Genomic DNA, 57,671 nt, shown 5'->3' with positions numbered 1-57,671 from the left:
GTGGTCTGCGAGTTCAGCACCCCGACCAGCCCAATCTTCCGGACGGTCTACCTCTCCTACCTGATGCGCTCGCTGCCGACGGTGGCCCGGGCGGTGGCAAGCAACCCGGACGCGTACGTCTATCTGGCCGAGTCGATCCGGGCCTGGCCGGACCAGGAAGGGCTGGCCGGGCAGATCGGCCGGTCCGGCTGGCACCGGGTCGGCTGGCGGAACCTCACCGGCGGGATCGTCGCGCTGCACCGCGCAGTACGCTCCTGATCTTCCTGATTGCTGCGACATTAGTGGGTTTTGATCCTCAAAGGGGCTTTTGAGCCCGTAGGCTGCGCCCATGGCGGGGGCAGACCGGCAGGTCGACGGCGAAGAGCAGCCGGCCGAGGAGACGCCGGCGGTCGCGGGTCCGCCGGGTGTGGACGCGTCTGCCGATGCGGTGGACGAGCCCGTCGGGCCGGCGGGCGACGCCGTCGACCCGGAGGCCGAGGCCGCCGAGCTGATCGCCCAGATCCGGGAACTGGCCGGCCCCGATCCGGTCGCGATCCGGACCGTGGTCGCCGACGTGCTGGCCGCACTCGACCGGGTCAGCGGCGGCACGCTGCGTGAGCAACTGCCGTACGAGCACGAGCGGGCGCCGGACGACGACCCGTTGCCGCCCGGCAGCTACCCGCTGGCCGGGCCTCCGGAGAACGGCGGCCAGCCGATGCAGGGCGCGGCGGACAACGGCGGCACGTCGGAGAACGGCGGCGGCTCGCTGGGCGGCGGCGCGGCGGCCGGCGGCTATCCGATCGAGCCGATCGAGCCCCACCCGGTCAACCCGAACCCGCCGGAGCCGCATCCGGCGCAGCCCCAGCCCGGGCAACCGCAACCCGGCCGGCCCGGCCCGGCCGACCCGCACCCACGGGCGCCGGGACCGGAGGAACCGCACCCGGCCGAGCCGCATCCCACCGACCCGCACCCGGTGGGGCCACGGCCGGCAGATCCACATCCGGCCGAACCCGGGCCGATCACGCCGGGACCGATCGAACGCCGGCCGGCACAGCGCGACGGAGAGGACCACACCTGACCCGAGCGGACACCTGGAGCGGGGTGCGCAGGTGGGACACGGTAGCCGTGCTGCGGCTTGGCCGGCCGGGGCGACGGTGTGCCGTGGAGCGCGGAACGGGCCCCGGAAGGTAGCCAACACGCCTACCTCGGCAACTTAGGGTCGCCTAACCGGTTGCCGGCCACTTCGCGGTCTTAGACTCCTCCCCTGACGAGGCTTGTGAAGCATTTCACGAGCGACCGGGAGGGGAGGCGCGGATGACCACGATCGACAACGACGCGGACGTCATCGTCGTTGGCGCCGGTCCAGGTGGATCGACCACCGCCTATCACCTGGCTCGACACGGCGTACGCGTGCTGCTGCTGGAGAAGACCGAGTTCCCCCGGGAGAAGGTCTGCGGCGACGGGCTCACCCCGCGCGCCGTCAAGCAGCTCGTCAAGCTCGGCGTGGACACCTCGCCCGAGGCCGGCTGGCTGCGCAACCGGGGACTGCGGGTGATCGGCGGCGGCGTACGCCTCGAACTCGACTGGCCCGAGCTGACCAGCTTCCCCAACTACGGACTGGTCCGTACCCGGCTCGACTTCGACGACCTGCTGGCCAAGCGGGCCGTCGAGGCCGGCGCGGAGCTGCGTACCGGGATGAACGTGACCGGCCCGGTGCTGGACCAGACCGGCCGGGTGATCGGAGTCACCGCCGAGAGCGGCCCGGACAAGGCCCCGGCGACCTTCCACGCTCCGCTGGTGGTGGCCGCCGACGGCGTGTCCGGCCGGCTGCCGCTGGCGCTCGGCCTGAACAAGCGGGAGGACCGGCCGATCGGCGTCGCGGTCCGCCGCTACTACCGCTCGCCCGCCAAGCACGACGACAACTACCTGGAGTCGTGGCTGGAACTGCGCTCCAAGGAGAACCCGGACAAACTGCTGCCCGGGTACGGCTGGATCTTCGGCATGGGCGACGGCCGGGTCAACGTCGGGCTGGGCGCGCTGAACTCCTCGGCGGCGTTCGGCAAGACCAACTACCGCCGGCTGCTGGTCGACTGGCTGGCCAACACGCCGGTCGAGTGGGGAATGACCGACGAGACCAACGCGGACGGCCCGATCCTGGGCGCCGCCCTGCCGATGGGCTTCAACCGGGTACCGCACTACACCCGGGGCGTGCTGCTGGTCGGCGACTCCGGCGGCATGGTCAACCCGTTCAACGGCGAGGGCATCGCGTACGCGATGGAGTCCGGCGAACTCGCCGCCGAGATCATGGTGCAGGCGCTGGCCCGCCCGGCGGGTGCCGAGCGGGAACGTGCGCTGGCCGGCTACCCCGCCGAGCTGAAGGCCCGGTACGGCGGCTACTACCGGCTCGGCAACACCTTCGTCAAGATGATCGGCAATCCGCACGTGATGCGGATCGCCACCAAGCACGGCATGCCGCATCCGACCCTGATGCGGTTCGTGCTGAAGCTGCTGGCGAACCTGACCGATCCGCGCGGCGGGGACGCGATGGACCGGGTCATCAACGCGATGACGAAGGTGGCTCCGGCCGTGTAGACCGTCGCCGGGCCCCGGGCGCGGGCGCCAGTGGCACCCCGGGCAGCGTCGCCCGGCGGACTGTGAATAGTGTGAATTTGGAAATTGACCGAGGGCCGGGAAGGACGAGCAGGGGAAAACGATGTCGCTCTCGCCGTACGTACCCATCATCGGGCTGTTGGCCCTCGCCGCGGGGTTCGCGCTGTTCTCCGTCGCCGCGGCGCGCTTCGCCGGCCCCCGGCGCTACAACAAAGCCAAGCTCGAGGCGTACGAGTGCGGCATCGAACCGAGCCCGGAGCCGGTCGGCGGCGGTCGGTTCCCGATCAAGTTCTACCTGACGGCGATGCTCTTCATCGTCTTCGACATCGAGATCATCTTCCTGTACCCCTGGGCGGTCAACTTCGACATGCTCGGGCTGTTCGGCTTCGTGGAGATGGTGCTGTTCATCGTCGCGGTCTTCGTCGCGTACGCCTACGTCTGGCGGCGCGGCGGCCTGGACTGGGACTGAGGGAGGTCGTTCCATGGGTATCGAGGAGAAGCTCCCGTCCGGGATCCTGCTCACCTCGGTCGAGAAGCTGGTCAACTGGTCCCGGAAGTCGTCGTTCTGGGGCGCGACCTTCGGCCTGGCCTGCTGCGCGATCGAGATGATGGCGGCCGGCGGCTCCCACTACGACCTCGGCCGGTGGGGCATGGAGGTGTTCCGCGCCTCGCCACGACAGGCCGACCTGATGATCGTGGCCGGCCGGGTGAGCCAGAAGATGGCCCCGGTGCTGCGCCAGATCTACGACCAGATGGCCGAGCCCCGTTGGGTGCTCTCGATGGGCGTCTGCGCCAGCAGCGGCGGCATGTTCAACAACTACGCGATCGTGCAGGGCGTCGACCACGTCGTACCGGTCGACATGTACCTGCCCGGCTGCCCGCCCCGGCCGGAGATGCTGATCGACGCGATCCTCAAGCTGCGCGAGAAGATCGGCCACGAGCCGCTCGGCCCGAACGGCCGCAAGATGCTGGAGGCCCGCCAGGCGCGCGGCGCCGTCCCGCTGGTGGCGCCCGGCTCGATGCCCTCGTCGTACCACAACGACAAGGCGCGGCGGGCCGAGTGGACCCGGGCGGTCGCCGAGGGGCGCGAGGAGCAGCTCCGGATCGAGAACTGGATGAAGGCGCAGAACCACCTGGTGGGAAGGGCTGACCGGTGAGCGAGCCCAACAAGACCAGTGAGCAGAACGGCGGCGGCGTGCCGGTGGCTCGGCCGCCGGTCGGGGCGACCAGCGGGGCGCCGGCCGAGTTCCCGCCGGCCAGCCCGGCCGGGCGCGGCATGTTCGGCATCTCCGGCAGCGGTGACACCTCCGGCTTCGGCGGACTGGTCCGGCAGCGGGTCGGCGTGGAGGACAGCCCTCGGCCGTACGGCGGCTACTTCGACGAGGTCCGCGACGCGCTGGAGGAGGCGTACCCGGGCTTCGCCGACGCGATCGAGAAGGTCGTGGTCGACCGGGGCGAGCTGACCCTGCACGTCCGCGCCGAGCGGATCGTCGAGGTCTGCCAGGTGCTCCGGGACGACCCGGCGCTCCGCTTCGAGCTCTGCTCCTCGGTCTCCGGAGTCGACTACCTCGGCACCGACAAGCGCCGGCTGCACGTCGTCTACCAGCTCACCTCGATGACCTACCGCCGCCTGTTGCGGCTGGAGGTCGCGGTGACCGCCGAGGAGCCCCGGGTGCCGAGCGTCACGTCGGTCTACCCGACGGCCGACTGGCAGGAGCGGGAGGCGTACGACATGTTCGGCGTCCACTTCGAGGGCCACCCCAGCCTGACCCGGATCCTGATGCCGGACGACTGGGAGGGCCACCCGCAGCGCAAGGACTACCCGCTCGGCGGTGTGCCGGTCGAGTACAAGGGCGCCGAGATCCCACCGCCCGACCAGCGGAGGTCGTACCAATGAGCACGTCGACGAACCCGAGCTACGCGGAGTCCCGGGAGACCACCGAGGGCCGGGTCTTCACCGTCACCGGTGGCGACTGGGACCAGGTCGTCAGCGGGCACGACCCGATCAACGACGAGCGGATCATCGTCAACATGGGTCCGCAGCACCCGTCGACGCACGGCGTGCTCCGGCTGATCCTGGAGTTGGAGGGCGAGACCGTCCGGGAGGCCCGGGCGGTGGTCGGCTACCTGCACACCGGGATCGAGAAGAACCTCGAATACCGCAACTGGGTGCAGGGCAGCACGTTCGTCACCCGGATGGACTACCTCTCGCCGCTGTTCAACGAGACGGCGTACAGCCTCGCCGTGGAGAAGCTGCTCGGCATCACCGACGAGGTGACCGAGCGGGCCACCACGATCCGGGTGCTGATGATGGAGCTGAACCGGATCTCCTCGCACCTGGTCTGGATCGCCACCACGGCGATGGAGCTGGGCGCGGTCAACGTGATGCTCTACGGCTTCCGCGAGCGCGAGTACGTGCTGGAGATCTTCGAGCTGGTCACCGGCCTGCGGATGAACATGGCGTACGTCCGGCCGGGCGGGGTCGCCCAGGACGTCCCGGACGAGGCGATTGTCAAGATCCGCGACTTCCTGAAGCTGCTGCCGAAGAAGCTCAAGGAATACGAGGACATCCTCTCCGGCCAGCCGATCTGGACCGAGCGGACCAAGGACGTGGCGGTCCTCGACGTCACCGGCTGCGTGGCGCTCGGCGTCACCGGCCCGGTGCTCCGCTCGGCGGGGCTGCCCTGGGACATCCGCAAGACGATGCCGTACTGCGGCTACGAGAACTACGAGTTCGACGTGCCGACCACCGAGACCGGCGACGTCTGGGGCCGCTACCTGGTCCGGATGGCCGAGATGCGGGAGTCGCTCAAGATCGTCGAGCAGGCGCTGGACCGGCTCCGCCCCGGCCCGATCATGGTGGCCGACAAGAAGATCGCCTGGCCCGCGCAGCTCGCCATCGGCGTCGACGGGATGGGCAACTCGCTGGAGCACGTCGCCAAGATCATGGGTCAGTCGATGGAGTCGCTGATCCACCACTTCAAGCTGGTCACCGAGGGCTTCCGGGTGCCTCCGGGCCAGGTCTACGTCGGAATCGAGTCGCCCCGCGGCGAGCTGGGCGTACACGCGGTCTCCGACGGGGGCACCCGGCCGTACCGGGTGCACTACCGCGAGCCCAGCTTCGTCAACCTCCAGGCGCTGCCGGCAATGGCCGAGGGTGGCCTGATCGCGGACGTGATCGCGGGCGGCGCGTCGCTGGACCCGGTGATGGGTGGGTGTGATCGCTAGTGACTCAGTCTCAGTACGGCAACGCGGCGTCCCGGCTCGACGACCTGGTCGCCCCCGCCGAGGTACCGGCGCAGCGCAACGGCGGTGGCCCGCGTAGCGCCGACCTGCACGCGAAGCTCGACGAGCGGGCGGCGGAGATCGTCGCCCGCTATCCGGCCGACCGGTCCCGCTCGGCGCTGCTCCCGCTGCTGCACCTGGTGCAGTCCGAGGAGGGGTACGTCTCCCCGGCCGGTGTCGAGTTCTGCGCCGACGTGCTCGGGCTGAACAAGGCCCAGGTCGGTGCGGTCGCCACCTTCTACACCATGTACAAGCGCCGGCCCACCGGCGACTGGCTGGTCAGCGTCTGCACCAACACCATGTGCAACGTGCTCGGCGGACAGCAGGTCTACGACACCCTGACCGAGCACCTCGGGGTCGGGCACGACGAGACCACCTCGGACGGCAAGATCACCCTGGAGCACGCCGAGTGCCTCGCGGCCTGCGACTACGGCCCGGTGATGACCGTCAACTACGACTTCTTCGACCAGGTCGACCCGGACTCCGCGGTGGCGGTCGTCAACGAGCTGCGCGCGGGCGGTCGTCCGCAGCCCAGCCGGGGCGCCCGGCTCTGCACCCTCAAGGAGATGTCGCTGCAACTCGCCGGCTTCGCCGACCCGCGCGAGGAGGCGGTCGCCGACGGGCTGGCCGGCGACCCGACGCTGGCCGGGCTGAAGCTGGCCCAGCAGCACGGCATCTCGGTGGCAGGCTACGACCCGAACACCCCGATCAAGGGCAGCCAGACCGGTGACAAGCCGGCTCCGGCGACGACCCGACCGGCCGCCGCCACCGGCAGCACCGCGCCGGACGTGAAGGCGCCGGACGACAAGTCGCCACAGATCCGCACCGCCGAGACTCGGAACCCGGACGCCAAGACCCCGGCTCCGGACGCGCCGGGGACGAAGGCGCCGGTCGACGGGGCGCCGGCCGGACCGGCCGACGCGAAGGCCGCCGAGGCGGCCGGCGCCGCCGCCAACCAGCCGGCCAGCGACGCCAAGCCGGCCGGTGACGGGGGTACGGACGCCCAGGAGCGCTCGCTGAAGTCGGCGGAGAGCAAGGAGGCTGCGAGCGCGAGGAGTGAGCTTGCGAGCCCCGCAGTCGCGAGCGAAGAGGAGTCAGACAAGTGACCACGACGCCTCGGCGGGAGACGCTGGAGAAGCTGACCCCGGTACTCACCAAGCGCTGGCTGTCGCCGGACGCCTGGCGGCTCGACGTCTACGAGCGGCTGGACGGCTACGCGGCCCTGCGCAAGGCGCTCGCCGCGCACCCGGACGACCTGATCCAGCTCGTCAAGGACTCCGGCCTGCGCGGCCGGGGCGGCGCCGGCTTCCCGACCGGGCTCAAGTGGGGCTTCATCCCGCAGGGCGACGGCAAGCCGCACTACCTGGTGGTCAACGCCGACGAGGGCGAGCCGGGCACCTGCAAGGACCTGCCGCTGATGACCCACGACCCGCACTCGCTGGTCGAGGGCGTGATCATCGCCTCGTACGCGATCCGGGCCAACCGCGCCTACATCTACATCCGGGGCGAGGCGGTGCACGCGGCCCGGCGACTGCGCAGCGCCGTGCAGGAGGCGTACCGGGCCGGCTATCTCGGGAAGAACATCCTGGGTACCGGCTTCGACCTGGACCTGGTGGTGCACAGCGGGGCCGGGGCGTACATCTGCGGCGAGGAGACGGCGCTGCTGGACTCGCTGGAGGGGTTCCGGGGCCAGCCCCGGCTGCGCCCGCCGTTCCCGGCGACCCACGGCCTGTACGCCTGCCCGACCGTGGTCAACAACGTCGGCACCATCGCCAGCGTGCCGTACATCGTGCTGGGCGGGGCCGCCTGGTGGAAGAGCATGGGCACCGAGAAGTCCTCCGGGCCGATGATCTACTCCCTCTCCGGCCGGATCAACAATCCGGGGCAGTACGAGGCCGGTCTCGGCATCACGCTGCGCGAGCTGATCGAGCTGGCCGGCGGCATGCAGCCCGGACACGAGCTGCGGTTCTGGACCCCGGGCGGCTCGTCGACGCCGCTGCTCACCGCCGAGCACCTGGACGTACCGCTGGACTTCGAGGGGGTGGCGGCGGCCGGTTCGATCCTCGGCACCACCGCGACCCAGATCTTCTCCGACCAGGACTGCCCGGTCTACGCGACCTACCGGTGGCTGGAGTTCTACCACCACGAGTCGTGCGGCAAGTGCACGCCGTGCCGGGAGGGCAACTACTGGATGGTCCGCACCTACCGGCGGATCCTGGCCGGGCAGGGCACCCACGAGGACCTGGCAACCCTGCTGGACACCTGCGACAACATCCTCGGCCGCTCGTTCTGCGGCCTCGGTGACGGCGCGACCAGCCCGGTGACCTCCTCGTTGCAGTACTTCAAGCAGGACTACCTCGACTACATCGAGGGCCGGACGGCTCCCAAGCTGTCGGAGAAGACCCTGGTAGGAGCGCATTAAATGACGGACGTTGCCAAGCAGACCGAGACCGTCACGCTCACCATCGACGGCATCGAGGTGACGGCGCCGAAGGGTGCGCTGCTGATCCGGGTCGCCGAACAGCTCGGCATCGAGATCCCCCGGTTCTGCGACCACCCGCTGCTCGCCCCGGCCGGCGCCTGCCGGCAGTGCCTGGTCGACGTGGAGGGGCAGCGCAAGCCGGTCGCCTCCTGCACCCAGACCGTCGCCGACGGCATGGTGGTACGCACCCAGCTCACCTCTCCGGTCGCCAAGAAGGCGCAGGAGGGGATCATGGAGCTGCTCCTGGTCAACCACCCGCTCGACTGCCCGATGTGCGACAAGGGCGGCGAGTGCCCGCTACAGAACCAGGCGATGTCCACCGGTCGTACCGAGACCCGCTTCCACGAGCACAAGCGGGAGTACGAGAAGCCGGTCAACATCTCCACGCAGGTCCTGCTGGACCGCGAGCGCTGCGTACTCTGCCAGCGCTGCACCCGGTTCTCCGAGGAGATCGCCGGGGACAAGTTCATCGACCTGATGGGCCGGTCCAGCGCCGAGGAGATCAATGTCTACCGGGACGAGTACTACGGCGAGGAGGGCGACGAGGGCGACGTCCCGTTCAACTCGTACTTCTCCGGGAACACGGTGCAGATCTGCCCGGTCGGCGCGCTGACCGGCGCGCAGTACCGGTTCCGGGCCCGCCCGTTCGACCTGGTCTCCACCCCGAGCGTCTGCGAGCACTGCTCGGCCGGCTGCGCCCAGCGCACCGACCACCGGCGCGGCAAGGTGATGCGCCGGCTGGCCGGCGACGACGCGGCGGTGAACGAGGAGTGGAACTGCGACAAGGGCCGGTGGGGCTTCCGGTACGCCACCGCGAACGAGCGGATCACCAACCCGCTGGTCCGCGACGCCAAGACCGGTGAGCTGCGCGAGGCGTCCTGGAGCGAGGCGTTCGCCGTCGCCGCCGACGGGCTGCGCGAGGCGCGTGACTCGGGCTCCGGTGTCGGGGTACTCACCGGCGGCCGGCTCACCGTCGAGGACGCGTACGCGTACGCCAAGTTCGCCCGGGTGGCGCTGCACAGCAACGACATCGACTTCCGGGCCCGGCCGCTCTCCGCCGAGGAGGCCCAGTTCCTGGCCAGCAACGTGGCCGGGACGACCGAGGTGACCTACGCCGACGTCGAGCGGGCGCCGGCCGTGGTGATCGCCGGGCTGGAGCCGGAGGAGGAGTGCCCGATCCTCTTCCTGCGGCTGCGCAAGGCGTACAACAAGCGTGGGCTGAAGGTGCTGGCGCTGGCCCCGTTCGTGACCCGGGGACTGGCCAAGATCGGTGCGACGGTGCTGACCGCCGCCCCCGGCGACGAGGCCAAGCTGCTCGCCGGGCACGCCTCGGTCGCCGACGCGCTGCGCCAGCCGGGCGCGGTGCTGCTGGTCGGCGAGCGGCTGGCCACCGTGCCGGGCGGCCTCTCCGCCGCCGCCGAGCTGGCCGAGCGTACCGGCGCCAAGCTGGCCTGGGTGCCCCGGCGAGCGGGCGACCGCGGTGCGGTGGACGCGGGCTGCCTGCCGAACCTGCTGCCCGGCGGACGTCCGGTCACCGACGCGGCCGGCCGGGCCGAACTGGCCGGCGCCTGGGACCTGGCCGCCGGGGTCATCCCGAGCCAGCCCGGTCGGGACACCGACGGCATCCTGGCCGCCGCCGCCTCCGGTGGGCTCGGCGCGCTGGTGCTGGCCGGGGTCGACCCGGCCGACCTGGCCGACCCGAGGCTGGCCGAGGAGGCGCTGGACGCCGCGCCGTTCGTGGTCAGCCTGGAGCTGCGGCACAACGCGGTGACCCGCCGCGCCGACGTGGTCTTCCCGGTCGCCCCGGTGGTGGAGAAGGCCGGCAGCTTCCTCGACTGGGAGGGCCGGCTGCGCACCTTCGAGGCGGTGCTGAACACCACCGCGATGACCGACGCCCGGGTGCTGGACGCGATCGCCGCCCAGCTCGACGTGCGGCTCGGCACCGGCGACGTGAACAACATCCGCCGCGAGCTGGGCGCGCTGCCGGCGACCAAGGCCAACCGGACCGCCGCCCCGGCGGTCGAGCCGGCCGCGCCGGTCCGGCCCGGCCCGGGCGAGGCGGTCCTGGCCACCTGGCACCAGCTCGTCGACGCCGGCACCCTGACCGAGGGCGACCCGCAGCTCGGCGGCACGGCCCGGCCGCCGGTGGTCCGGCTCGGCAAGGCCGCCGCCGAGGCGCTCGGCGTGGCCGAGGGCGACGCGGTGACGGTCGGCACCGACCGGGGCGCGCTGACCCTGCCGGCGGCGATCACCGACCTGCCGGACGACGTGGTCTGGCTGCCGACCAACTCGCCCGGGGCGAGCGTCCGGCGCAGCCTCGGCGTCACGTCCGGCGCGGTCGTCCGGCTCACCGCCGGCCCGGCCACCCCGGTCGCCGCCGACGCGGCCGGTCAGCCGGGTCCGCTGCTGAACAGCGCTGGAGGTACCCGATGAAGTTGGTCTACCTGGCCCAGGATCCGACGCTGGCGGACTTCGGCAAGGATCCGTGGTGGCTGGTCCTGATCAAGATCGTGGGGGCGTTCGTCTTCGCGGTCCTGGCCACCCTGCTCGGCGTCTGGTTCGAGCGCCGGGTGGTGGCCCGGATGGCGCAGCGCCCCGGCCTGAACCAGATCGGCCCGTTCGGTCTGCTCCAGACCCTCGCCGACGGCATCAAGATGGCCTTCAAGGAGGACATCCTGCCGAAGTCGGCGGACAAGGTTGTCTACTTCTTCGCGCCGACCATCTCGACGATCTGCGCCGTCACCGCCCTGTCGGTGGTGCCGTTCGGCCCGATGGTGAGCATCTTCGGCGAGCGGACCCCGCTCCAGGTCACCGACGTCTCGGTGGCCGTACTCGTGCTGCTGGCGTGCTCCTCGATGGGCGTCTACGGCATCGTGCTCGGCGGCTGGGCGTCCGGCTCGACGTACCCGCTCCTCGGCGGTCTGCGGTCGAGCGCCCAGATGATCTCGTACGAGGTCGCGATGGGTCTGAGCATCGTCGCGGTCTTCATGACCGCCGGCACGATGTCGACCAGCGGCATCGTCAGCGCGCAGGCGGACGGCACCCGGCTCAACTTCTTCGGCCTGTTCGACCTGCCCGCCCCGGGCTGGTACGCCATCCTGCTGCTGCCGAGCTTCATCATCTTCTTCATCTCCACCGTCGGTGAGACCAACCGGGCGCCGTTCGACCTGCCCGAGGCGGAGTCGGAGCTGGTCGCCGGCTTCATGACGGAGTACAGCTCGCTGAAGTTCGCGCTCTTCATGCTCTCCGAGTACGTCGCCATGGTGACGATGTCGGCGGTCACCACGACGCTCTTCCTCGGCGGCTGGCGGGCACCCTGGCCGATCACGCTCTGGGACGGCGCGAACTCCGGCTGGTGGCCGCTGCTCTGGTTCATGGGCAAGGTCATCGGCCTGGTCTTCATCTTCATCTGGCTGCGCGGCACGCTGCCCCGGCTCCGCTACGACCAGTTCATGCGGCTGGGCTGGAAGGTGCTGCTGCCGATCAACCTGGTCTGGATCCTGGTCCTGGCCGGCATCCGCACCCTCCAGAAGGAGGACCTCGGCGACTCCACCCGGTACTCGATCATCGCGGGTGCGGTGCTGGTCGTCCTGCTGGTGACGCTGCTCTGGCCGAGCAAGAAGCGACCGCCGCAGCGGACCCTCCAGGAGAAGGTGAACCGGCGGCCGGCCGGCAGCTTCCCGCTGCCGCCGATGGATCTCCAGGTGCCACCGAGCCCCCGGATGAAACGGGCGGTCGCCGAGCGCGAACCGGCAAACGTGGGCGCCGGACAGCCGGGCGACGCCGGCACCGGTCACGACGAGAAGGAGGTGTGACGTGGGCGCGATCACCGGGTCTTTCAAGGGTTTCGGGGTCACCTTCTCGCACATGTTCAAGAAGGTCGTCACCACCGACTACCCGTTCAAGCCGCCGGTCTCCGCTCCGCGTTACCACGGGCGGCACATCCTCAACCGGCACCCGGACGGGCTGGAAAAGTGCATCGGCTGCGAGCTGTGCGCCTGGGCCTGCCCGGCCGACGCGATCTACGTCGAGGGTGGCGACAACACCGACGAGCAGCGCTTCTCGCCGGGTGAGCGGTACGCCAGCACGTACCAGATCAACTATGCCCGGTGCATCTTCTGCGGGCTCTGCATCGAGGCCTGCCCGACCCGTTCGCTGACCATGAGCAACGAGTACGAGCTGGCCCGGGACAGCCGGCAGGATCTGATCTTCACCAAGGAGCAGTTGCTGGCGCCGCTGCTGCCGGGGATGGAGCAGCCGCCGCACCCGATGCGGCTCGGCGAGACCGAGAAGGACTACTACGTCGGCGCGCTCACCAACCCGGGCACCTCGGCCGGCGCGGAGCGGGCGCCCTGGTCCGAGACCGGCACGGTCGACGGCTCCGGTACGACGGGAGAACGGCCGTGACGACACAGACGGTGCTTGCCGCTGCTGGTGGGGTGACCGGCGGGGAGCAGATCACCTTCTGGATCCTGGCCCCGCTGGCCCTGATCGGCGCGATCGGCACGGTGTGGGCCCGCAACGCGGTGCACTCCGCGCTCTGGCTGGTGCTGACCATGCTCTGCCTGGGCGTCTTCTACGTGCTCCAGTCCGGGCCGTTCATCGGCATGGTGCAGATCATCGTCTACACCGGCGCGATCATGATGCTCTTCCTGTTCGTGCTGATGCTGGTCGGCCGGGATGCCTCGGACTCGCTGATCGAGACGCTGCGCGGGCAGCGGATCGCGGCGATCGTGCTCGGCCTCGGCTTCGGCGCACTGCTCGCCACCGGCATGTGGCGGGCGCTCGGCCAGGCGGACGCGGCCGGCCTGGAGCAGGCCAACGCCAACGGCAACGTGCAGGGGATCGCCGCGCTGCTCTTCACCAAGTACGTCTTCGCGTTCGAGATCACCTCGGCGCTGCTGATCACCGCGGCGGTCGGTGCGATGGTGCTGGCTCACGTCGAGCGGCGTCGCCAGGACCGGATGGACCAGGTCGCCACGATGAAGGCCCGGTTCCGCCCCGGCAACTACCCGGGACCGAAGCCCGGCCCCGGGGTGTACGCCACCTCGTCCTCGGTCGCCACTCCGGCCCGGTTGCCGGACGGCGGCCTGACCGAGCGGAGCGTGCCGCAGATCCTGCCGCAGCGCGAGTTGACCGACGAGGACAGGGCGCTGAAGGGGACGGAGAAATAACATGTCGAACTTCTTCTCGGTCTCGCCGAACCACTACCTCATCCTCGCCTGCCTGCTCTTCACGGTCGGCGCGGTCGGGGTGCTGATCCGGCGGAACGCGATCGTCCTTTTCATGTGCATCGAGCTGATGCTCAACGCCGCCAACCTGGCGCTGGTCACGTTCAGCCGGATCAACGGCGACCTGAACGGTCAGATCATGGCGTTCTTCGTCATGGTGGTGGCCGCCGCCGAGGTCGTGGTCGGGCTGGCCATCATCATGACGATCTTCCGGACTCGACGCTCGGCGAGCGTCGACGACGCCAACCTGTTGAAGTACTAAGAGGGGCCCACCAGTGGAACATTCTGTGGAGTACGCCCACGCCACGGGGTTGCTGGGCAGCGTGTGGCTGCTGGTGGCAATCCCGCTGGTCAGCGCGGCGATCCTCCTGCTGCTCGGCCGTCGGGCCGACCGGTGGGGGCACTGGCTCGGCGTGGCGAGCGTCGGCGCCATCTTCGTGCTCGGCCTGTCCTACTTCTTCTCGCTGCGAGGGCTGGAGAACCGCTCGGTCGAACTGAGCCTCTGGGACTTCATCGCGATCGGGAACCTGCACGTCGACTTCGGGCTGCTCTACGACCCGCTGGCGGCGGTCTTCGTACTGCTGATCACCGGCGTGGGCTTCCTGATCCACCTGTACGCGGTCGGCTACATGTCGCACGACGCCGGCAGGCGGAAGTTCTTCGGGTTCTTCAACCTGTTCGTCGCGGCGATGCTGCTGCTGGTACTCGGCAACAACTACGTGATGCTCTACGTCGGCTGGGAGGGCGTCGGCCTGGCGTCGTACCTGCTGATCTCGTTCTGGCAGGACCGGCCGAGCGCGGCCACCGCCGGCAAGAAGGCGTTCCTGATGAACCGGGTCGGCGACGCCGGCCTGGCCATCGCGATCTTCATCATGTTCGCCACCCTCGGCAGCACCCAGTTCGCCGACGTCTTCAACGGCGCCAGCCAGCTCGCCGGCGGTACGGTGCTGGCGATCGGCCTGCTGCTGCTGCTCGGCGCCGCCGGCAAGTCCGGCCAGTTCCCGCTCCAGGCGTGGTTGCCGGACGCGATGGAGGGCCCGACCCCGGTCTCCGCGCTGATCCACGCCGCCACGATGGTGACCGCGGGCGTCTACCTGATCGCCCGGTCCAACCCGATCTTCTCGCTCGACCCGACGCTCCAGACGGTCGTGGTCAGCGTCGGCGCGCTCACCCTGCTGATGGGCTGCATCATCGGCGCCGCCAAGGACGACATCAAGCGGGTACTCGCCTGGTCGACGGTGAGCCAGATCGGCTACATGTTCCTCGGTGTCGGGCTCGGCGGCGGCGCGTACGCGCTGGCCATCATCCACCTGCTGGCGCACGGCTTCTTCAAGGCCAACATGTTCCTCGGAGCCGGCTCGGTCATGCACGGCATGAAGGACCAGGTGGACATCCGCCGGTTCGGCGGGCTGGCGAAGTACATGAAGATCACCTGGATCACCTTCGGGCTCGGCTGGCTGGCGATCATCGGCATGTGGCCGTTCTCCGGCTTCTTCACCAAGGAGCCGATCATCGTCGAGGCGTTCGCCCGCGACGACTGGACCGCCTGGCTCTACGGCGGCGCCGCGCTGCTCGGCGCCGGGCTGACCGCCTTCTACATGACCCGGCTCTTCGTGCTCACCTTCCACGGCCCGAAGCGCTGGACCGAGGACATCGAGCACCCGCACGAGTCCCCGGCGATCATGACCGTGCCGCTGATCCTGCTCGGCCTCGGCTCGGTGGTCGCCGGTGGGCTGATGGCGACCCCGGTCGCGAGCTGGCTGACGCCGGTACTCGGGCACGGCGAGCACCACGAGCCGGTGCTCTCGCACACCGTGATCACCGTGCTCTCGCTGCTGCTGACGGTGCTCGGCGCCGGCCTGGCCTGGATGCTGTTCCGCAACGGCACCGCCCTGGTGGAGCAGCCGGCCGGCCCGGTGGTCCGGGCGGCCCGGCGCAACCTCTACACCGACGCGTTCAACGAGACCGTCTTCGAGAAGCCGGGCATCTTCCTCACCCGGGCACTGGTCTTCCTGGACAACCGGGGCATCGACGGGCTGGTCAACGCGCTCGCCGCCGCGGTCGGCGGTGGCTCGGGCCGGCTGCGCCGGCTCCAGACCGGCTTCGTCCGGTCGTACGCGATGTCCATGCTCACCGGCGCGGTGCTGGTGGTGGCGGCGTTCCTGGCGGTCCAACTGGGGTGGTTGGCGTGACCGACCGCAACCCAGCGGCCCCGCCGAACCGGCCGGGCGACCTCGACCGGCCGGGCACTGACGACGGAGGTAAGGCCGAATAATGTCCGACTTCCCCTTCCTCTCGGTGCTCACCGTCGCGCCGCTGGTCGGCGCGCTGGTGGTGGTCTTCCTGCCGGCCAGCCGGGGTGAGCTGGCCAAGCGGATCGCGCTCGGCTGGTCGCTTCTCGTACTGGTGCTCTCCGTCTTCATGTGGATCGCCTTCGAGGCCGGCGGCGACCGGCTCCAGCTCCGCGAGTCGTACTCGTGGATTCCGCGCTGGGGGGTGAACTTCACCTTCGCCGCCGACGGCATCGCGCTGGTCATGCTGATGCTGATCGCCCTGCTGGTCCCGCTGGTGATCCTGGCCTCGTGGCACGACGCGGAGAAGTCCAAGCGGTCCGTACCGGTCTACTTCGCGCTGCTGCTCTTCCTCGAGTGCACGATGATCGGTGTCTTCGCCGCCGCCGACGTCTTCCTGTTCTACGTGTTCTTCGAGGTCATGCTGGTGCCGATGTACTTCCTGATCGGCAGCTACGGCGGCCACCAGCGGCAGTACGCGGCGGTGAAGTTCTTCCTCTACTCGCTGGTCGGCGGCCTCTTCATGCTGGCCGCGGTGATCGGGCTCTGGGTGGTCGGCGGCAAGACCTTCGACTGGCAGGCGCTGACCCAGATCGACATCTCGACCGGTACCGAGCGCTGGCTGTTCCTCGGCTTCTTCCTCGCCTTCGCGATCAAGGCGCCGTTCTTCCCGTTCCACACCTGGCTGCCGGACGCCGGTGGCGCCGCCCCGGCCGGTTCCGCCGCACTGCTGGTCGGCGTCATGGACAAGGTCGGCACCTTCGGCATCCTGCGGTACTGCCTGCCGCTCTTCCCCGAGGCGTCCAAGTGGTTCGCCCCGTACGCGATCGCCCTGGCGCTGATCGGCATCATCTACGCCGCCCTGCTGGCTGTCGGCCAGAACGACCTCAAGCGGCTGGTCTCCTACACCTCGATCGCGCACTTCGGCTTCATCGGCGTCGGCATCTTCGCCTTCACCACCCAGGCCGGCACCGGCGCGGTGCTCTACATGGTCAACCACGGTCTCGCCACCGGCCTGCTCTTCCTGGTCGTCGGCATGTTCGTGGCCCGGCGCGGCTCCGCGCTGATCACCGACTTCGGCGGCGCCGGCAAGCTGGTCCCGGTACTCGCCGGGGTGCTGTTCTTCGCCGGTCTCGCCTCCCTGGCGCTGCCCGGTACGGCACCGTTCATCTCCGAGTTCCTGGTGCTGATCGGCACCTACACGGTCAACAAGCCGGTCGCGATCATCGCCACCGCCGGGATCATCCTGGCCGCCGCGTACGTGCTGTGGATGGTGCAGCGGACCACCCAGGGCACGCTCAACCCGGCGCTGTCCGGGGTCGAGGGGATGCGGCGGGACATGTCGGTGCGGGAGAAGGTCGTGGTCGCCCCGCTGATCGCGTTGCTGCTGCTGCTCGGCTTCTACCCGAAGCCGGTCACCGACGTCATCAACCCCGCCGTCCAGGCCACCATGGAGCAGGACCTCGGCAAGCAGGATCCGGCGCCGACGGTGGGCACCGTCCAGGAGGCACACCGGTGAGCCGGCTGCCAGTCGCGCACGTAAGGAAGGTCCGATAATGGATCTCAAGCTGCCGCCAATCGACTACGCGGCTCTGGCGCCGATCCTGGTGCTGTTCGGGGCCTCCTGCCTCGGCATCCTGGTCGAGGCGATCCTGCCCCGGGCACGCCGGCACCTGGCGCAGCTCGTGCTCGGCCTGCTGGCCGTGGTCGGCGCGCTGGTCGCGGTGGTGCTGAACGCGCACGACCGGCTGGTCACCGCCGGCTCGGCGGTCGCGATCGACGGCCCGACGCTCTTCCTCCAGGGCGCGATCCTGGTGCTCGGCGGGATGGGCCTGCTGCTGATCGGCGAACGGTCGGTGCAGCGCGGCGGCGAGTTCGTCGCGCACGCCGCCGTCACCGTCGGGTCGCCCGAGGACCAGCGGCAGGCCGCCGACGAGGGCGGGGCGACCGAGGTGTACCCGCTGACGCTTTTCGCCATCTCCGGCATGCTGCTCTTCGTCGCCGCGAACGACCTGCTGACGATGTTCATCGCGCTGGAGGTCTTCTCGCTGCCGCTCTACCTGCTCTGCGCGCTGGCCCGGCGTCGGCGGTTGCTGAGCCAGGAGGCGGCACTCAAGTACTTCCTGCTCGGCTCGTACGCCTCGGCGTTCTTCCTGTTCGGCATGGCGCTGGTCTACGGCTTCACGGTCGGGGCCGGCGGCACCACCTCCGGCGGCGGGGTCGACTTCGGCACCATCCGGACCGCGGTCACCGACTCGGACGCCAGCGAGGTGCTGCTCTTCGCCGGCCTCGCGCTGCTCTCCATCGGCCTGCTGTTCAAGATCGCGGCGGCGCCGTTCCACGTCTGGACCCCGGACGTCTACCAGGGCGCGCCGACCCCGATCACCGGCTTCATGGCCGCCTGCACCAAGGTCGCCGCGTTCGGCGGTCTGCTCCGGGTGCTGCACGTCGCGTTCTCCGGCGCGAGCTGGGACTTCACGCCGGTGCTCGGTGGCATCGCGGTGCTGACGATGCTGGTCGGGGCGATCCTCGCGGTCACCCAGACCGACATCAAGCGGCTGCTCGCGTACTCCTCGGTGGCGAACGCCGGTTACCTGCTGGTCGGCGCGCTGGCGATCTCCAAGGACGGCCTGTCCAGCACGATGTTCTACCTCGTCGCGTACGGCTTCACGGTGCTCGCCGCGTTCGGCGTGGTGACCCTGGTCCGGGACGCGGACGGCGAGGCGACCCACCTGTCCCGGTGGGCCGGGCTGGGCCGGCGTTCGCCGCTCCTCGCCGGGCTGTTCACCTTCCTGCTGCTCGCCTTCGCCGGCATTCCGCTGACCTCCGGCTTCACCAGCAAGTTCGCGGTGTTCGGGGCGGCGCTGGACGCGGGGCAGTCCTGGCTGGTGATCGCGGGCGTGCTGACCAGCATGATCCTCGCCTTCCCGTACCTGCGGGTCGTGGTGATGATGTGGCTCTCCGAGCCGGGCGAGTCCACCCCGACGGTGTCGCTGCCGGGCGGACTGACCACGACCGCGCTGGCCATCGGCGTACTGGCCACCCTGGTGCTCGGGGTCGCCCCGGCGCCGCTGCTGGATCTCGCCAACGGCGCCGCCGAATTCGTCCGATGACGGGCCACCCCCACGCCCTCTCCGAGGTCAACCGCCCCCGACCAGGGGTTGGCCGGCGGGTGTGGCATGGTTGAAGGCGTGGGGGGAACGGCTGGCGGCATGGCGGGGCTCGGGCTCGACTCGATCGGGCTCGACTTCGCGGATGCCCAAGTGGAAGCATCGGTGGCCGGCGTGCTGGCCAAGGTGGAGACGGAGCTGCGCGCCAACATCGCCAGCGCCGACCCGATGGTGGACGAGGCGGCCCGGCATCTGGTGCATGCCGGCGGCAAGCGGTTCCGGCCGCTGCTGGTAGCCCTCGGCGCCCAGTTCGGTGATCCGCACGCCCCGCAGGTGGTACCGGCGGCGGTGGTGATGGAACTCACCCACCTGGCGACGCTCTACCACGACGACGTGATGGACGAGGCGCCGGTGCGCCGGGGGGCGGTGAGCGCCAACTCCCGGTGGGGCAACGCGGTGGCGATCCTGGTCGGCGACTACCTGTTCGCCCGCGCCGCCGACATCGCCGCCGACCTCGGCACCGAGGCGGTCCGGTTGCAGGCCCGGACGTTCGCCCGACTGGTGCACGGGCAGATCGCCGAGACCGTCGGCCCGCGCGGCGACACCGACCCGGTCGCGCACTACCTGAACGTGATCGCCGAGAAGACCGGCTCCCTGATCGCCACCTCGGTGCGGTTCGGCGGGATGTTCGGCGGCGCCCCGGCCCCCCAGATCGAGGCACTGGCCGGCTGGGGCGAGACGATCGGGATCGCCTTCCAGCTCTCCGACGACCTGCTCGACATCTCCTCCGAGTCGGTCCAGTCCGGCAAGACTCCCGGCACCGACCTGCGGGAGGGCGTACCGACCCTGCCGGTGCTGTACGCGCTCGGCGCCGACGACGGCGACGCCGCCTCGGTACGGCTGCGCGAGATCCTGGCCCTCGGCTCGATCACCGACGACGCGCTGCACGCCGAGGCGCTCGGCCTGCTCCGGGAGTCTCCGGCGCTGAAGCGTGCCCGGGAGACGGTACGCAGCTACGCCGAGGAGGCCCGCGCCTGCCTCGCCCCGCTGCCCGACAGCGCACCCCGGCAGGCGCTCGAATCGCTCTGCGACTTCATCGCCGACCGCACCGGCTGACCGCCCGCCCGCGACCCCGGCTGCAACGTTTCGAGACACCGGCCGGAATTTCAGTTCAGAACGCTGCTCGGAACCGGCTCGGAACCTCGGTTCAAACCGCCGTATGCCGCTGTGGCGAGCTTTCCCGGGTTCGAGGGTGCCCAGCGGGTCAGGCCACCGCAGAATCCGTCTCACCGCTCTCGGTTCGCTCGGTCGGCGTCGGGGGCGTCTGACGCTGCCGGGGGATCCGGCTCGGGTTGTCGACGGTCGGGCTGTCGGCCGTAGGGTCGGCGCCGTCGCGCCGGCGGCGGAGCGCGGTCAGCAGCATTCGGCGGCCGGTCAGCATCAGCCCGGCGGCGAGCAGCATCGCGGTCGCCGCGACCAGCCACATCGTCGGGTACCCGAGGTGGTCGGCGAGGGTGCCGAGGCTGAGCGGGCCGAGGCAGCCGCCCGCGTACACGCCGGTCTGGGTGATCGAGGTGGCGGTGGTCGGCGCCTGCGGATGCAGCCGGACCACGGCGAAGTTGAGCAGCCCGGGCCAGGCCCAGCCCAGGCCGAAGGCGAGTACCACGCCGATCACCAGTGGGGCCGAGCCGGCCAGGTGCAGCAGGCCCAGTCCACCGGCACCGACCGCCAGCATGCCGGCGACGACGTTGAGGTGGCCGCCGGAGCGGCGGTCGGCGAGCGCGCCCATCAGCACCCGGGAGACCAGGCAGACGGCGCCGCCGAGGGTCAGCAGCAGCCCGGCGAGCCCCGGTGAGAGCCCTCGGGCCGCCGCCGAGTCGACCAGGAAGGTGCCGAGGGCGTTCGCCGAGCCGGCGGCCAGCGTGCCGGCCACGCCGAGCGCGACCAACGCCCCGGTGGCCCGCTCGCCGCGCCGCTGCGCCGGGCTGCTGGTCCGCCTGCCACCGGCGGGTACGACCGGCAGGATCGCCAGCGCCAGTACGGCGGCGGCGACGAACGCCCAGCGCCAGCCGACGGTCAGCGCCACGGCCGGTACGGCGGCGCCGGCCAGCAGCGTGCCGGCCGGGATGGCGGCCTGTTTGATCCCGAACGACAGTCCCTGCCGGCCGGGTGGCACCCGGTGTGCCAGGGTGGCGTTGCTGGCCATCTGGCCGAGCGGATTCGCCAGGGCGACCACCGCCAGCAGGACGAGCAGTACGGGATAGCTGCGCGCCACGGTGGCGACCGCCAACATGGCGGCGGCGACCAGCAGCAGACTGGCCCGGGCGACCACGGCCGGGCCGTACCGCTCGACGAGGGCGCCGGACGGGACGGAGGCGAGTGCGCTGACGCCGAAGTAGACGGCGACCGCCAGCCCCAGCCCGGCGGGGGAGAAGTCCAGTTCGGCGCCGAGTTGGACGGCGAGTCCGCCGATCAGGAAGACCGGCAGCACGCCGGCCACCGTGACGACGGTGGCGGCGAGCACGGTACGAGTCGGCCGTGCGTAAGTTACGGCCTGCGGGGTGTTCTCGGTTAGATCGGCCATTTGGGACGAGCCTACGCGAGCCGCCCGTATGAACCGATCGTGTCCGTGGCTGCACGCACGGTCGCCGTAGATCTGGCATCCTCAATCCGATCGGGCATTTCGCAGGCGCCCGGTTTTTCATATTCTGTAAGTCCCCGGCGGCGGAGGTGGTTGTGCGCGACCCCTTGGCGGAACCTTCGGACCTGATCCGCAGCGTGTCGCGTGCCTTGCGCGTGCTCGAAGCGGTGGGACGGGCACCGAAGGGCCTGACCGTGAAACAGATTGCCCGGCGTTGCGAGTTGACTGTGGCCACCACGTACCACCTGGTCCGCACGCTCGCCTACGAGGGCTACGTGATCAGGCGCGAAGACGGCACGTACATCGTCGGGTTGGAGGTGGCGGACCGGTACCGCGAACTGGTCACCGCGTTCCGTGGCCCCCCTGCGGTGGGCGAGTCGCTGCGGCGGGCCGCCTCCGACACGGGCTACAGCCACTACCTGGGGCGGTTCGTCGGCGGGCAGGTGGCGATCACGGCGCTCGCCGAGGGACCCCGGTCGCCGTACCTGGAGGACCTGGTGCCCGGCTTCGACGAGGGCGCCCACGCCACCGCGCTCGGCAAGGGGCTGCTGGCCACGCTCACCCCGGAGCAGCGCTTCCGCTACCTGCGCGAGTACGGCATGCGCCCGTTCACCTCGGCCACCCTGGTCGCCGCCGACGCGTTCGAGGCGGACCTGGCGGCCGGGGACCGGCGCGGGATGCACCTGGAGCTGGGGCAGTTCCGGCACGGTGTCGCCTGCGCGGCCGTACTCGTCAGCCCGGACAAGGACATGGAACGGCGGGTGGTGCTCGCCTGCGCGCTGCCGGCCGCCGAGATGATGACCTCGGCGCGGGTGGTCCGGGCCAAGCTGCTGGCGGTGGCCCGGGCCGTCGCCGACGGCCTCGCCTCGGAAACCTGACCCACGAGTCCGTCCCGTCAGTTCTCGTCGTCCGCACCGGGTGCGGGTTCCGGGGGCGGCGTCGGAAACGGATGTGGCCTCCTGCCACCCCCGAGGGGCGGCAGGAGGCCACGGAGCAGTGCTTCGGGTCAGCTACCGACGACGTCGCCGTCGAGCCGCCAGGTGACCACCACGCCGGGCTTGGCGAAGTCGCCGTCCGGCCAGTTGGACGCCGGGTTCTCCAGCGAGGCGCCGCTCAGCTCGCCCGGGTGCTGCACGGCCACGAAGACCGAGCGGTTGTCGGTGGTGATGAACGGGCCGCAGGTCTCCGCGCCGAGCGGCACGGTGAGGAACTGCTTGAGGTGGCCGCGCTCCGGTCCCTCGATCGCGGTGGCGAAGAGGCCGTCGTTGCTGCCCAGCGCGTTGCCGTCGGTCGAGATCCAGAGGTTGCCGGAGCCGTCGAACGCCACGTTGTCCGGGCAGGAGATCGGCGACACCTTCGTCTTGTCGTAGCCGGCGAAGTACGTCGACGCGTCGGCCGGGTCGCCGCAGACGATCGGTACCGACCAGGCGAAGGTCTCCGAGGTGTTGTCGCCCCGGTCCTCGACCAGCTCCAGCACGTGCCCGTGCTTGTTGTTGGTGCGCGGGTTCGCCTCGTCGGCCTTCGGGTTGGTCCCGACGCCCCGGTTGGTGTTGTTGGTCAGCGCCACGTACACCTTGCCGGTGAGCAGGCTCGGCTCGACGTCCTCCGGACGGTCCATCTTGGTCGCCCCGACCGCGTCACCGGCGAGCCGGGTGAAGGTGAGCACGTCGGCGGCGGTCATTCCGGGTACGTACGACGTGTTGCCCCGGACCAGCTTGATCCACTTGCCCCGGCCGTTGAACGCGCCGTCGCTCGGTACCTTGCCGGAGCCGTCGATCTCGTCGGCGCTGGTGTAGTCGAGCTTCGCCACGTAGAGCGTGCCGGACTCCAGCAGGGTGAGGTTGTGCTCCCGGGCGGTCCAGGAGTCGCCCTTCTTGAACTTCTTGTCCGAGACGAACTTGTAGAGGTAGTCGAACCGCTCGTCGTCGCCCATGTACGCGACGACCCGGTCGTCCTTGGCCACGATGACGTTCGCGCCCTCGTGCTTGAACCGGCCCAACGCGGTGTGCTTGCGCGGTGCGGCCTCCGGGTCGAACGGGTCGACCTCGACGATCCAGCCGAACCGGTGCGCCTCGTTCGGGTGCTTGGCCAGGTCGAACCGCTCGTCGGCGCGCTCCCACTTCCGGCTGTCGGCGGGGTAGCGGGCGGTGGTGGTGATGCCGTAGCGGGCCAGCTTCGGCTTCAGCGTCTCCGGTGCGCCGTCGGCGCCGACGAAGTACTGGTTGAAGTTCTCCTCACCGGAGAGCACCGTGCCCCACGGGGTGACCCCGCCGGCGCAGTTGTTCAGCGTGCCGATCGCGGTCCGGCCCTTCGGGTCCGCCGCCGTCTTCAGCCAGGCCGAGCCGGCCGCCGGGCCGGTGAAGTCGAACTTCGTCGTGTGCGCGGTGATCCGCCGGTTGTACTTCAGCTTGCCCTTGCGGACCGGCTTCCACTCACCGGTCTCGCCGACCCGCTCCAGCTCCACCACGGAGAGCCCGTGCGCGGCCATCGCCACCCGGAGCTGCTCCACGCTCATCGCGTCGAAGGTGGTGAAGTTCGGGAACATCAGGTTCTCGTTGGTGTACTCGTGGTTCACCACCAGCAGCGCCCGCTCGCCCTTGCGGTCCAGCGGCAGTACCCCGACGAAGTCGTTGTTGTAGCCGAACTGCTGCGTCTGCCGGGCGGCGGTCTGCTTGTGCACGTCCAGCTCGGGCGCGCCGGGCAGCACCGGGTCGCCCCAGCGGATCACCACGGAGTGGTCGTACCCGTTCGGCACCACCAGGGTGTCGAGCTTGTTCGGCGGGATCGGCTTGAAGGTGAGCGCCGCGTTGCCCGGCCGCCGGGCCGGGGTGAAGTCCTGCACCTCGGGCAGCGTCGCGCCGGAACCGTTCCCCGGTGCGGCCATCGCCGGGGAGCCGGCGAGCGCGCCGGCCGCCGCGCCGCCGAAGCCGAGCACCAGGGCGCCGACCGCGCCGGCCCGGACGACACCGCGCCGGCTCACCTCGGTCTGGACGACATCACCGAAGTACGGGTTGTCGGACTCGTTGGGCACCGGGTGGGCACACGCGTTGCCGCAACGGTAGATGCAGGTCATGGCGTCACGCCCGCCGTGGCCCGCCGGGCCGAGCAGGGGGAGCAGCCGGGGTCGCTCGGTCATGGAGATGGAGCCTCCTCGCCAAAGGTCAGGGATGCGCGCCCGTGACGCCTCGGGTAATGCGTACGAGGGCGCGTGCCTGCCGGACGCTAGGAGTACGCCGTGAGCGGTGCCCGGCGGTCGGATGAACCGAAGGTGAACACCTCCAGGCCACGGCCTGTTTCGCAAGTTGCCACCCGTGGGGCCGACATCGTGCTGTCCGGCAGGACGAGCCACCCCGCCCGGTAGGCCGATGGCGTCCCGGGTCCTCCGTTCCCGATCTTCCTCGCCTCCCCGGTCGAGCGTTCTCGCATCCCTCGCCGCTCCTGTTGAACCGTCCTGCCGCCGGATACGTGAAACCGAGAGTCGGGGCTGGTCGGAAAGCCCAGCACCGCAGTGACGAGCATCGGGTGGCCGAGCGGGCGGGAGGCGAGGAGGACATCAGCGACCAGGACGCTGAACTGCTGCGCGCCATGCACGACGAACACGGTGACGCGCTGCTGGCGCACGCCCTGCGGCTGACCGGCGGCGACCGGCAGCGGGCCGAGGACCTGGTGCAGGAGACGCTGCTGCGGGCCTGGCGGCATCCGGAGGCGCTCGAACCGCACCGGGGATCGGTACGAGCCTGGCTGTTCACGATCGCCCGGAACCTCGCCATCGACGCCTGGCGGCGACGCAGCGCCCGGGTCGGCGAGGTGATCACCGACGAGCTGCCCGAGCCGCCGCAGGTGGTCGACGAGGCGGACCGGGCGGTCGAGGCGTGGACGGTCGCGGAGGCGCTCAACCGGCTCTCACCGTCGCACCGCGAGGTGCTGGTGGAGTGCTTCTACCAGGGCCGGTCGGTGACCGAGGCGGCGGCGCGGCTGGGCGTACCGCCGGGGACGGTGAAGTCGCGGACGCACTACGCGCTGCGGTCGCTCCGGCTGGTACTGGCGGAGATGGGGGTGACCGGGTGACGAATTGCGAGTACGCCCACGACGACGGGGCGTACGTGCTGGGCGCCCTTTCCCCCGCCGAGCGGGCCGCGTACGAGCGACACCTCGCCGGCTGTCCGGCCTGCCGGGAGGCGGTCGCCGAGATCGCCGTACTGCCGGGGCTGCTGGGGCGGCTCGACCCGGCCGGACTGGAGCAGATCTCCACCCCGCCGAACGACGGCGAACGGCTGCCGAAACTGCTGGACGAGGCCAGGGTCCGCCGAGGACGGGAACGGCGGCGCGGCCGGCTCCAGAACGCCGGACTGTCGATGGTCGCCGCCGTGCTGGCCGCCCTGGTCGGCTTCGGCGTGGCGGTGCCGGTGCTCGGCGACCGGAACCCCGGCACCGATGTCGAGGTGCGGATGGTCGCCATGCAGCCGGTCCGGGGAAACGTGCCGGTCACCGCCGAGATCGGCTTCGACGGTACGCGCTGGGGCACCGTCATCACGATGCGCTGCCAGTACGCGCAGACGAAGGACTACACGAAGGCGTACACGTTCCGGCTGGTGGCACATGGCCCGAACGGCGAGACGGAGCAGATCGGCTCCTGGCTTGCCGCCCCCGGCGACGACGCCACGTTCACCGGGGTCACCCGGTTCACCCGCTCCGAGCTGATCCGGCTCGAACTCCTCCGGTACGACAACACCCCGCTGCTCGCCTACGACGTCCCATAGCCGGCTTCGGTTGGTTGCCCGGGGCTTTGGTCCCGGGACCTGGGTGGGTCTTTGGTCCCGTGTGGGCGCGGCTCTCCGTCGTCCCGCGCCCACCGCTGACTGATCTGACCGCCCAGCTAGCTGGTCATTCCATGATTCCGTAGTTTTTGGCTCGCTCTGGCAGGCCAAACGCTACGGGATCACGAGTTTCCTGCTCCGTCCGCGCGAGGCAGGGCGGTGAGGAAGGTGCGCCAAGCTGGCGGCGTGAAGGTCAGGACGGGACCGTCCGGCTCCTTGCTGTCCCGCACCCCGATCACTCCGCCCAGATCTCCGGCCACCTCGACGCAGTCGCCCTGCCCGCTACGGCTGCTCTTGCGCCAGGACGCGCTTGCCACCTCGACGCAGTTGCCCTCGCCACTGCGGCTGCTCTTGCGCCATGTCGCAGCGGTCAGTTCAGTCATCGACAGCCTCCCTGATGATGACGGCGAGCAGGTCCTCGGAGTCCTCCTGGCCGAGTGCCAAGGCATCGAGCCTGTGCCATATCTCATCGTAGGCTGCCACCTCGGCCGGCTTGTCCAGATAGATCGCCCCGGTCATGTTCTCGCTGTAGATGGTGGACTGTTCGGGCGGACGGGTGCCGATCCACGGGAACTCGAAGATGCTGAACGGGACCGCGTTCGCGGCCCAACCAACACCGACGCCGCTAGGCAGCACCCGCACGCTGACCGAGGGAAGCCGGTTGACGTTCGCCAGGTAGGCGAGCTGCGCCAGCCAGGCGTCTTTGTCGGCAATCGGCCGGCGCAGCACGGACTCCTCGACGATCACTTGCAGCACGGGGGCGGCGGGAGCGCGTCGGATCAGTATCCGCTGCCGCTCCAATCGGAACGCCACCTTCGCCGCCACCTCCTGCTCGCTGATCCCCGGCTTGCTGCGGAAGTAGGTTGCCGCGTAGTCCGGCGTCTGGAGCAGGCCGGGCACCAGGAACGAGCTGTACTCACGAATTCGGGCGGCGTTCTCCTCCATGCCGACAAAGAGTTCGAACCAGGAGGGGACGGCCTCGCCGTAGGCGTGCCACCAGCCTTCGGCCTTGGTCGCCTTTGCGAGGCTGACCAGCACGTCCGTCATCTCGGGCGGGATGCCGTAGAGCTGGCACATGGCGGTGACTTCCATGGTGCGCAGCGGGCTTTCGCCGCGTTCGATGCGGTACATCTTGGCTCTGGAGAACTCCAGGGTGCGGGCGGAGGATTCCAGGGCTATCCCGGCCTCCTCACGGGCCAGCTTGAGATAGCGGCCGAGTTGGCGTTTGGGTACCGATGATCGCTGGTCGGTCGACGGCATGGCGGGATCCTCCCCGGACGAGGTTGTTTGTCCAGACAAGACCCATATCGGGATACGGAACGTAGTGTCAAGACTCCGGGCCGAAGCTGCCGCCGGCAGAAAACTCAGCGCTCCCGCACCACCCGGCCCTCGGTCCAGACCCGATCGTCGGTCAAGGTGGCAGGCCGTTTGTCCTGCGGAACAGGCGATCGGTGTGCGGCCAATATCAACAATGAACTTCCGGTAATTGTCGGTGTCGGATAGCTGTTGAGGGATAGTGACCATCGAGGCGCGTGACTAAGATACCTCCGGTAATCCGAGAGGTCGGACGGACATGATCGTTTTCCGAGCATCCAGGCGATTATCGAGGTGAGCGTGGCGCTGCGGGAGAAGCAGATTGTCGAGGGATCGTTCACCGAGCCGGATGCCGCCGGTCAAGATCCCGTCCGACCGCGCCGACCCGGATTGCGGGGACTGGCCCGGCATCTCGCCGCTCTGGGGCCGTTCGCCCTGATCTTCGCCACCTACAGCCTGTTGATTGATCATCTGCCCGATCAGTGGTTCAGGCAGGATTCGGTGCGCTACCTGTTCGCCGCACTGGCCGCGCTGTGTGTGGGGATGACACTCCGGTGGCTGCTACAGCGGCCGTCGGTGCAGCGGGTTGTCGACCCGCCGACGGCGCCGGGTGGGACGTTGCCCGGACAGCGGCGACCCGATGATGCGCCCGCTGTGGTGGAGTCCGCCAAGCAGATCCTCGACGGCACGCGCAGTCGCATCCTGGCCGATCTCCGTACCGCGAGCGGGGTCAACGGCGAACTCTACGGTTGGTCTCAGTTCATCGCCGACAAGGTGCCGCCGAGCGCCATCGGCACCTCCTACGGACTGCGCATCGCGCTCGCGCTGGACATCCGGCATCCCCGACTGGACCGGCGTCGGTTGGTTGAGAACGTCGTCGCACTACAGAAGCCCAGCAAGGGCTGGGTAGCCCGGTCACAACGGGACGTGGCCCGACCGGAGGTCACCGCCTGGGTGCTCGCCGCGCTGGTCCGAGCCGGTCTCGACCCGGACGTCCGGGAGAAGAATGTCGAGCAGCTCGAACGGATGATGTCCCCTGGGGTCGACCCGATCGGCTATGCCAGCGTCTCCGTGCTGACCTCCGTGATCGCTGCGCTCGCCGAGGTCGCCCCGACGTCCGAGAAGTTGGAAGAACTGACGGCTCTGCTGGTCGCCGGGGCGATACGGCAGGACGCGGGTCCAGGCCCCCGGCAGTTGTCCTGGGGGCGGACCCTCGGGGATGGCGAACGGTCCTCGGTGCCGCACACCGCGCGGGCGGTGGTCGCTCTGCACCAGGCAGCGGCAGTGATCAAGCAGGGGCGACGACAGCAACTCAACGAAGCTGTCGACCTGGGGATCGAGTGGCTGACCCATAACCCCGATCTCGCAATGAAGGATGAACACTTGCGCCGGCTGGCCGGCGACGCACGGGACATCATCTACATCGGTCATTTCACGCCGGCCTGGGTCGCTCGTGCCCTGATGATCGGGGAGGTCGGCGATCGTCTGCCGTCCTTGAGAAGAGCGGTGCGGGCCGTTCTCAAGCATCAAGAGAATGGAGTGTGGAAGTGGAAGGAGCAGCAGGTGGATCCCACCTGGATGACGTACCAGGGCGTACTGGTCGTACGGGACTACTCGATGTTGAACCTGCCCTGGCCACCCTGAGCGCCCGCATCCGCATCGGCAGTTGGAACGTACGCGAGGGCATTCCGCACCCGGCCAGCAGCCCCGACTCCAGACCGCAGGCGTTGCGGGAAATCGTCCGCCTGGTCCACGAGCACGCGATCGACGTGCTGGCACTCCAGGAGGTGGACTTCACCGCAGAGGGGGAGTCCGAGATCCTGCTGGCCCTGCTCGCCCAGACCGAACTACAGTACGCGGCCACACTGCCGCTCTCCGAGTCGTCGTTCGAGTCGGGCGGACGGGCCGGAGTTGCCGTCGTCAGCCGTCATCCGGTTGGTGCGATCGACAGCTTCTACCTGCGCAACCCCCGGCTGTCCGTCGGCGCCGGGCAGGACAGGTTGACCCTGCACGACAAAGGGGCGGTCACCTGCACCATTGACTTCGGGCTGGACAGGCTGAGCGTGGTCTCGTTCCACTCCTTCCCGTTCCACCGATTTGGTCACAGTGCCCAGGAGCCCGGATTCAAGTCAATCTGGGACGGGATCGGCAGGACTCTGTCCCGGCTCGACGGCAGAAGGCTCGTGTTGTGTGGTGACTTCAACACAGAAGACCGCGGGGTCATCCTGAACTCACTCTCGTTCCCGATGACCACGACCTTCTCGGGCCGGCCTACGCACAACGGCAAGGGATTCGACGATGTTCTCTACTCTCCGGATTTCGCCCCGGTCAACCGAGCCCAACTGATCCCCAATTTCTCGGATCACAGCCTCTGTCTTGCCGAACTGGCGCTGTGCCGGTGAGGTGTCGACGCTCATGTCGAACACAGCCCTGCTGCGCGAGACGGAGGACCGTCTCCGCTGCGCGCTGGTCGCCGGTGACGGGAAGTCAGGGGACGCCGACGAGTCGTTGCTGCGTGAGTTGGGTACTCCGGCTGCGCTGAGTTCGTTCCTCGCCGCGATGGCCCGAGACGCCCAGTGGGCGGCGCAGGTGTCCGAGCGGTCGCACAAACACGCGCTCGGGTTCGACAAGTTCATCCTGGCGACGTTCGGTGATCTTGGTCAGCTCCGGATGCATGTCTGGTGGCCCGGCGTGGACCGACGCCGTGAGCATGTGCACAACCACCGCTACGACTTCTCGTCCGTACTGGTAGCCGGCGACCTCCGGTGTCATTACTTCGGATTGGCCGAGACCGGCGAGCGGATGGTCCGTCTCAAGGAACTCAGCCGGGTGGAGGACGGCGGCTGGCGGTTCGAAAAGGTCGGGGTCGAGACGGTGACACAGTTGCTCGACGTTCGTCTCGCTGCCGGTTCCTGCTACTCCATGCCGGCAGACCTGCTGCACCGGATCGAGGCGGGCAGACCGACGACGGTCAGCCTCATGTTGCAACGCCGCCTCTGCCGGGACTGGTCAACGGTGCTGGTCGGGGTGACCGAGCAGGTGCCGGAGCGGTTGCCGCTACGCCGCTTCAGTACCGCTGACCTGCACGAGAGAGTCGCAGCCCTGCAAGGGTGCCTGCGGGGGTTGTGAGCAGGTAGGGACTCGGCGATGGGTGGGTGACGGACCGCGCCGCGTACTCAGCGGGGACGGTCGACCCGGCCCTCGGTCCAGACCGGCTCGTCGGTCTCCACCACCCGACCGTCCGCGCCGAACAGCAGATAGCGGTCGGTGTGTGCGGCGAACCAGCGATCGTGGGTGACGGTGAGGACGGTGCCAGCGAAGTCCTCCAGCCCGCGTTGCAGGGCGTCGGCGCTGGCCAGGTCGAGGTTGTCGGTCGGCTCGTCGAGCAGCAGCAGGGTCGCGCCGGCCAGTTCGAGCAGCAGGATCTGCAACCGGGCCTGTTCACCGCCGGAGAGGCTCTGGAACGGCTGGTCCCGGGCGGGCGCGATCTCGTAGCGGGCCAGTGCCGCCATCGCGTCGTTGCGGAGCAGGGCGTGCTCGGTCGTCAGGATCTCGGCGGGGGTACGGCCGTAGAGGTCGGGGCGGGCGTGGGTCTGGGCGAAGTGGCCGGGTACCACCCGCGCACCGAGCCGCACCGTGCCGTGGTGCGCCACCTGGTCGGCGCCAGCCAGCAGCCGGAGGAACTGGGACTTGCCGGAGCCGTTGGAGCCGAGTACGGCGACCCGTTCGCCGTACCAGATTTCCAGGTCGAAGGGGTGCATCAGGCCGGTCAGTTCGAGCTGCTCGCAGATCAGGGCCTGTTTGCCGGTACGCCCGCCGCGCAGCCGGATCCGCACGTTCTGCCGCTTCGGTGGCCGGGTCGGCGGTCCGGCGGACTCGAACCGGGCCAGTCGACTGCACGCCGCCCGGTACGCCGAGGCGAGCGCGTCGTTGCGGGCCGCGCCCTGCCGCGCGGTGTGTACGAGTTGCCGGAGTCGGGCGTGCTCCTCGCCCCACCGCCGTCGCCGGTCGTCGATCCGGTCGATCCGGTCCTGGCGGGCGGCCGGATAGCTGGCGAAGCCGCCGCCGTGCACCCACACCTGCCGGTCCTCGACGGTGACGATCCGGTCGGCCGCCTCGGCGAGCAGTTGCCGGTCGTGCGAGACCAGCAGCACCGTTTTGGTGCTGGAGCGGAGTTGCCGTTCCAGCCACTGCTTGCCGGGTACGTCGAGGTAGTTGTCGGGTTCGTCGAGCAGCAGCAGCCGGTCGGGGCCGCGTAGCAGGGCTTCGAGGACGAGTCGCTTCTGTTCGCCGCCGGAGAGGGTGTTGACGTCCCGCCCGCCGGCCCGCTCGTACGGCAGTCCGAGTGCCTCGGTCGTGACCGCGTCCCAGACGACTTCGAGGTCGTAGCCGCCGGCTTCGACGTACTCGGTGACGGCGTGCGCGTAGCGGAGCTGGGCCGGCTCGTCGTCGCGTTCGCGTAGCGCGCGTTCGGCGGTCGCCAGTTCGGCGGCGGCGGCGCGGATCCGGTCGGGGGCGACCGAGAGCAACAGGTCGCCGACGCTGCGGTGGTCGCGGATCGTGCCGATGAACTGGCGCATCACGCCGAGCCCGCCGGAGGTGACGATCTCGCCCGAGGCGGGTGTCAGGTCCCCGGCGACCAGCCTGAGCAGGGTGGTCTTGCCGGCGCCGTTCGGCCCGACGAGGGCGGCGGTGACGCCGTCGGCGACCCGGAACGAGACGTCGTCGAGCAGTGGGCGCCCGTCCGGTAGCCGGTGGTGCAGGTGCCTGACCTCGATGTGTGCCACGAACGACCTCCCGCCCGGCGGAACTCGGCCCGGTGTCGGTCGGCGGCCTCCCGCCCGTCGACGCCGCGATGGCCGACGCTGCGGACGTGGCCAATCCTGGACCAACGTTCTAGAGTCTAGAACAACGTTCTAGAGCTGGAACGCCGGACTAGACTCCGAGCCATGTCAGGTGTCTGGTTGCGCCCCCCACGTTCCCCCGGCCGATCCGGGCCGCCGCTGCACCGCGAGCGGATCGTCGCGGCGGCGGTGGAACTGCTCGACCAGGACGGGGTCGGCGGGCTCACCATGCGCCGGCTCGCCGAGCGGCTGGACGCCGGCTCGACCACCCTCTACTGGCACGTGACGAACAAGGACGACGTACTCGACCTGGCACTGGACCAGATCTTCGGCGAGGTGCAGCTTCCCGAACAGACACCGGACGGGAACTGGCAGAGTGAGGTGGAGGCGCTGGTACTCGGCTGGCTGGCGGCGATGCTCCGGCACCCGTGGTCGGCGGCGCTGCTCGGCCGACCGCTGCTCGGGCCGAACGTGCTGACCCGGACGGAGTTCCTCCAGTCGGCACTGCGCCGGGCAGGGCTGGTCGAGCCGGACCTGACCGCCGGTACGCACGCGCTGGCCAACTACGTGATCGGTACCGCCGTGACGCTCTCCACCTGGCAGCGGCTCGACGACCCCGAGTTCCGGCAGGCAGCCCAGCGGCACCTCACCACCCAGCGGGACCGCTATCCCACCCTGGTGGCGAGCGGCCACCTGGATGATCGGGACTGGGCCGACACCTTCCGGCGCGGCCTGAAATACCTGATGGCGGGGCTGGCTGCCCGGATGTAGGGTTCGCGTCCGGTGCTGAGTCGGGTCGGCGACTGAAGAATGTTCTGAAGTGAGCACCCCGGCAAACTGGGCTGGCAGTCACGACCCGAGATGATCCGGTGGCGGCCTGTGCCGGTCGGTCCTCCCGCGTCGGTGGCTGTGGCGGCCCCGGTCGCCGGTGCCCGAAACGCCCGTGGCACCAGCTCAGCCGCTTCCCGCGCTTGTCCGGCTACTGGCCGCATGTGACTTCCGAAGGGGCGACCCATGGATTTCCGTAGGTCTTCCGGAGACGGTAACCGGAGTGTCGGCGACAGGATCGGCGACGAGGCGTGGGAGTACGCCCCACCTCGGGCGACCGGACCGGACCGGGTGGCCGGCGGAGAATCGATGAGAATGCGCAGGCTGCGGCCGGACTGAGACGGTGGTTTACTACCACCGGCCTACGGAGTAGATCCCCATCGATTGCACGGGAGCAGCGGTGTCGTCTCTACCACCGGACCGCGATCACCGACAGCAGGACGAGACGGCTGGACCGGACGCGCATGTGGCGCACGGGCAGCAGATCGACGACTCGCCACCCGACGAGAACGCCGTGCCGAGGCAGCGCCGGGTCCAGCCGGACCGCTCCAGGGTGCGGGTCTTCGTCTCCTCGACCTTCGGGGACCTGCGTGAGCACCGGGAACAGGTGCGCAGGGCGTTGCAGCGGCTCGGGGTGCTGGACGTGTCAATGGAGGCGTTCACCGCGGAGGACACCCGGCCGGTCGACAAGTGTCTCGCCGACGTCCGATCCTGTCACCTCTACATCGGGCTGTTCGCCTGGCGGTACGGCTACGTACCGGACGGTCAGCAGAAGTCGATCACCGAGTTGGAGTACCAGGCCGCTACCGCGGCGGGCATCCCGCGACTCGTGTTCCTGCTCCGGGAGGACGCGCCCTGGCCCCCCACCCTGATGGATCTCGGTAACGAGGCGCAGGAGCGGATCCGGGCACTGCGGGCCGAGCTGATGGCCAACCATGTCTGTGAGTTCTTCGGCTCGCCGCAGGATCTCCGCTCCGGAGTCTCGGAGGCGGTGGGCCGCTGGTTGCAGAACGTGGACGGCCACGGGTTGAACGGCGAGGTCGACCTCGCCGCGTTCACGGTGACCGCCTGGGACGCGTACAAGCGGCGGCTGACGGACCGGTATCAACGGCTGGACCTCGACGCGCTGACGCCGCCGGATCGTGAGGAGTACCTCCAGATCCAGCTCAGTGAGGTGTTCGTCGAACCCGACGTCCGGGAGGATGTGCCGCCGGCCGAACTCCCGAAGGAACTCCAGCGGAAGTTGCAGGACCCCGGGGACGCGGGCCAGCTTTCGGGCACTCGCAGTGGCGGGCATACCGACGTGTTCGCCGTCGATGTTCCGCACGGGCTCGATCGTCAGGAACTGGAGGACGCCCGCCGGAGTTACCAGGCCCGCCCGAAGAGGCCGGCATTCGACATGTTGGCCTCGGTGGGCCAGCGCCTGTGCGTACTGCTGGGCGACCCGGGAGCGGGCAAGTCGACGCTGGCCCGTTACGTCGCACTTGCCCTGGCCGACGGATCCGTGGAGGAGCGCCTTCAGTCGCTTCGCGGCTACCAGCCGGTGCTCGTGGAGTTGCGGGAGTACGCCCTACTCCGCCAGCGGTACGAGACCTTCAACGACTATCTGGCGTACCGGCATCGTTCGGACGGGCTCGGTATGCCGTCCGAGTTGCTGGACCAGTACCTGAAGCACGACGGTCGAGCGCTGGTGATCTTCGACGGATTGGACGAACTGTTCAGCCAACGCGAGCGGGAGGCGGTGTCGCTCCAGATTGCCGGGTTCGCCGCCATGTACCCTGAGATCCGGGTCATCGTCACGTCCCGGATCGTCGGATACCGGCCGCGCATCCTTCGCGATGCCGGATTCCGGCACTACACCGTCCAGGATCTCGAACCCCACCAGATCGACACGTTTCTCGGCGCGTGGTATGAACTGGCGCTGCACGACCGGCCGGTGATGGCCGCTGAACGTCGGCAACGTCTCGTCGCGACGATAGACGAGTCCCCGCCGATCCGGGAGCTCGCGGCAAATCCGCTGTTGCTCACCATTCTGGCCATCATCGGGAAACACCAGGAACTTCCGCGCGAGCGGTGGAAGGTCTACGACCACGCGACCAGCGTGCTCATACAACACTGGGACGTCAACAAGCACCTCGAAGACGTGCGGGTCGATGCCGCGATCATCCGGGAGGACGACAAGAAGGAGCTGCTCAGGCGGCTTGCGCACCGGATGCAGGCGGGGACCCGAGGGCTGGCCGGCAACCACCTCTTCGAGAAGGACCTGGCCGACGAGATCACCGGGTACCTCCGGTTCCGGTTCCGTTACGACTCTCCACAGGCGACCGCGATCGCCACCGCCATGACGGAGCAGTTCCGTACCCGCAATTTCGTGCTCGCCAGGTACGGCCCCGCAGTGTACGGCTTCGTCCACCGTGCGTTGCTGGAATACTTCTGCGCCAGCGAAATCGTCTCTCGGTTCGAGAAGACCCGTGAACTGACCGAGGAGGACCTGACTTCGAAGATCTTCGCGGCGCACTGGGAGGATCCGGCGTGGGCGGAGGTGCTTCGCCTCATCGCCGGCATGGTCGACGCGACGGTTGCCGACCGCCTCGTCACCTATCTGCTCAGGCGCGCGAGACCGAGCAGGTCGACGGTGCTGGATCAGCCGCCGGTGGGCGTCGTGATACTTGCCATCCAGTGCCTGGCCGAGATCAGGAACATCGGGGCGATGGCTGGCTCCGCGAGGCTCATCCTAGAGTCGATCATCGGGCTGCTCCGGTGGCCCAGTCGCTCCATAAAGGACGAGCGCGACGCCGACCAGGTCGCCGCCATCCTTCCGGTGATCACCACCATTGGCGCGCGCTGGCCGGGACGAGACATCTACCTGACATGGTTCCGGGGGCAGGGACGCCGCAACGCCTCCCGCCCCGCGTCCCGGTACGCGGCCAGGATCGCCGCCGCGTTGTTCTCCGATTCGAGCGAGGTCGCCGCCATCCTCGCCCAGGACGCGGTCACCGGCGGTAGTCCCCAGCAACGTCGGGCCTGCCTGCTCGGCCACGCCGCCGCGTGGACCGACGACCCGCGGACGAAGGAACTGCTCGCACACGCTCGTCGAGACCCGGCCCCACTGGTCCGGCAGGCCGCCATCGACGTGCTCACGAGCCACTGGGCGAACCACCCCGACACGCTCGGGGCGCTGCTGGCGGCACTACGCGACATCGATCCCGGCGTGCGCAAGGACGCCGTCGACGCCCTCACGAGCCACTGGAGTGCCGCTGCGGAGACCCGTGGGGTGATGCTGCACCACGCTGTCGGCGACCCCGCCTGGAAGGTCAGGAAGTCCGCCGTCGAGACCGTCGCCAGTTGCTGGCCCGACCGTCCCGAGACCCGCAACGCGCTCCTCGAAGCCAGCCGGGACCCGGCCTGGGAGGTCCGGCAGGCGGCGGTGCAGGCGCTGGCGACCCGGCTGAACCAGGACGACCAGGCCCACGCGGCGGTTCGGCGCGCGATCGTCGACGCCGACGAGGACGTACGGGCCGCAGCGGTCGAAGCGCTGGCCAGCCAGTGGACCGAGGAGCCGGACACCCTGCCGACCGTCTGCCGGGCGGCCCGGGACACCGACGAGAAGGTACGCAAGGCGGCACTGCACGCCCTGACGGCGCGCTGGCCGTCGGATCCCGACACCCGTGCGGTGCTCGACGTACTCGGCCGCGACCCCGACGGCGAGGTTCGGTGTGCCGCGATCGAGGCGGACGCCCGCGTGCGGCGGGTACCCGAGAGCGTCGGGACGACTCTGCGGGAGATGACCGTCGACCGCAACGAGAGCGTGCGGCAGGCAGCGGTACAGGCGCTGGCGAACGGCTGGGCGGACGAGACGGCCAACCGGGCGGTCATCTTCGGCGCCGTTCGCGACCCGAACCCCGACGTGCGCAAGGCCGCCGTCCAGGCGCTACCCGAACACTGGTCGGATGATCCGGAGACGCGTGCCGCCGTCGAACAGGCCCTCGACGACTACGACTCCGAGGTACGGAAGGCTGCCCTGGAGGCGGCGGCGACGTACTGGGGCGATCGACCGGAGTTCCGTGCGGCGTTCCTCCGGTCGACCCGAGCCGAGGACTGGCGTGCCCGGCAGATCGCCCTGGAGGCGCTGATCGCCTGTTGGGGGTCCTCGCCGGAGACGGTGGCGGCCATCTACGGCGCCTGCCGCGACCCGGCCGGGAACGTTCGGCAGACGGCCGTCGAGGCGCTGGCGGCGGGGCTGCCGGACTCGGCCGAGAAACGGCGGGCGCTGGACGTGGCGCTGGGGGACAGTCACTACGGCACCCGTCGGGCGGCCACGGAATCGCTGATGACCGGGTGGGCGACAGAGTGGTCCTCGCAGACGGCGGCGTCCGCCGCGGCGCGGTCGGCGTGCAGCGCGGTCCGGCGTGCCGCCGTGCTCACACTCGTCGCCCGATGGCCGGACCGGGCCGAGACCTGGCGGGTGGTCGATCGCTGCCTGACGGACATCTCGGGGGAGGTGCGTTACGCCGCGCTGGAGATACTCGCCGCCCGTCGGATGGACCACCCGGAAACCGTGCACGCGTTCGTCACGGCGGCCCGCGACCCGGACGGCTCGGTACGCCATCTGGCGCTCGGTGCGCTCGGGGCGCGGTGGCCGGACCGGCCGGACACCCGAGCGGCCCTGATACGTGCCCTCGGCGACTCAAGCCCTCAGGTGCGCAACAACGCCCTGGAAATCCTGCTGGTGTCGGCGCCGAGCGATGCCGGTACCCGTTCCGCGTTGATCAAGGCGAGCCGGGACGTGGCCTGGGGGGTGCGCCGGATGGCCATGGACACCCTCGCCGTGCGCTGGGGCGACGACCCGGCGGCGCTGGCGGCGGTACATGGTGCTCTTCGTGACCTGGAGCAGCACGTTCGGGTGGCTGCCCTGGAGGCACTGGTGGCGCGGTGGGCAGACGATCCGGACACACTAGGGCAGGTTCTCGGCAGTTTTCGGGACATGAGCGTGATGGTCCGACAGACCGCACTGAAGAGTCTGCTGATCCGCTGGCCAGACCAACCGGAAACGGCGGACCTGCTGCGGCAGGCGCGTCTCGACATCGCTCCGGCGGTCCGCTGGACGGCCCTGCTGGCGGAGACCACCGGAAGCTCCGGCCAGTATCCGACCGACGTTGCCGGGGCGGCGCCGGCCGTCCGGTACCCGAACAACGCCGACCGCCGGGCCGCTCTCGAAGCGCTGCTACTGCACGATCCGGACCGCCCGGAGACGGCCCGTTGTGCCCGGTACGCGGTCTACGACGATTCTGACTGGGAGATCCGCGCGGTCGCGCTCCAGGCCCTCGGTACCCGTTGGTCGGGCGAGTCCGAGACGCGGGCGGCTGTCCTCCGGGCAACCACCCACCAGCGCCCCAACGTCCGCGAAACCGCGCTGCAAGCCCTCGTCCGCTGGTGGCCGGACGATCCCGACGTGCGGGTCGTCCTGCACCGGGCCGCCCGACAGTCGGCCGGTGGCGTCGGCTCGACCGCGATCCACGCGCTCATCGAGTATCTGCCCGACGATCCCGCGACGCTGCCCGCCGTCATCGCCGCCACCCGCCACGTCCGGTCGGTGGTGCGCCAGACCGCGCTCAGGGGATTGGTCACGCAGTGGCCCGAGGACGCCGCGACGCTGCCGGCCCTGCTGCGCGCGGTACAGGATCCGGAGGGGGATGTCCGGGACGCGGCCGTCGAGTTGCTGGCGATCCACTGGTACGACTCGCCGGACGCGTGGGCGGCCGTCGAACACGCCCTGCGCGACCCGCTCACCTACGTGCGGGCGAACGCCCGTGACGCGGTGGCGCTGCGTCGCCGGGGGCGCGTCGCGGCGCTCGGCACGCTACGGAAGGAAGCCGAGGATGCCGACGAGGCGATCCGGCACGACGCCCTGGTGGCGCTTGCCGAGCGGTTTCCGGACCACCCGGTCACCGAGCGGGCCGTACGTCGGGCGCTGGTCGATCCGGACCCGGACATCCGCAAGGACGCGGTCGACACCCTGGCGACGCTCTGGCGGGAGCGTCCGGACAGTGCGGACATCGCCTGTCGGAACCTTGCGGACCCGAACTGGTGGGTTCGGTACGGGGCACTGCACGCACTCGCGAAGCACTGGCCGACCCACCCCGAACTCTTCGCCAAGGTCCGGCTCGCGGTCGACGACCGGGACTGGATCGTCCGGCACACCGCGCTCGACCTGCTCAGCGCGTCGTTGAAGGACCATTCCGACGTTCTGCCGCTGACGTTGCGGGCCAGCGAGGATCCCGACTGGCGGGTGTGCCAGCAGGCGGTGGAGGTGCTGGTCTGCCACTGGCCGGATGACCCGGAGGTACTGGCCGCCGTCCGGCGGGTGAGTTGCAGCCCGATGTACTACACGCGTTGGCTGGCCCAGGAGACCCTTGCCGTACGCGATGACGTGTCGTCGGTCGTGCACAACGACCCGCACCATCCGCTGCCGACACTGCGCGCAGGCGTACGCAGTCACGACCACTCCGTGCGCTGGACGAATCTGCAGGCGGTGGCCCTGCACTTCGCCGATCATCCCGACACGCTGCCGCTGCTCCACCGGGCCATCCGGGCGAAGTGCCATGGTGTCCGACAGGTTGCGTTGGCGGCGTTGGCGGCGGGGTGGACCGACGAGCCGGCGACCCTCGGCCTGCTCCGCCGATCGGCGAAGGATCCGGACCGGACCGTCCGGCTGGACGCCCTCCAACACCTCGCCAGCGGTTGGCCGGACGACGCGCGGACCCACGCGGTTCTTCGGCGGGCGGTATCCGACCAGGACGACGGGATCAGGGACTTCGCCGTGCAGTTGACGGTTCTCCTGTCGCAAGAGGTGGCGGCGCAGATCGAGTCCCTCCGTGCTGCTGTCGTCGACCCCGACCGGGTACGTCACTATGTGCACAAGTGGCTCGCCTGGCGGTCGGGACCGCCGGCCTGACGTCCGCTGCGGCGGGACGGTCAGCGGCGGCGGAGCTTCTGGCGGAGCCGGGCGGTGACCCGGCCGGGGGTGACCGGCACCACGGAGATCATCAGCCGGCCGGACTCGTCCCGGGTCGGGGTGAGCAGGTAGAGCCGGGCGCCGCGTCGGCGTACCAGCGGAACCGCCCCGGTCAGCCGGGGCGCCCGCAGCGCGGCGGCACCGCCCGCGCCGGCCGCGCTGTTGGCGCCGAGCGCGCGGTCCGGGTCGAACGGGCCCGCCTGGGCCGAGACGATCCGGCGCTGCCCGGTCGTGCCGGTGCCGGCGAGCAGGTCGGCGGCGCGGAACCTGACCCGTACGGTGCTGCCGGTGCCGCCCCGGGCGAGCACCACGGTCTCGGCCGGGATCTCCTCGGCGCTCACGGTCAGCGGTTCGGCCCCGGCCGCGACCAGGTCCGGCAGCGGCGAGTACGCCGTGATGGTCAGCACCCGTTCGCCCTGCTCGTCGTCCTCCCAGCCGAAGCCGGTGGCGTCGAGCTTCGCCGGCCACTCCGGCACCCTCGTCACGTCGAAACAGGAGTCCGGCAGGCCACGCGCCGCATCCCGGAACCCCGGGTACGCCGCATAGCGCCGGGGCCCGTCGACCACGGTCGGCGGTACGCCCACCTCGGCGTCCTGCCGGATCACCGCGAGCAGGTCGTCGAGGCTGCCGTCCCGGGTCAGCGCGAACCGGATCCGGGTCTCCGCGCCCAACTGGTCGGCGACCTCCTCGGTCAGGTGTTCCGCCACCAGCCGTCCGATCCCGTCGTGCACCTCCTGCTGCTGCTCCCGGTCGAGTCGGAGCAGGTCGTCCTCGACGAGTTTGGCGACCTCGTGGTCGAACCGGCGCACCATGACCGCGTCCCGGCGCTTGCCCGGCTCGATCAGCTCGGCCACGTACGCCAGGTTCGCCTCGACGGTACGCAGCCGCTCCAGGTGCCGGCTCAGATAGGTGATGTTGGTGGCGCTGAACCGGCGTACGGCGTAGTAGAACTCGTAGTCGGCGAGTACCGAGATGCGCCGGGCCCGGTAGCACGCCTCCAGGGTGAACGGCAGGTCGCTGGCGATCCGCAGTTCCTCGCGGTAGCGGATGGCGTGCCGGTCGAGCAGCTCCCTGCGGAACAGCTTGGTGTTGGCCAGCGAGCGGGGCAGCGGTGAGTCGAAGAGGTCCACGTCGACGGCGTTGCGGGCGAAGATGTCCTGGTAGATGTGCCGGCTGTTGACCCCGACCACCCTGCCGAGCACGACGTCGGAGTCCCACTCGTCGGCGGCGGTGACCAGCCGTTCCAGCGCCTCCGGGCCGAGGTGGTCGTCGGCGCCGACGAAGAAGACGTACCGGCCGGTGGCGGCGTCGAGGCCGCGGTTGCACGGGCCGGCCGGGCCGCCCGAGTTCGGCTGGTGGATGACGGTGAAGGTGCCGGGGTGCCGGGCGGCGTACCTGTCGAGTTCGGCGCCGCTGCGGTCGGTCGAGCCGTCGTCCACCGCCACCACCTGCATCCGGGACAGTCCGATGGTCTGCCGGACGAGCGAGTCCAGGCACCGGGTCAGGTAGGGCATGGTGTTGTAGACCGGTACCACCACGCTGACGTCCGGCGCGCTCATCGGGCGTTACCCTCCATTGTCCGCAGGTTCACCCGCCCGTTTCCTCGAATTCACCTATTCGATTTCCCCGGGCCTCGGCTGAATCGACGGCGAGTGTACGTCACCGCGCCGTCCCACCACTCCACCGTGCTTGTTCATTTCGTGTTCACCCAATTCGACCCAGCCCCGCCTGCCGGCCCCGTCACCGTGCGGCCGGCTGCCGACTCACCAATGTACGCGCATTCTCCGCTTTGAATTAACCTGCGCATCCCGCCGGGCAAATAGTCTCGACCACCGGTATTCCCCGGCAGATCTCCCGACGAGTTAGCGGGTCTTCATGTCCACTGCACCCCACGTCAGCGTCGTGATCCCCACCCGTAACCGGCCGGATCTGGTGACCCGCGCGGTGCGCAGCGTACTGGCGCAGACCGTGACCGACCTTGAGGTCATCGTCGTGGTCGACGGTCCGGACGACGCGACCCGGGAGGTGCTGGCGGCGATCGGCGACGACCGGCTGCGGGTACTGCCGCTGCCCGAGTCGGGTGGTGCGCCGAACGCCCGCAACCTCGGCGTACGCGAGGCGCGGGCACCGTGGACGGCGCTGCTGGACGACGACGACGAGTGGCTGCCGACCAAGCTCGCCGTCCAGTTGGACCTCGCGGCGGGCGCCCGGGTGGCGCTGCCGATCGTGGCCTGCCGGCTGCTGAACCGCACCCCTCGGGCCGAGTTCGTGATGCCGCGCCGGCTGCCGGCGGTGGGCGAGCCGCTGACCGAATACCTGACGGTGCGGCGCGGGCTGTTCCACGGCGACGGCTTCATCCAGACCTCGACCATCCTGGCGCCGACCGAGTTGCTGCGCCGGGTGCAATTCACCGTCGGCCTGCGCCGGCTCCAGGAACTCGACTGGACGTTCCGGGCGCTCAGCCACGCGGACGTCGACCTGGTCTACGCCGCCGAGCCGCTGGTGGTCTGGCACCAGGACGAGGACCGGCCCCGGATCACCTTCGACACCGTCTGGGAGGAGCAGTTCGAGTGGCTCCAGCGGAGTCGGCCGCTGCTCACCCGCAAGGCGTACGCTGCGTTGACGATGAGTGTGATCAGTTCGATGGCGGCACCGACCCGGAGCGGGGCGGCGTTCCGTACCCTGCTGCGCGAGGCGCGCCGGCACGGGCAGCCGGGGATCTTCGACTACCTGGCGTTCGCGCAGATCTGGGCGATCCCGCCGCAGCTCCGGCGTACCCTCCGGGACAAGATCCTGAAGCGGCCCGGCGCCAACCGCGCGGCGGCCTCGGCGACCCGGCCCGGCGCGCCTGTCGTCGCGTCCGCCCGGCGTCCGGTCGTGCCGGCCCAGCGGGTTTCCGGCGACTCCGGCCGGCCCAGCGAGATCGGCGCGTGACCACCCCGTCCCAGCCCGCTTCCACCGGCGCGGCACCGCACGATCCCGCATCGGACAACAACGGGGCGCCGACGGTGGTGGTCTGGCGTAGCGGGTTGCTCGCCGGGTCCGAGACCTTCATCCGCAACCAGGGCACCGCGCTGCCCCGCTGGCAGCCCAGGTTCCTCGGCGCCACCAAGGTCGGCTCGCCGCTGGCCGCCGACACCGACGTGATCGCCTATCCGGACGGCCGGCGGGACCGGTCGGCCTTCCTGCGGCTTCGGCTGACCGGCGAGTCACCGAGGCTGCGGCTGCTGCTGGCCGGGCTGCGGCCAGCGGTGGTGCACGCGCACTTCGGCAACGACGGCTGGCTGATCAGCCGTACCGCCGCACAGCTCGGGATACCGCTGGTGGTGACGGTGCACGGCTACGACGTGACGCGGCAGCCGCACGCGCCGGGCCTGCGCGGCGTCCGTTACCGGCGCAACCTGCGCCAGGTGTTCGACCGGGCCGCGTTGATCCTGGCGGTCTCCGGGTTCATCCGGGACAAGGCGATCGAGGCCGGCGCGCACCCGGCGAAGATCCGGGTGCACCACACCGGGGTACCGATCCCGGAGGTCGTGCCGGACGTCCAGAAGCGCTGGGACGTGGCGTTCGTCGGCCGGTTCGTCGAGAAGAAGGGTGTCGACGACCTCGTCGAGGCGCTCGGTACGCTCCGCGACCGGCGGCCCCGGGTGTTGCTGGTCGGCTCCGGACCGCTGGAGTGGCCGATCCGGGAGCGGGCCACGGCCCTCGGGCTGGACGCGACGTTCCTCGGCGCACTGGAGCCGGCGGCGGTCGCCCGGCACCTGGCGGAGTCGAAGATCTTCGTCTCGCCGTCGAAGACGGCCTCGGACGGGGACGCCGAGGGGCTGCCGACGACGATCCTGGAGGCGGCCAGCCTGGGCCTGCCGACGGTCTCGACCTACCACAGCGGAATTCCTGAGGCGGTGCTCCCTGGCGAGACGGGGCTGCTCGGCGCCGAGGGGGACCGGGCGGCACTGGCCGGCAACATCCGGCAGTTGCTCGCCGACGACGAGCTGCGGACCAGGCTCGGCGGCCAGGCCCGCCGGTACGTCGTCGAGCACTTCGACCTGCACAAGCAGACCCGCCTGCTGGAGAAACTCTACGAGTCGGTGGCCGCCGGCCGGCCCGTCGCGCCGCTGCCGGCCGGGCTCGAACTGCCGGTCGGGCACCCCGCCGAGCACTGAACCGCCACAGCCCGGCAGCGGTCCCGGTGGCCTGGCGCCGCGCCGCCGGGGTCGAGTGGACGGCGCCTCGCCGGGGTCGGGTGGACGGCGCGTCGCCGGGTCGGGTGATCGGGGAGGCGTCGTCAGCGGGCGGCGGTCGCCGCCGCCGGCTCCGGGGTGGCGGCGAGCAGCGCGGCGGTGCGGGTCCGGCGTACGTTCCGGATCCCGTCCACCGTGAAGACCACCAGCGCCAGCCAGACCAGCGCGAAACCGGCCAGCCGGGCCGGTGGCATCGGCTCGTGGAAGACGAGTACGCCGAAGCCGAGCTGGAGGATCGGCGCCAGGTACTGCAACGTGCCCAGCGCGGTCAGCGGAAGCCGGTTCGCCGCACCGGCGAACATCAGCAGCGGGATGGCGGTCGCCGCGCCGGCCAGCATCAGCAGAATTGTGTGCCCGGCGGAGACCTGCCCGAAGCTCGATTCGGCGTGCCAGGTCAGCCAGCCGAGATAGCCGAGCGCCGGCAGGGTCAGCGCCGCCGACTCGATGAACATCCCCTCGGCGGCCGGCAGCCCGAGCCGCTTCTTCACCAGGCTGTACCCGCCGAAGCTGAACGCCAGGGCGAGCGCCAGATAGGGCAGCCGGCCGTAGTCGACGGTGAGTACCGCGACCGCGACGCCGCCGATGCCGAGCGCCACCCACTGGCCGACCCGCAGCCGCTCGCCGAGCACGGTGACCCCGAACAGGATGATGACGAGCGGGTTGATGAAGTAGCCGAGCGCGGTCTCGACGACCCGTTCGGAGTTGACGCCGTAGATGTAGGCGCCCCAGTTGACCGCGATCAGCGCGGCGGCGAGCCCGATCCCGGCCAGCCTGCCCGGGTGGCGCCGCAGTTCGCGCAGGAAGCCCCAGTTGCGCAGCACCCCGAGCAGCAGTGCGACGAAGACCACCGACCAGACCACCCGGTGGGCCAGGATCTCGATCGGACCGGCCGGCTCCAGCAGCCTGATGTACAGCGGGAAGAACCCCCAGATCGTGTACGCACCGATGCCGTAGAGGTATCCCCGCCGTACCTGGTTCATGGCTCTACCGTAAGGGGTGAAACGGGATCAGATTCCTTTCCCGTGAGCGGTGTCACGGGCGGCTTCCGCAGGTCCGCCTCCATCCACTGGCTCGGCTCGGCCAGCGGGGTGAAGCCCTCGGCGGCGTACACCCCGTGCGCGTCCCCGGTGGCCAGCAGGATGCGCTTCACACCCCGGCGGGCGTACTCGTCCCGGACGGTGCGGACCAACCAACGGGCCAGCCCTCGGCCGCGCTCGGCCCGGTCGACGTAGACGTCGCAGAGCCAGCCGAAGGTGGCCCCGTCGGTCACCACCCGGGCGAAGGCCACCTGCCGGCCGTCGTCCGGGGCGTACACCCCGTAGACCGTCGAGCCCTCGATCGCCCGGACCAGTACGTCCCGGGGGCGGCCGAGCGCCCAGTAGGCGTCGGTGCAGAGCCAGTGGTGCACCCGGTCCACGTCCACCCGCCCGGGGTCGGTGCAGAGTTCGTACCCGTCGTCCCGTGTCGTGATCAGCACGCCGCGACGCTATCCCCGGACCACCGGACCGACCCGGGCCAATTCCCGCCCAGTGGTCGGCCTTCCGGTGGCCGCCGTCACCTGCGCGGGTCGGGTCGGTGGCGGTGAGCCGGGGCAGCGCCGGACGGCTCAGTCGCGGTCCAGCAGCAGGCCGAGCAGCCAGGTGACCACGCTCACGAAGAGCGCGCCGAGCACCGCCGCCGGCCAGAACCCGTCCACCTCGAACGGCAGCCCGAGCGCACCGGCGATGGCACTGGTGAGCAGGAACAGCAGCGCGTTCACCACCAGCGCGATCAGGCCGAGGGTGAGCAGGTAGAGCCCACAGCCGAGGGTCTTGATGATCGGCTGGAGCACACCGTTGACCACCCCGAAGATGACCGCCACCAGCACCAGCGTGAGCACCGCCTCGCCGATCGAGTCGGTGCCCAGGGTGATCCCCGGGATGAGCAGCGTGGCGAGCCAGAAGGCCAGCGCGGTGCTGCCGAGCCGGACGAGAAGACCTGTCAGGAAACCCATGCCCGCAGATGGTGCCACGGGATGCCAAAACCGCCCAGGTCAAGCCCGACCGGACCGGTGGACGGTTACCGGACCGGTGCGGTGGCGAACGGTTACCGGGCCGGTGGGGTGGAGCGAACGGCTACCGGGCCGGCGGGATGTAGCGGGCGGTTACCGGGCCGGCGGGCCGATCAGTTGGGACTCGATCGGGGTGGCGGAGAGCAGTGCCCAGCGCAGCACCCGCCGGTTGATCACCCCGACCATGTCGGCCCGGATCCGGGTCAGCCAGTCCGCCGAGTCGCCGAGCCCCAGCGCCACGCCGGCCAACTGCGCCTCGTGCGGCCGGAGCGGCTGCAACACCACCAGGTCCGCCCGGGAAACGGCGTCGACGTCCACCGGGGCCAGTTCGTCGCGTACGACCAGGCTGGTCTGCCAGCCCGGCCCCGGCTGCGAGTCGGCCGCCACCGGGCCGACGTCGACCACCACCAGCAGCGGGTGCAGTTGGGTGCCGGGCGGGCCGCCCACCGGCCGCCCCGGCGGGATCATCGCGATCGGCGCTCCCGGGCCGCTGGCACCGCGTACGAACGGCTCCCAGGCGCGCGGGCGGGCCGTCTGCACCACGATCCGGGCGCCGAGCGCCATCGCCCGCAGCGCGATGAGCTGCGCGGCGCGTACCCCGCCGATCAGCACCACCCGGGTGGTCTCGGCCCGGAACAGCCGGGCGACCACCGCCGCGCCGTGCCGGTTGGCGCCGAGCATCAGCCCGGCCAACCCGATCGGCAGGTCGAGAGAGTCCACAGAGGAGGCCGGCAGGGTGGTGGCCGGCGCAGGGGCGGTCGGGCCGGCGCCCAGCACGCCGAGCGGCAGGGTGGCGGCGACGCCGTCGAGCTGCTCGCCGTCCAGCCGCCGGGCCATGGCGTGCTCGGCGGAGAGCAGCCGGCGCAGTGCCTGCACGGCGGTGCCGAGCGTCTGCGGGCTGTCGGCGGCGAGGCGTACCGTCACGTCCACCCGGATGTTGTCGGTGCCGCCGCCCGCCCACGGCCCGGCGCTCACCGAGACCGTGGTCGCGGTCGCCGGCAGCGCCAGCAGCCGGGGCACGAAGCGGCGCCCGGCCTCGCTGCGCAGGTCCGGCCAGCGGCGCAGCCGGAAGGTGGTCTGGAGCAGGCCGCCCAGGCTGACCCCCTGCCAGTTCTCCCGGGCCGGTTGCGCGCCGTCGTGGTGCACCATCTCCGCGAGTACGCCGAGCGCGGCGCGCTCGCCCAGCACCCGGGTCGGCACCGGGGCGAGCCGTCGGCGCACCTTGCGTACGGCGCTGGACAGCGCGCGGCGCAGGTCCTCTTCGGACCAGCCGTCGGCGCGCAGCACCCGCACCGCCAGCAGTGCCCGCTCGTGTCCGAGCAGCCGCCCCTCGGTGAGCTGCCGGTACGACGTCGCGGGGGTGCCGCCGCCCGCGCTCAACGTCGGTGCCGGTGCACCGGTGAGCACCAGTTGGACCCGCATCGGCGGGGTGTCGGCGCTGGCCGCCGGCAGCAGGCCGGCCGGGGAGAGCAGCGACTGCGGAGAGTCGGCGAGCATCCCGACCTGGTCACCGAGTTCGAGTACGGCGGTCAGGCCGTAGGCGTCGCTGACCATGCAGGCGGCGTCGCCGGCCAGGTCGACCGGCACCACCGTGGCGCCGGGGTTGACCAGGTCCAGCAACGCCTCCGGCGGCGCGGCCTGCGGCATCGTCCGCTGCCGGGAGCTGTATCGCATGCCGATCGCGATCCACTCGAACAGCCAGCGCCGACGTAGCCGGATCCAGGTCAGCAGCACCAGGGCGGCGGCGAGCAGCACCGCGCCGACGAGCAGCAGCGCACCCTGGCTCGCGGCGGCGAGCACCAGTGCCAGCGCCACCTGGAGCGCCACGATCTGCCCGGCCCGTACGCCGAACAGGCCGGACCGGGTCGGAGTGGACGATGCCGGCAGTGGTGCCGGTGGTGACCGGTCGATCCGGCTGCCCGGGGTGCTGGCCGGCCGGGTCCGGTTGTCTGCCGCAGTTACCGTCACCGCGATAGCCTCCCCTGGATGGGCGTCGGCCGTGGGCCCGCCCCCCGCGATTCGCTCAGGGGCCTATCGTATGGGCCGGACCAACCGGAGAGGGGGCCCGGATGCCGTCGAGGCAGGACCAGCTGCATTCCTACCAGTTCATGGTCCAGCGGGTGGTGGGTGCGCTGGTGATGCGGGAGACCGATCCCGCGCAGTCGCCGTTCCGGCGGGCGGCCGGTGCCACCCTGGCCAGCGTGCTGATCGCGCTGATCGGCATCGGTGGCTCGGTGGTGTACGGCGTCTTCGTCGGCGGTGGTGCGACGAAGTGGAAGGACTCCTCGGTCGTGATCGTCGAGAAGGAGTCCGGCGCCCAGTACGTCTACTACGAGAACACGCTGCATCCGGTGCTCAACTACGCCTCTGCGCTGCTCATCGTCGGCCAGCCCGCGCCGAAGACGGTGTCGGTGTCCCGGAAGTCGCTGGAGGGCCAGCCGCGCGGGGTGACGCTGGGCATCCGGGACCTGCCGGAGTCGCTGGCCCCGAGCAACCGGCTGGTCTCCGGCGGCTGGACGATCTGCTCCGAGCCGCCGACCGGAGCCGGCGGGGCGCCGAAGTCGACGCTGCTGATCGGCAGGTCGGCGCCGGGCGGTAAGGACCTGGGCGAGCAGGGCGTGCTGGCGGAGCACCCGAACGGCCAGCTCTTCCTGATCTGGCACAACCGGCGGCATCTCATCGAGAACCCCGACGTGGTGGTCGACGCGTTGTGGGGCATTGACTCCCGGCGGGTGCCGGTGGCACCGGCTCTGCTCAATGCCCTGCCGGCCGGAGCAGACCTGGGTGAGATCCGGATTCCGAACGCGGGTGAGCCGTCCGAGGCGGTGGACGGCGCGAAGATCGGCGAGGTCTTTCTGGTCGAGCGGCAGGGCGGCGGTCGCCAGTTCGCGGTGGCCCAGCGCGACGGCCTCTACAACATCACCGAGTTGCAGGCCGACATCCTGCTGACCACCGACGCCGTGAAACAGGGCCGCGAGACCAGGCTCTCGCAGGGCCAGTACGGCGCGATACCGAAGAAGGGCGCCCTGGTGCCCGGCAACGACGCGGCGGCGCCGGAGTCCACTCCCGACATCGCGGCGGCGGAGGGCGGCGTGGTCTGCGGCGACGTGCCGGACGACCGTGGCGTGCAGACCATCCGGCTCGGTGCCGACATGGCCGGCGTACCCGACCCGCCCGCGACCACCGCCCAGTCGGCCCGGGGCGGCACGCTAGCCGACCTGGTGGTGCTGGAGCCCGGTCGGGGCGTGGTGGTGGAGGCCGCCGCCGCACCCGGTGCCACCGGTGGCGCCATCTCGGTCGTCACCGACCAGGGCCGGCGGCACCCGGTGACCAGCGGCGAGGTGCTGGGCAACCTCGGCTACGGCGCCGCGAAACGGGTACGGATGCCGGCCGGCCTGGTCACGTTGATCCCGGACGGGCCGGCGCTGGATCCGGCAAAGGCCCGCGACCGGGCCGCCGCGCAATAGGCAGGCGGAAAATGTACTGGTCGGAGAGAATATCGGTGACCGTCGGTAGCCGCCGGTCCGGTTCATTGCGGTACGGGTTTGTCCACAGGGTGCCCGGAAGGGGTATCCAAGCCTTGCCCCGGCCCGCTACCGTCGGCTACGGAAGTAATTGCCAAGTTGTGCCGTGACCCGACGGGGAACGGACAAGAGCCGGGAAGTCCACAGTGGGTGTTCCCGGTTTGACGACGAGTTAAGGGAGCGGGGTGACTTCGGGGGTGTCCCAGACGCAGGCAGAAGCCGCGGTGATGGAACAGACCGCCACGAAGTTCGAGTCGGTCGACCAGTCGCTGCAGAGCATGCTGAGCAGCCTGATGGGTGAGCTCGAGGTGTTGCAGTCCGCGTGGCGGGGTGCGGGTGGCCGCTCGTTCGAGCAGGTCAAGCAGCAGTGGTCGCAGAACCAGGAGCAGATCCACCGCGCGCTGCGCGAGACCGCGACTGCGATCCGTACGTCCGGCCAGCAGTACGACGCGTCCGACACCGAGGCGTCGAGCCGGATGAACGCCACCAACGCCGGCGGCATGACGCTGCCGCTCTGATTTGACTGGGGAGGGAAGATCCGATGGGTGACGGCCTTCTTGTCGTCAATTTTGCCGCGCTGCAGCAGGCCAGCGCGGACATCCAGAAGGCGCTGAACACGCTCGACTCGCAGCTCGACCAGCTGGAGTCGGACGCCGCGCCGCTCGTCAGCACCTGGGAGGGTGACGCGCAGCAGGCGTACTTCCAGCGCCAGACCAAGTGGCGTCAGGGTGCGCAGGACATGTCCAACATGCTGCGTGACATCAAGATGGCGCTGGACGAGTCCGCGGCGGACTACCTCAGCACCGAGAAGAAGAACACCGGCCTGTTCCAGTAGGGCCGCCAGCACCACCCAGACTGCCCCGGGCTCCCGCGCCGTCCGCGCGCCGCGCCCGGGGCATCTGCTTACCCACTCCTCCGCACCGGGCTAGGAAGTCGGGCCGATGGACTCGCCCAGGCGCTCAGGCCAGTGGACCCGGCCAGGAGCTCGGACCGCTGCATCGGCTAGCTGGTTGGGCCGGTGGACCTGGCCAGGGGCTCGGACCGCTGCACCGGCTAGGTGGTTGGGCCGGTGGACCTGGCCAGGTGGTCGGAGTGGTCGGGGTGGTGCGCCCGGCTAGGAGGTCGGGCCGGCGGGACGCCAACCCCGGCGTGCACCCCGGGGCAGTACCACGGCCAGCAGCAGCGCCGCCAGCGCCACGGCACCGGCGAGGCCGGCCACCCACAGCGCCCGCTCCTCGGCCACCGAACGCCGCTCCACCCGCGCCGCCTCCACCGGGTCGACCTCGTGCGGCGGCAGCCCGGCGGCGGCCGGCTGCCGAGCCGGGGCCGACGTGTCGGTGACCGCGCGGTACGGGTTCAGCATGCCGGCACCGTAGGCGGCCGGGTCGGAGCCCGGCACCGGGTCGGTGGTCGAGGTCAGGCGCTGCGCCACCTCCCGTGCGCTCAGGTCGGGCCAGTACTGCCGGATCAGCGCGGCGGTGGCCGTCACGAACGGGGTGGCGAAACTCGTGCCGTTGTCCACCACATGCCCGACCTCCGGCACCGCGACCACCACGTTGCCGCCCGGGGCGACCAGGTCGACGTAGTCGCCGCGCTGGGAGAAGGGGGAGACGACGCCGTCCTCGCCGACCGAACCCACCCCGATCACCCCGTCGTACGACGTCGGGTACGGCCTCGGGTTGTCCTCCGCGTAGAGGTTGCCGGCGGCGGCGACGATCACGACATCCTTGTCCAGCGCGTACTCGACTGCCCGCTTGAGTGCCGGGTTGTCGTCGTAGTACACGACCGAGAGGTTGATCACGTCTGCCCCGTTGTCGACCGCCCAGCGGATCGACTGGGCGAATCCCTCGACGGTGACACTGTCGCCGTTCGACTCCTTGCCCTCGATGACCTTCTTCTCGCTGACCCGTACCGGAAGGATCTTGACCTGGGGGGCCAGCCCCCGGAAGGCGACGCCCTCCCGTGGGGTGGCCGCGATGATGCTGGCCGCGCCGGTGCCGTGCCGGACGCAGTCCCGGCTGCCGTCGAGGCCCGCGTCGAGGAAGTCCCGCCCCCGTAACACCCGGCCCCTCATCTGCGCGTGCGTCTTGTCGACCCCGGAGTCGATCACGGCGACCGTCACGCCGGCCCCGGTGGCAAGCGGCGCCAGCCGCTCCGGGGCGTACCGCTGTTGCGCCCAGGGCATGGTGGTGATGGGCTGGGCAGGTGGGGTGTTGTCGTCACAGCCGGGCAGGACCCGCTGCGAGATCGAGGGCCCGAGCGGCGCCGCGGTGGCCGGAGCGGCGGCGATCGGCGGGACCAGCAGCGCGGTGACGGCGCCCACCAGCGTGAGTCGTATTGTCCGGCCAGGCATCGGTAGCCTCCGAAATCGGTTCGGTCCGCCAGGGCCGGAACGCCATCGGTTCGGACCCGCCCACCGGATGCTATCGGTGGATCGTCGGCGACGGCATACACCGCCAGCCAACCATTGTGATCCGGTCCCCACCTTGTAGGTTGTACGCGATGCTTGTGGCCTGTTCGGCGAGAGGGAGGTGGCCGTGACCGAATGGGAGCCGGCCACCGAGACCGAGGCCGCGATGCGGGACGCACTGCGCGCGGGCGACCAGGAACTCTATTTCCGCATTCTCGCCCGCACCGATCTTCTGCTGCCGGTCTCCGCCGACGCGCTCGCCGGCCGCGCGCCGATGGGCTGGGGCACCTGGACCACCGGCGGCCGGACACACGTACTCGCATTCACGTCGACCGCCGCGTTGCACGCATGTCTCGCCGAGAACGCCGGCTCGACCCGCCGGGCCGCCTATCCCGAACTGGCCACCGGGTGGCCGAACCCGGAGTGGTGGCTGGCGGTGAACCCGGGGCTACCGATCGAGGGATACCTGCCCGCCTGGTTCGTCTCACAGCTCTCCCGTGGCGACGTACGGCTGCCCGGCCGCAGCATGGGCGCGCGAGCCCGGTTGGAGCAGGTCGAGCGGGCGGCCCGGGCCAGGGCCACCGCCTCCGTGCCGCGCCGCCAGTCGGACGAACCGCTGCGGGGCGAGCCGGAACCCGGCGGACCGTTCCGACCCGTCGAGCCGGACGCCGCACCGTTCCGGCCGCCCGATCCCGACGGGCACTCGTTCCGGTCCGGTGACCCCGACGGCGCACCGCTTCGGCCGGCCGACCCGGACGCGTTGCCGGTGCGCAGGCCGGGGGCGTCGAGGGAGCCGGGCGGGATCGGCGAGTCGTTCCGGCGGATGGAGTCGGATTCCCCGGGCCTGCCGTTCCGGTCAACCGAGCTGTCACGCGACTCCGCCGAGTCGTTCCGGCGGGCGGAGTCGGATTCGTCGGACCTGCCGTTCCGACCGACCGAGCTGTCGCGGGAGCCGGTCGATTCGTTCCGGTCGGCCGAGCTGTCGCGGGATCCAGTCGATTCGTTCCGACCGACCGAGCTGTCGCGGGAGCCGGTTGAATCGTTCCGGTCGGGCGAGCCCGCCGACGAGCCCGCGCCGGCCGTGCCGCTCACGGTCGACCTGACGCCGTTCGGGTCGTCTCCGGAGCCGACCTCCCCGGCCCCGTCCGCCGGCATCCCGGCCACGGTGCCGGTGATCGCGCCGACGCCGGTCCGGGGCGGGCTGGGCGGAGACTTCGGGAGCCAGATCTCGGACGACACCTCGGCCGGCTGGATGACTCCCGCCGGCCCGGCCCGGTCCGCCTCGTCCAGCACGGCGAACGGCAGCTCGACACCGGGCGGGGCGGCAACTGCCGGCGGGGCGGCGGCAACGGCCGGCGGAGCGTCGCCGACATCCGCTCCGCCATCCAGCTCGCCACCATCCAGCTCGCCACCACCCACTCCGCCTCCGCCGACATCCACTCCGCCGTCGGCCGAGAGGGCCGCCGGGCCGCCGCCTGCCTGGTACGGGCCCGCCGGTCAGCCCGCCGAGCAGCCACCGACCGTTCCGATCGACGCCCGCACGCCGGAAGACTGGCCGACCGGACCCGGGGCCGCCGAAACCCGGCCGGCGGAGGTCACGGCGCCGGTCGCGTGGACGCCGCCGCCCGTGCAGCCCGAGCCGTCGCTGTTCACCCCGGTCTCCCGTCGCCCGGCGGGCGAGTCGTGGTCCGATGCCGGCGAGCGGTGGTCCGCCACCACCGTCGGCGCCACCACCGACGGTCCGACGGCGGCGTTCGAGGCGCCCTCCACCGGCCGGCCCGCGACCGACCCGGTCCCCGCGAGCCGCACTGCCGCCGACCCGGGCCAGCCCGCCGAGGGCGGGACGGGGCCCACCCAACCGATCTTCACCGGCTCGGGTCTCCGGCAGGCGCTCTCCGGCCGGTCGCTCGCCAGGGAGTCCCTGTCGATGGGCTCGCCGGCCACCGAGAGGTTCGCCACCGCGACCCCCACCGAACAGTTCTCGCCCGGCCCGGCCGTTTCCGAGCAGTTCGCCGGCTTCTCGCCGACGACCCCCGCCGCCCCGCCGGCCACCGAGCCGGCCGTCAACGGCCCGCCGGCCACCGAGTCGGCCGTCAACGGCCCGGCGGTGACCGAGTCGGCCGTCAACGGCCCGGCCTTGACCGAGCAGTTCTCGTTCGGTCCGGCAGCCACTGAGCAGTTCGCCGCTCGCCCGCCGGTCACGGAGCAGTTCTCGGCCGGTCCGGCGGTCACCGAGCAGTTCGCCGCCAGCCAGTCGGCCGCCGACCAGTTCGGCGGCGGTCCGGCCCTGACCGAGCGGTTTCCGGCCGGTCCGCCGGTCGCCGAGCCGCCGGCCTCCGCAACGGCGCCTACCGAGCCGATCCCGGTCACCGGACAGCCGGCGGGCACCCACCCGGGTACGACCGCGCCCCCCGGGGCCGTACCTCGGCCTGCCACCGATCCGGTTCCGGGCCGTCGGCTTCCGTCCGAGTTCGTACCCGCCAACGACGTCGAGCGGAGCCTGCTCGACGCGGCCGGGGACGGCAGTACGGACACGTTCCTGTCCACGCTGCTGCTCGCCAAGGTGCTGCTGCCGGTGGCGTTCCGTTCGTCCCCGGGCGCCCGTCCCGGCGACGACGGCTTCGAGTGGCGTACCGAGCTGCTGGACGGCGAGCGGTACGTCGTGGTGTTCACCTCTCCGGAGCGCCTCGGTGACCACCTGCCGGAGACCGTCGACACCATCGAAGTCAAGTTCGCGCAGCTCATCCGGCGGTGGCCGGACGACAACTGGTCGTTCGCGGTGAACCCGGGCACCCCGGTCGGGGCGAAACTGCCGGGCGGGCAGATCGTCGCGCTGGCGAACTGGGCCGCCGAGGTGGGCCTCGGGGACGACACCGGCGAACCGGCACCACAGGCTCCGGCCGAGGAGGAGACGCCACGCTCGACGTACGCGCCGGCTCGGGAGGACCCGGGACGGCCGACGATGATGCAGAAGACCATCGCCCCCAGCCAGCTCTCCTACTATCTCGACCGGGGCTACGACCGGGTTTCCGGCTTCGTGCACCGGGCCTCCGAGGTCGCGCATCTGCGTACGCCGGCCAAGCTCTACGCCGCGCTCGGCCTCAACCACCCGGGGTCGCCGTTCGGCCGGGACGCCGAGGAGATCTACGTGCTGCGCTGGCCGGCCTACCGGCCCAGCCTCTACCGGATTCCGTACGGCGGGCAGAACGAGAGCGCCATGCGGGCCATGGAGGGCTGGGTGATCGAGCGGCCACCGTTCCGGGGCAACGGCTTCGCACCGGGCGAGAGCAGCGACGTGGTCGCCGAGTTCAAGGTGGACAGCGTACGGCTGCCGCACGGCGCCGAGCTGCACCGGATCGGTGTCGACGGCTCCGAGCGGCTGGTGGCGACGCTGGACTGTGACGTACCCGTCTGGCGCCGGGCCGAGGAGGGCTGATGCGCGACGGTTACGTTGCCCAGTGGCGCGGCCGGGAGTACGAGGCCAGCCCGGCCGGTGAGGACGTACGCCTCTACCAGGCGGAACCGGGCGAGGGTTTCGAGGAGGTCCGACCCGGCCGCTTCGTCCGGGTGGTGGCCGCCGCCGAGGTCGGCGAACTCGTCTACGTCCGGACCAGGTGCTCGTGGCAGGGCCAGCCGTTCATCGTGCTCGCGCAGCACGACAACTGGCTGCGGGTGGAGTACACCGGCGGGCGCTGGCCGGTCGCCGAGGCGATGGGGCTGGAGGCGTTCGACTTCGGCGTCTACCAGGGGTGGGCACCGGCGGCCGAGGTCACCGACCTGCGCGAGAACCGCGCCTGACGTACGCGCCCGACGTTCCTCCCAGGTGCCTGACGTTCACCGGGGCGGCCGACGTTCAGCCCGGGCGGCCGACGTTCACCCCCGCTGGCCGACCACCGGGCCGATTCCGGGGACGTCCAGCGCGGTCGACGGTGTCGACGGTCAGGACTTGGCCCAGCGCAGCACCTCGCCGAGCACCAGGTCGGTCGCCTCGACGTGCGGGAAGTGGCCGACGCCGTCCAGCAGCCGCCACTCGTACGGGGCCACCACGTAGCGGCTGGACCCCTGGGCGGTACGCGGCAGTGACGCCTCGTCCAGTGCGCCGTGCAGTTGCAGGGTCGGGGTGACCAGCGGCTTCTGCATCAGCTTGACGAACCGGTAACCGTGCAGCCGGAGTACCGACCGGAACGCCCACCGGTAGCCCTCCATCGCGCAGAACGCGGCCTGCGGAATCCGCATCGCCTGCCGGCAGCGCTCCGCGTAGTCGGCGAAGCCGGCGCTCTCCACCCAGCGCGGTCCGCCCCAGCGTTGCAGGAAGTAGCCGACCAGTGCCGCGTCGTCCCTGGTCAGCACGTGTTCGTAGCGGGGGATCTGGAACTTCAGCGTCGGGGTGGCCGCCGCGAACTGGCCGCGCGGGTCGGCGAAGATGCCGGCCCGCAGTCGCAGTGGGTGCGGCGCCGCGAGCACCACCAGGCGGCGGACCAGGCTCGGGTGGAAGGAGGCGGCGGTCCAGCCGATCATGCCGCCGGCCCCGGAGCCGACCACCACCGCCGAGCGTTCGCCGAGGGCCCGGATCAGGCCGGCCACGTCGGCGGCGAGGGTGTAGCCGTCGTACCCCCGGGGCGGCTTGTCGCTCGCACCGTAACCGCGCAGGTCGACCGCGACCGCCCGGTAGCCGGCGTCGGCGACGGCCGGCAACATCTCGTGCCAGGCCCACCAGAACTCGGGGAAGCCGTGCAGGAAGAGCACCAGGGGCCCGCTGCCCGCCTCGACGACGTGGAACCGGCTGCCGTTGGCGCCGACGAAGCGGTGCGTCCACGGCCCCTCCACCAGTACGCAGGACTCGTCGACGAGGGACCTCCGGCCGGCGCCGCGCTCGCTCATGCCGCCTCCTCGAACCGCTCGCCGGCCTTCCAGGCCTTCTCGGCCTCCCCGGTCGGATCGCCCGCCTCCCCGACCCGATCCCCGACGTGTCCGGCGCGATCGTCCTGCTGCCCGGCCC

Annotated in this window: 45 protein-coding genes (1 of these 45 running past the window's edge); 33 read left to right on the top strand and 12 right to left on the bottom strand. The window is 70.8% G+C overall.

What is annotated here, in order from left to right; genetic code table 11:
• The 18 genes from Pen02_RS29425 to Pen02_RS29340 all read left to right on the top strand — a co-directional run.
• Positions 1–258, top strand: the final stretch of a protein-coding gene (locus tag Pen02_RS29425) for a demethylmenaquinone methyltransferase (protein ID WP_275413621.1). Its footprint begins 453 nt before the window's first position; 258 of the gene's 711 nt are visible here — the last part of the coding sequence; its start codon lies off the left edge, out of view; the stop codon is at positions 256–258.
• A 70-nt stretch (positions 259–328) separates the two neighbouring features.
• The gene (locus tag Pen02_RS42075; RefSeq protein ID WP_239141502.1) at positions 329–1,057 is read left to right on the top strand and encodes a hypothetical protein; all 729 of its coding nucleotides are present in this window, start codon (positions 329–331) and stop codon (positions 1,055–1,057) included.
• Between the two features lie 236 nt (positions 1,058–1,293).
• Entirely contained in the window at positions 1,294–2,571 is a 1,278-nt protein-coding gene (locus Pen02_RS29415) for a geranylgeranyl reductase family protein (protein WP_203869386.1), read from the top strand.
• A gap of 121 nt (positions 2,572–2,692) precedes the next feature.
• Positions 2,693–3,058, top strand: coding sequence for an NADH-quinone oxidoreductase subunit A (locus Pen02_RS29410; RefSeq protein ID WP_203869385.1), 366 nt, complete (start codon positions 2,693–2,695; stop codon positions 3,056–3,058).
• Between the two features lie 13 nt (positions 3,059–3,071).
• Positions 3,072–3,746, top strand: coding sequence for a NuoB/complex I 20 kDa subunit family protein (locus Pen02_RS29405; protein ID WP_203869384.1), 675 nt, complete (start codon positions 3,072–3,074; stop codon positions 3,744–3,746).
• The gene (locus Pen02_RS29400) at positions 3,743–4,486 is read left to right on the top strand and encodes an NADH-quinone oxidoreductase subunit C (RefSeq protein ID WP_203869383.1); all 744 of its coding nucleotides are present in this window, start codon (positions 3,743–3,745) and stop codon (positions 4,484–4,486) included. Before Pen02_RS29405 ends, Pen02_RS29400 begins: the two co-directional genes overlap by 4 nt.
• Positions 4,483–5,817, top strand: a complete 1,335-nt coding sequence (locus Pen02_RS29395) for an NADH-quinone oxidoreductase subunit D (protein WP_203869382.1) — start codon at positions 4,483–4,485, stop codon at positions 5,815–5,817. Before Pen02_RS29400 ends, Pen02_RS29395 begins: the two co-directional genes overlap by 4 nt.
• A 104-nt stretch (positions 5,818–5,921) precedes the next feature.
• Positions 5,922–6,980 (top strand): NADH-quinone oxidoreductase subunit NuoE, encoded by a 1,059-nt coding sequence (gene nuoE, locus Pen02_RS29390; RefSeq protein WP_203869465.1) that lies wholly within the window; start codon positions 5,922–5,924, stop codon positions 6,978–6,980.
• The gene (nuoF, locus tag Pen02_RS29385) at positions 6,977–8,296 is read left to right on the top strand and encodes an NADH-quinone oxidoreductase subunit NuoF (RefSeq protein WP_203869381.1); all 1,320 of its coding nucleotides are present in this window, start codon (positions 6,977–6,979) and stop codon (positions 8,294–8,296) included. Before nuoE ends, nuoF begins: the two co-directional genes overlap by 4 nt.
• On the top strand, positions 8,297–10,789 hold the full coding sequence (locus Pen02_RS29380) for an NADH-quinone oxidoreductase subunit G (protein WP_203869380.1): 2,493 nt from the start codon (positions 8,297–8,299) through the stop codon (positions 10,787–10,789).
• A 2-nt stretch (positions 10,790–10,791) separates the two neighbouring features.
• Complete coding sequence (gene nuoH / locus Pen02_RS29375; protein WP_203869464.1) at positions 10,792–12,171, top strand: NADH-quinone oxidoreductase subunit NuoH; 1,380 nt, start codon at positions 10,792–10,794, stop codon at positions 12,169–12,171.
• Position 12,172: 1 nt separating this feature from the next.
• Positions 12,173–12,763: an NADH-quinone oxidoreductase subunit NuoI gene (nuoI, locus tag Pen02_RS29370; RefSeq protein ID WP_203869379.1), complete on the top strand. Its 591-nt coding sequence runs from the start codon at positions 12,173–12,175 to the stop codon at positions 12,761–12,763.
• On the top strand, positions 12,760–13,530 hold the full coding sequence (locus Pen02_RS29365; protein ID WP_203869378.1) for an NADH-quinone oxidoreductase subunit J: 771 nt from the start codon (positions 12,760–12,762) through the stop codon (positions 13,528–13,530). The genes nuoI and Pen02_RS29365 overlap by 4 nt, the downstream gene beginning before the upstream one ends.
• 1 nt (position 13,531) lies before the next feature.
• Entirely contained in the window at positions 13,532–13,849 is a 318-nt protein-coding gene (gene nuoK, locus Pen02_RS29360; RefSeq protein ID WP_203869377.1) for an NADH-quinone oxidoreductase subunit NuoK, read from the top strand.
• Positions 13,850–13,862: 13 nt separating this feature from the next.
• A complete protein-coding gene (nuoL, locus tag Pen02_RS29355; RefSeq protein ID WP_203869376.1) occupies positions 13,863–15,779 on the top strand; it encodes an NADH-quinone oxidoreductase subunit L in 1,917 nt (638 codons plus the stop codon).
• 82 nt (positions 15,780–15,861) lie between these two features.
• Positions 15,862–17,397, top strand: a complete 1,536-nt coding sequence (locus Pen02_RS29350) for an NADH-quinone oxidoreductase subunit M (RefSeq protein WP_203869375.1) — start codon at positions 15,862–15,864, stop codon at positions 17,395–17,397.
• Between the two features lie 34 nt (positions 17,398–17,431).
• A complete protein-coding gene (gene nuoN / locus Pen02_RS29345; protein ID WP_203869463.1) occupies positions 17,432–18,991 on the top strand; it encodes an NADH-quinone oxidoreductase subunit NuoN in 1,560 nt (519 codons plus the stop codon).
• Between the two features lie 66 nt (positions 18,992–19,057).
• Positions 19,058–20,104 carry a polyprenyl synthetase family protein gene (locus Pen02_RS29340; protein WP_203869374.1) on the top strand — a complete coding sequence of 349 codons (1,047 nt, stop codon included), beginning with the start codon at positions 19,058–19,060 and terminating at the stop codon, positions 20,102–20,104.
• A gap of 148 nt (positions 20,105–20,252) precedes the next feature.
• Here the strand turns inward: Pen02_RS29340 and Pen02_RS29335 are convergent, their stop codons facing one another.
• Positions 20,253–21,572 carry an MFS transporter gene (locus Pen02_RS29335; RefSeq protein ID WP_203869373.1) on the bottom strand — a complete coding sequence of 440 codons (1,320 nt, stop codon included), beginning with the start codon at positions 21,570–21,572 and terminating at the stop codon, positions 20,253–20,255.
• Positions 21,573–21,724: 152 nt separating this feature from the next.
• On the opposite strand from Pen02_RS29335, the gene Pen02_RS29330 reads away from it, so the two are divergent.
• Entirely contained in the window at positions 21,725–22,507 is a 783-nt protein-coding gene (locus Pen02_RS29330) for an IclR family transcriptional regulator (RefSeq protein WP_203869372.1), read from the top strand.
• Positions 22,508–22,635: 128 nt separating this feature from the next.
• Here Pen02_RS29330 and Pen02_RS29325 read toward each other — a convergent pair whose 3' ends face one another.
• Positions 22,636–24,765, bottom strand: coding sequence for a PhoX family protein (locus tag Pen02_RS29325; RefSeq protein ID WP_203869371.1), 2,130 nt, complete (start codon positions 24,763–24,765; stop codon positions 22,636–22,638).
• Positions 24,766–25,151: 386 nt separating this feature from the next.
• Here Pen02_RS29325 and Pen02_RS29320 point away from each other — a divergent pair, with 386 nt between their 5' ends.
• Both Pen02_RS29320 and Pen02_RS29315 read left to right on the top strand, forming a co-directional pair.
• Positions 25,152–25,697 (top strand): sigma-70 family RNA polymerase sigma factor, encoded by a 546-nt coding sequence (locus Pen02_RS29320; RefSeq protein WP_275413620.1) that lies wholly within the window; start codon positions 25,152–25,154, stop codon positions 25,695–25,697.
• Complete coding sequence (locus tag Pen02_RS29315) at positions 25,694–26,389, top strand: anti-sigma factor family protein (RefSeq protein ID WP_203869370.1); 696 nt, start codon at positions 25,694–25,696, stop codon at positions 26,387–26,389. The genes Pen02_RS29320 and Pen02_RS29315 overlap by 4 nt, the downstream gene beginning before the upstream one ends.
• A gap of 179 nt (positions 26,390–26,568) precedes the next feature.
• Here the strand turns inward: Pen02_RS29315 and Pen02_RS29310 are convergent, their stop codons facing one another.
• Positions 26,569–26,829, bottom strand: coding sequence for a DUF397 domain-containing protein (locus tag Pen02_RS29310; protein WP_203869369.1), 261 nt, complete (start codon positions 26,827–26,829; stop codon positions 26,569–26,571).
• Entirely contained in the window at positions 26,822–27,706 is an 885-nt protein-coding gene (locus Pen02_RS29305; RefSeq protein WP_203869368.1) for a helix-turn-helix domain-containing protein, read from the bottom strand. Before Pen02_RS29305 ends, Pen02_RS29310 begins: the two co-directional genes overlap by 8 nt.
• Before the next feature lie 354 nt (positions 27,707–28,060).
• On the opposite strand from Pen02_RS29305, the gene Pen02_RS29300 reads away from it, so the two are divergent.
• From Pen02_RS29300 to Pen02_RS29290, 3 genes are read left to right on the top strand one after another with little or no spacing between them, the layout of a single operon-like run.
• Positions 28,061–29,404: a hypothetical protein gene (locus Pen02_RS29300; RefSeq protein ID WP_203869367.1), complete on the top strand. Its 1,344-nt coding sequence runs from the start codon at positions 28,061–28,063 to the stop codon at positions 29,402–29,404.
• Positions 29,308–30,162 (top strand): endonuclease/exonuclease/phosphatase family protein, encoded by an 855-nt coding sequence (locus Pen02_RS29295; RefSeq protein ID WP_203869366.1) that lies wholly within the window; start codon positions 29,308–29,310, stop codon positions 30,160–30,162. Before Pen02_RS29300 ends, Pen02_RS29295 begins: the two co-directional genes overlap by 97 nt.
• Positions 30,163–30,175: 13 nt before the next feature.
• Positions 30,176–30,889, top strand: a complete 714-nt coding sequence (locus Pen02_RS29290; RefSeq protein ID WP_203869365.1) for a hypothetical protein — start codon at positions 30,176–30,178, stop codon at positions 30,887–30,889.
• A 47-nt stretch (positions 30,890–30,936) separates the two neighbouring features.
• On the opposite strand, the gene Pen02_RS29285 is transcribed toward Pen02_RS29290, so the two are convergent.
• Positions 30,937–32,547 carry an ABC-F family ATP-binding cassette domain-containing protein gene (locus tag Pen02_RS29285; RefSeq protein ID WP_203869364.1) on the bottom strand — a complete coding sequence of 537 codons (1,611 nt, stop codon included), beginning with the start codon at positions 32,545–32,547 and terminating at the stop codon, positions 30,937–30,939.
• Between the two features lie 162 nt (positions 32,548–32,709).
• On the opposite strand from Pen02_RS29285, the gene Pen02_RS29280 reads away from it, so the two are divergent.
• Together Pen02_RS29280 and Pen02_RS29275 are read left to right on the top strand one after the other, a co-directional pair.
• Positions 32,710–33,375: a TetR/AcrR family transcriptional regulator gene (locus Pen02_RS29280; RefSeq protein ID WP_203869363.1), complete on the top strand. Its 666-nt coding sequence runs from the start codon at positions 32,710–32,712 to the stop codon at positions 33,373–33,375.
• Positions 33,376–33,832: 457 nt separating this feature from the next.
• Entirely contained in the window at positions 33,833–40,387 is a 6,555-nt protein-coding gene (locus Pen02_RS29275) for a HEAT repeat domain-containing protein (protein ID WP_203869362.1), read from the top strand.
• Positions 40,388–40,407: 20 nt separating this feature from the next.
• Here the strand turns inward: Pen02_RS29275 and Pen02_RS29270 are convergent, their stop codons facing one another.
• The gene (locus tag Pen02_RS29270) at positions 40,408–42,006 is read right to left on the bottom strand and encodes a glycosyltransferase family 2 protein (protein ID WP_203869361.1); all 1,599 of its coding nucleotides are present in this window, start codon (positions 42,004–42,006) and stop codon (positions 40,408–40,410) included.
• Between the two features lie 316 nt (positions 42,007–42,322).
• Here Pen02_RS29270 and Pen02_RS29265 point away from each other — a divergent pair, with 316 nt between their 5' ends.
• Both Pen02_RS29265 and Pen02_RS29260 read left to right on the top strand, forming a co-directional pair.
• Complete coding sequence (locus Pen02_RS29265; protein ID WP_203869360.1) at positions 42,323–43,381, top strand: glycosyltransferase family 2 protein; 1,059 nt, start codon at positions 42,323–42,325, stop codon at positions 43,379–43,381.
• Positions 43,378–44,610, top strand: a complete 1,233-nt coding sequence (locus Pen02_RS29260; protein ID WP_239141500.1) for a glycosyltransferase — start codon at positions 43,378–43,380, stop codon at positions 44,608–44,610. The genes Pen02_RS29265 and Pen02_RS29260 overlap by 4 nt, the downstream gene beginning before the upstream one ends.
• Positions 44,611–44,732: 122 nt before the next feature.
• On the opposite strand, the gene rarD is transcribed toward Pen02_RS29260, so the two are convergent.
• The 4 genes from rarD to eccE form a co-directional block, all read right to left on the bottom strand.
• On the bottom strand, positions 44,733–45,668 hold the full coding sequence (gene rarD, locus Pen02_RS29255; RefSeq protein ID WP_203869359.1) for an EamA family transporter RarD: 936 nt from the start codon (positions 45,666–45,668) through the stop codon (positions 44,733–44,735).
• On the bottom strand, positions 45,665–46,165 hold the full coding sequence (locus tag Pen02_RS29250) for a GNAT family N-acetyltransferase (protein WP_203869358.1): 501 nt from the start codon (positions 46,163–46,165) through the stop codon (positions 45,665–45,667). Before Pen02_RS29250 ends, rarD begins: the two co-directional genes overlap by 4 nt.
• A 129-nt stretch (positions 46,166–46,294) precedes the next feature.
• On the bottom strand, positions 46,295–46,681 hold the full coding sequence (locus Pen02_RS29245; protein WP_203869357.1) for a phage holin family protein: 387 nt from the start codon (positions 46,679–46,681) through the stop codon (positions 46,295–46,297).
• A gap of 150 nt (positions 46,682–46,831) precedes the next feature.
• On the bottom strand, positions 46,832–48,706 hold the full coding sequence (gene eccE, locus Pen02_RS29240; RefSeq protein ID WP_239141498.1) for a type VII secretion protein EccE: 1,875 nt from the start codon (positions 48,704–48,706) through the stop codon (positions 46,832–46,834).
• 101 nt (positions 48,707–48,807) lie between these two features.
• Between eccE and eccB the strand changes: the two genes are divergently transcribed.
• The 3 genes from eccB to Pen02_RS29225 all read left to right on the top strand — a co-directional run bounded on the left by eccB (position 48,808) and on the right by Pen02_RS29225 (position 51,097).
• A complete protein-coding gene (eccB, locus tag Pen02_RS29235) occupies positions 48,808–50,205 on the top strand; it encodes a type VII secretion protein EccB (RefSeq protein ID WP_203869356.1) in 1,398 nt (465 codons plus the stop codon).
• Between the two features lie 254 nt (positions 50,206–50,459).
• A complete protein-coding gene (locus Pen02_RS29230; protein ID WP_107262201.1) occupies positions 50,460–50,780 on the top strand; it encodes a WXG100 family type VII secretion target in 321 nt (106 codons plus the stop codon).
• Positions 50,781–50,803: 23 nt separating this feature from the next.
• The gene (locus Pen02_RS29225) at positions 50,804–51,097 is read left to right on the top strand and encodes a WXG100 family type VII secretion target (protein ID WP_203869355.1); all 294 of its coding nucleotides are present in this window, start codon (positions 50,804–50,806) and stop codon (positions 51,095–51,097) included.
• Between the two features lie 279 nt (positions 51,098–51,376).
• Here the strand turns inward: Pen02_RS29225 and mycP are convergent, their stop codons facing one another.
• Positions 51,377–52,615 (bottom strand): type VII secretion-associated serine protease mycosin, encoded by a 1,239-nt coding sequence (gene mycP / locus Pen02_RS29220; RefSeq protein ID WP_203869354.1) that lies wholly within the window; start codon positions 52,613–52,615, stop codon positions 51,377–51,379.
• A gap of 184 nt (positions 52,616–52,799) precedes the next feature.
• On the opposite strand from mycP, the gene Pen02_RS29215 reads away from it, so the two are divergent.
• Complete coding sequence (locus Pen02_RS29215; protein WP_203869353.1) at positions 52,800–56,108, top strand: SseB family protein; 3,309 nt, start codon at positions 52,800–52,802, stop codon at positions 56,106–56,108.
• Positions 56,105–56,470 (top strand): UCP033725 family protein, encoded by a 366-nt coding sequence (locus Pen02_RS29210; RefSeq protein ID WP_203869459.1) that lies wholly within the window; start codon positions 56,105–56,107, stop codon positions 56,468–56,470. The genes Pen02_RS29215 and Pen02_RS29210 overlap by 4 nt, the downstream gene beginning before the upstream one ends.
• A 141-nt stretch (positions 56,471–56,611) precedes the next feature.
• On the opposite strand, the gene Pen02_RS29205 is transcribed toward Pen02_RS29210, so the two are convergent.
• Positions 56,612–57,553 (bottom strand): alpha/beta fold hydrolase, encoded by a 942-nt coding sequence (locus Pen02_RS29205; RefSeq protein ID WP_203869352.1) that lies wholly within the window; start codon positions 57,551–57,553, stop codon positions 56,612–56,614.
• Positions 57,554–57,671: the final 118 nt, after the last annotated feature.

This window comes from Plantactinospora endophytica (assembly GCF_016862915.1).
Classification (GTDB): domain Bacteria; phylum Actinomycetota; class Actinomycetes; order Mycobacteriales; family Micromonosporaceae; genus Plantactinospora; species Plantactinospora endophytica.
This window is presented reverse-complemented; position numbering and strand designations above follow the sequence as displayed.

Bases quoted from the DNA above. Each gene is read 5' to 3' on its own strand.
- Pen02_RS42075 (WP_239141502.1), top strand. From the start codon at position 329: ATGGCGGGGGCAGACCGGCAGGTCGACGGCGAAGAGCAGCCGGCCGAG.
- Pen02_RS29415 (WP_203869386.1), top strand. From the start codon at position 1,294: ATGACCACGATCGACAACGACGCGGACGTCATCGTCGTTGGCGCCGGT.
- Pen02_RS29410 (WP_203869385.1), top strand. From the start codon at position 2,693: ATGTCGCTCTCGCCGTACGTACCCATCATCGGGCTGTTGGCCCTCGCC.
- Pen02_RS29405 (WP_203869384.1), top strand. From the start codon at position 3,072: ATGGGTATCGAGGAGAAGCTCCCGTCCGGGATCCTGCTCACCTCGGTC.
- Pen02_RS29395 (WP_203869382.1), top strand. From the start codon at position 4,483: ATGAGCACGTCGACGAACCCGAGCTACGCGGAGTCCCGGGAGACCACC.
- Pen02_RS29380 (WP_203869380.1), top strand. From the start codon at position 8,297: ATGACGGACGTTGCCAAGCAGACCGAGACCGTCACGCTCACCATCGAC.
- nuoK (WP_203869377.1), top strand. From the start codon at position 13,532: ATGTCGAACTTCTTCTCGGTCTCGCCGAACCACTACCTCATCCTCGCC.
- Pen02_RS29350 (WP_203869375.1), top strand. From the start codon at position 15,862: ATGTCCGACTTCCCCTTCCTCTCGGTGCTCACCGTCGCGCCGCTGGTC.
- Pen02_RS29340 (WP_203869374.1), top strand. From the start codon at position 19,058: ATGGTTGAAGGCGTGGGGGGAACGGCTGGCGGCATGGCGGGGCTCGGG.
- Pen02_RS29335 (WP_203869373.1), bottom strand. From the start codon at position 21,572: ATGGCCGATCTAACCGAGAACACCCCGCAGGCCGTAACTTACGCACGG.
- Pen02_RS29325 (WP_203869371.1), bottom strand. From the start codon at position 24,765: ATGACCGAGCGACCCCGGCTGCTCCCCCTGCTCGGCCCGGCGGGCCAC.
- Pen02_RS29310 (WP_203869369.1), bottom strand. From the start codon at position 26,829: ATGACTGAACTGACCGCTGCGACATGGCGCAAGAGCAGCCGCAGTGGC.
- Pen02_RS29305 (WP_203869368.1), bottom strand. From the start codon at position 27,706: ATGCCGTCGACCGACCAGCGATCATCGGTACCCAAACGCCAACTCGGC.
- Pen02_RS29290 (WP_203869365.1), top strand. From the start codon at position 30,176: ATGTCGAACACAGCCCTGCTGCGCGAGACGGAGGACCGTCTCCGCTGC.
- Pen02_RS29280 (WP_203869363.1), top strand. From the start codon at position 32,710: ATGTCAGGTGTCTGGTTGCGCCCCCCACGTTCCCCCGGCCGATCCGGG.
- Pen02_RS29270 (WP_203869361.1), bottom strand. From the start codon at position 42,006: ATGAGCGCGCCGGACGTCAGCGTGGTGGTACCGGTCTACAACACCATG.
- Pen02_RS29265 (WP_203869360.1), top strand. From the start codon at position 42,323: ATGTCCACTGCACCCCACGTCAGCGTCGTGATCCCCACCCGTAACCGG.
- rarD (WP_203869359.1), bottom strand. From the start codon at position 45,668: ATGAACCAGGTACGGCGGGGATACCTCTACGGCATCGGTGCGTACACG.
- Pen02_RS29245 (WP_203869357.1), bottom strand. From the start codon at position 46,681: ATGGGTTTCCTGACAGGTCTTCTCGTCCGGCTCGGCAGCACCGCGCTG.
- eccB (WP_203869356.1), top strand. From the start codon at position 48,808: ATGCCGTCGAGGCAGGACCAGCTGCATTCCTACCAGTTCATGGTCCAG.
- Pen02_RS29225 (WP_203869355.1), top strand. From the start codon at position 50,804: ATGGGTGACGGCCTTCTTGTCGTCAATTTTGCCGCGCTGCAGCAGGCC.
- mycP (WP_203869354.1), bottom strand. From the start codon at position 52,615: ATGCCTGGCCGGACAATACGACTCACGCTGGTGGGCGCCGTCACCGCG.
- Pen02_RS29205 (WP_203869352.1), bottom strand. From the start codon at position 57,553: ATGAGCGAGCGCGGCGCCGGCCGGAGGTCCCTCGTCGACGAGTCCTGC.